Origin of the sequence: Bradyrhizobium nivariense, from assembly GCF_029846695.2 — a bacterium.
GTDB lineage: Bacteria > Pseudomonadota > Alphaproteobacteria > Rhizobiales > Xanthobacteraceae > Bradyrhizobium.
This window is the reverse complement of sequence record NZ_JARWCR020000075.1, coordinates 1-45,957: the sequence shown is the minus strand read 5'-3', so window position 1 is coordinate 45,957 and position 45,957 is coordinate 1. Positions and strand designations below refer to the sequence as shown.

Here is a 45,957-nt window from a genome sequence, read left to right as displayed (position 1 = left end):
ACAAAGCGGCTGCATCTTCGCCCACTGGGCGTCCGTCAAAACGAATCGCTGCATCCAAAACTCCTTTCGGAGCTTGAATCACGGACGTTCCAATCTGTGAATCCTGAATCTCAACAGACCCTAGGCCGCCAGCCCGCTCTCCACCGGCGCAAACTCCAGCCCGAGGCTTTCCGCCACCGCCTTGTTGGTGATGCGGCCGCGATGCACGTTCAGCCCATTGCGTAGGTGCGGATTTTCCAGCACAGCGGCAAAACCCTTGCTCGCAAGCGACAGGCCGAACGGCAGCGTCGCGTTGTTCAGCGCCTGGCTCGACGTCACCGGCACCGCGCCCGGCATGTTGGCGACGCAATAATGCACGACGCCGTCGACCTCGTAGGTCGGATCGGTGTGCGTGGTCGGATGCGAGGTCTCGAAGCAGCCGCCCTGGTCGATGGCGACGTCGACGAGTACCGCACCCGGCCGCATCGATTTCAGCATCGTACGCGTGACGAGCTTTGGCGCGCTTGCGCCGGGCACCAGCACCGCGCCGATCACGACGTCGGCAGCGAACACCTCCTCCTCGACCGCCTCGATGGTCGAAAAGCGGGTGCGCACCCGGCCGAGAAAGACATCATCCAGTTGGCGCAGACGAGGAATCGAGCGGTCGATCACCGTGACTTCGGCGCCGAGGCCAGCGGCCATGCGCGCGGCCTGCGTTCCCACCACGCCGCCGCCGAGCACGACGACCCGCGCCGGCTGCACGCCGGGAACACCGCCCAGCAGCAGCCCGCGGCCGCCGGCGGAGCGCTTGAGCGCGGCGCCGGCGGCCTCGATGGCGAGGCGGCCGGCGACTTCGCTCATCGGCGCAAGCAGGGGGAGGTGACCGGCCGCGTCGGTGACGGTTTCGTAGGCGATCGCAGTACAGCCGGAGGCGAGCAGACCCCTGGCCTGCTCGGGATCCGGCGCAAGATGGAGGTAGGTAAACAGGATCTGGCTTTCGCGAAGCTGGGCCCATTCGCTCTTCTGCGGCTCCTTGACCTTCACGATCATGTCGGACGTCGCGAAGATGTCGCGGGCACTCTCGGCAATGGTGGCCCCTGCCCGCCGGTACACTTCGTCGGACGCGCCGATACCGCCGCCCGCGCCGGTCTCGACCGTCACCTCGTGCCCGGCAGCGATATATTCGCGGACCGCGCCCGGGGTGAGCCCGACGCGATATTCCTGCACCTTGATCTCCTTGGGCACTCCGACGCGCATCCCGGGTCTCCTTTTGATTCACCTCGTGATCGTAGCGACGTGCCCGGTTTGGTTTCGTGCAAATATCCGCTAGCTTTGGCCTCCCCGCGCCGGTTTCCGGCGCGCAAACGCCCTTTCACGCTGGAAACGAAACCTTGGCCCTCGACCGAAAAGATCTCGCCATCCTCGCGGAACTCACGACCAATGCGCGGGCCAGCCACACCGAGCTCGCCAACAAGGTCGGGCTGTCAAGCACCGCGCTGGCACGGCGGCAGAAAGCGCTGGAGGATGACGGCTACATCCAGGCCTACCAGGCCGCGCTCGATCTGACGCAGTTCGGCCTCACCACCACGGTGCTGGTCCGCATCGCGCTGGAAAGCCAGAGCGACGAGGCGCTTAAGGCGTTCGAGGCGGAAGTGGTGAAATGCCCGTCCGTCGTGCGCTGCTTCCTGATGTCGGGGACCGACGACTACATCCTGATCGTACTGGCCCGCGACATCCAGGATTTCGAGCGCATCCATCGCACCGAACTATCGCGCCTGCCGCGCGTGGCGCGGGTGCAATCGAGCTTCGCGCTGCGCGACGTCGTCAACCGCGCGGTGCCGATTGTGGTGTTCGGCGAAGCGAAGCGCTGACCGCGGCCTCTCGGAAAGGCGAACTGCCGGCAAGGAACCAACCGGCCGGTGGTCCGTTGGGCGCTATTGGCCGGCGGAGGCGGCGTGGCCCCCCGCGTCAACGGGACTTCGACAGGGCTGACGTCCGGCACGGTCGCCGTCGCAGGGAGCAGGACATGGGCAATGTCGCGCATCAGATTCCCGAACGCATTCCGATCCATCTTGTCGTCAATGGCGTCAGTCACACGCTCGATCTCGTGCCCTGGACCACGTTGCTCGACGCCTTGCGGGATCATCTTGCGCTGAGCGGCACCAAGAAGGGGTGCGATCATGGTCAATGCGGCGCCTGCACGGTGCTGGTGGACGGCCGGCGCGTCAATTCCTGCCTTACGCTCGCCGTCATGAAGGACGGCGCGGAGATCACGACCGTCGAAGGTCTTGCCAAGGACGGCACGCTGCATCCCCTGCAACAGGCTTTCATCGACCGTGACGCCTTCCAATGCGGCTACTGCACGCCGGGACAGATATGTTCGGCGGCCGGACTGCTCGTCGAAGGCCGTGCCCGGGATGCCGACGAGATCCGGGAGCTGATGAGCGGAAACCTCTGCCGTTGCGGCGCCTATCCGAACATCGTCGCCGCCATCCAGCAGGCAATGGGCCAGCCATGAACAACTTCCAGTACGCCCGAGCCACGGACGTCGCCGATGCGATCCGCCTGCTCACCGCCGACCCCGGCGCGAAACTGATTGCCGGCGGCACCAATCTGATCGACCTGATGAAAGAGAATGTCGAGCGCCCCTCCCGGCTGATCGACATTTCCCGCCTGCCGCTCCGCAAGGTCGAGGAGACGGCCGACGGGTCCTTGCGCATCGGCGGCTTGGTGCCGAACGCGGATCTCGCCTACCATCCCCTGATCGAGCAGCGCTATCCCCTGCTCGCCAGCGCCATCCTGGCCGGCGCCTCGGCGCAACTGCGCAACATGGCGTCGGTCGGAGGCAATCTGATGCAGCGAACGCGCTGCGCCTATTTCTATGACACGGCCACGCCCTGCAACAAGCGAAATCCGGGCAGCGGCTGCTCGGCGATCGACGGCCTCAACCGCAACCATGCGATCCTGGGTACGAGCGCAGCCTGCATCGCGACCAACCCATCCGACATGAGCGTGGCGCTTGCCGCGCTCGAGGCGCTCGTGCACATCGCGGGTCCATCCGGCGAACGCACCATCGCGCTGATCGATTTCCATCGGCTCCCCGGCGACACGCCTCATGTCGATACCAATCTCGGTCCCAGCGAGATCATCACGGGGATTGAGCTGCCGCCGCGCGGCTTTGCTCAAAACTACAGCTATCTGAAGATTCGCGACCGGATGTCCTATGCTTTTGCTCTGGTCTCGGTTGCTGCCGCACTCGAATTGGAGGGCAACGCAATTAGCGGGGCACGCGTGGCGCTCGGCGGCGTGGCTCACAAGCCCTGGCGCAGCCTCGAAGCCGAAGCGGCGCTGCGCGGCCAGGCCGCGACGACCGATCATTTCTCGCGCGCCGCGGATCTCTTGCTCCAGGGAGCAACGACCCGCTCACATAACGGCTTCAAGGTCGAGCTCGCGCGCCGCGCCATCGTGCGGACGCTGACGCAGGCGGCGAATGCCACGCCGCAATCCCAGGCCCACAAGAAGATCGCGTGAGGGACCGATGAACGCCTATATCGGAACACCAACGTCGCGTGTCGACGGCCGGGCCAAGGTCACCGGGGCGGCCAAATACGCCGGCGAATTCCCGGCCGACGGGCTCCTCCATGGCTTTGTCGTCGAGGCCACCATTCCATGCGGGCGCATTGCCCGTCTCGACAGCAGTGCGGCGCTGCAGGTCAAGGGCGTGCTCGACGTGCTAACACATGCGAACCGTCCGCCGCTCGCCGACAAGGATGAGGCGTGGAAGGACGAGGTGGCGCCCGAGAAAGGCTCGCCTTTCCGTCCGCTTTATGATGACACGATCAAGTTCAACGGCCAGCCGATCGCGTTGGTCGTGGCGGAGGACTGGGAAACCGCGAAATTCGCGGCCACGCTCGTGCGGGTCGAGTATGAGCAGCGCGGCTTTGCGACCGACCTCGAAGGCGAGCGCAGCAAGGCCGCCGAAATGGACGAACCACACGAGCCGCGCGGAGACGCCGCAGCGGCTCTTGCCCGAGCCGATGTGCGCCACGAGGCGGACTACGTGATGGCGACCGAGCATCACAACCCGATGGAGCTCTATGCGACCACGGCGGTCTGGGAGAGCAATGGCAAGCTCACGATCTACGACAAGACCCAAGGCGTCCAGAACGTCCACAAATTTCTCTGCGGCGTGTTCGACAAGAAGCCGGATGACATTCGCGTGGTCTCGCCTTACGTCGGTGGCGCCTTCGGCTCCGGCTTGCGGCCGCAATACCAGGTCGTGCTGGCAACGCTTGGCGCGCTCGCGCTGAAGCGAAACGTTCGCGTCGTGCTGACGCGGCAGCAGATGTACGGGCTCGGCTACCGGCCGATGACCATCGAGCGCGTCGGGCTCGGCGCAAAATCCGACGGCACGCTCGACGCGATCACGCACGAGGCCATTGCCGTCACCTCGCGCTACGAGGATTTTGCACGCAACGATACCGGCTGGGCCGAACAGCTCTACAGCAGCCCGAACAGCCGCTTCTCTCACAAGCTGGTCCACCTCGACGTCTCCACCCCCTGCGACATGCGCGCACCGGGCGCCGCTTCCGGCGTTTGCGCGCTCGAATGCGCGATGGACGAGCTCGCCGTCGCGCTTAAGCTCGACCCGATCGAACTGCGGCTGAATTGCTACTCGGATCGCGATCAAAGCGAAAATCTGCCCTATACCAGCAAGCAGTTGCGCGAATGCTACGCGCGTGGCGCGGACGCCTTCGGCTGGAGCAGACGCAATCCTGTGCCGCGCTCAATGCGCGATGGCAAGGAGCTGGTCGGCTGGGGCATGGCAACGGGCGTGTGGGAAGCATTGCAGATGCCGGTCGCGGTGCGCATCGTGCTGACGTCGAATGGACATGCCGAGGTATCCTGCGCCGCCTCCGACATCGGCACCGGCACCTACACCATCGTGGCGCAAGTTGCGGCCGATGCGCTCGGTCTGCCGATCGAGAACATCAGCGTCCGGCTTGCCGATTCCACCCTGCCGCAGGCGCCGGTCGAAGGCGGCTCCTGGATGGCCGCCTCAAGCGCACATGCGGTGCTCGCAGCCGCTCAGGAGGTCCGCAAGGAACTGTTGCGCCTGGCCAAGAAAATGCGTGGCTCGCCACTCGGCGATGCCGAGGCGGCCGATACGGTCCTGATCGACGGCAGCATTGCCAGGAACAGTGACAACAGCCGCGCGGTCTCGATCGCCGACGCGATGCGCCATGGCAACGTCGAACGCATCGAGAAGGAAAAGCTCAACCAGTTCGGTGAGGACAAGAAGCACGCGCGCAATACCCATTCCGCGGTATTCGCCGAGGTGAAGGTGGACGAGCAGCTCGGCGTCGTCCGCGTGACCCGGGTGGTCAGTGCAATCGCGGCCGGGCGGATCCTGAACACCAAGACCGGCCGCAGCCAGATCATGGGCGGCGTGGTCTGGGGGATCGGGATGGCCCTGCACGAGGAGACGGTGATGGATCACCGCTTCGGCCGGATCATGAACGCGAACATCGCCGAGTACCACATTCCCGTGAATGCCGATGTTCACGACATCGACGTGATCTTCGTCGACGAGCCGGACGCGCACATCAACGCGCTCGGCGTCAAGGGACTCGGCGAGATCGGGATCGTCGGCGTCCCGGCGGCGATCGCAAACGCCGTCTATCACGCCACCGGCAAACGCATCCGCCGCTTCCCGATCACATTGGACAAGCTCCTGGACTGAGCCGCCGGTCATCCGACCCGGCCCGATCGGGATGGAGCCTCTGTCATCCAGCTGTCATCAAATGTGTCGAGACCTGTCGGTCTCGCACATTCGGGACAGACAATGGACTATTTCAAGCGCTTCAACTTCCTGTTCGCCGCACCTGTGTTCGACGCCGACGATCTCGAAGGCGTCCGCTTCAACCAGATCATCGAGGAGATCCAGCGCTCCGGCTTCGAGGTCGTTCGCGCCCGCAAGCTGGAGGACGCGGAGATGGCGGTGCAGACCGATGCCGCGATCGGCTGCATGGTGGTGGACTGGGGCAAGAAGGGCCTGGAGGGCAAGACCTCGGCGCTGATCAATTTGATGCGGCGGCGCGGCCTCGATTTCCCGATCATCCTCCTGATCCGGCGCAAGCGGTTCGAGGATCTGCCGGTCGAGGTGCTCGATTTCATCGACGGTTATGTCTTCCTGTCCGAGGAAACCCCGACCTTCATCGCCAAGAACCTGATCAGCCGGCTCAAGCAATATGCCGAGACGCTGAAGACGCCGTTCTTCGGCGCGCTGGTCGACTATGCCGAGGAGGGCAACCAGCTCTGGACCTGCCCGGGTCACAATGGCGGCGTGTTCTACAATCGCAGTCCGATCGGGCGGGTCTTCGTCGAACATCTCGGCGAGTCCGTGTTCCGCGACGACCTCGACAATTCCGTGCTCGACCTCGGCGACCTCCTCACCCATGAAGGACCGGCGCTGAAGGCACAGAAGGAAGCCGCGCAGATTTTTGGTGCGGAAAAGACCTATTTCGTGCTCAACGGCACCTCGACCTCGAACAAGGTCGCGCTCGGCGCCCTCGTCACCGACGGCGATCTCGTGCTGTTCGACCGCAACAACCACAAGGCCGCTCATCATGGCGCGCTGATGATCAATGGCGGTGTCCCGGTCTACGTGCCGACCATTCGCAATGCCTGGGGCCTGATCGGCCCGATGCGCTGGGACATGCTCGACGAGAAAATCTTGCGCGAGGCGATCCGCAATCATCCCCTGGTCGCGGACAAGGATGCCTGGCGCAAGGAGCGGCCGTTCCGCGTCGCCGTGGTCGAGCAGTGCACCTATGACGGCACCATCCACAGCGCCGAGATGATCTTGAAGCGCGTCGGCCATCTCTGCGAGTACATCCTGTTCGACGAGGCCTGGGCCGGCTTCATGAAGTTCCACCCGCTCTATGCCGGCCGCTTCGCCATGGGACTGGCGAACCTTCCCCCCGAGGCACCCGGCATCATCGCGACGCAGTCGACCCACAAGCAGCTCGCGAGCTTTTCGCAGGCCTCCCAAATCCACATCAAGGATCGTCACATCCGCGGCCAGAAGCGGCGCGTTGAGCACCGCCGCTTCAACGAAAGTTTCATGCAGCACGCCTCGACCTCGCCATTCTACCCGCTGTTCGCCTCGCTGGACGTCGGCGCGCAGATGATGAAGGGCCGCTCCGGCGAGGTGCTCTGGGACGACACGATCCGGCTCGGCATCGAGCTGCGCAAGAAGATCCGCGCGATGCGCCGGGAGTTCGAGGAGAAGGAGCAGAATCCGGACCGCCGCTGGTTCTTCGAACCCTTCGTCCCCGATCGCGTCGCCATTCCCGATGTCAGCCGCGCCGGCGCCGCGCACAACGTCGCCTGGGAAACGCTCTCCACCGACGAGCTCGCCACCAATCCCGCGCTGTGGCAGCTCTCCCCCGATAGCGCCTGGCATGGCTTCCCTGGCCTCAGCGAGGGCTTTGCCATGACCGATCCGAACAAGCTGACGCTGCTCACCCCCGGCTTCGATCGCACCACCGGCGCCTATGTCGAGCACGGCATCCCCGCGCCGGTCGTCGCGCAGTATCTGCGCGAGAACCGCATCGTCCCCGAGAAGAACGACCTCAACTCCCTGCTCTTCCTGCTCACCCCGGGCGTCGAGGCGAGCAAGGCCGGCACGCTGATCTCGGGTCTCGTCGCATTCAAGCGGCTGCACGACGACAATGCGCTGCTGGCCGACGTCATCCCGGAGTTCTACCAGCGGCGGCAGGCGCGCTATGCCAACGTGCGGCTGCGCGATCTCTGCGGCGAGATGCACCGCTTCTTTCGTGCCGCCGACGTCAGCGCACTCCAGGCCCGGCAGTTCATGCCCGAGCACATGCCCGACATCGCGATGTCGCCCCGCGATGCCGCGCGCTACCTGTTCCGCAACGATGTCGACTATCTGCCGATCGAGGCGATCACGGGCCGTATCGCCACCACGCCCTTCGTGGTCTATCCGCCCGGCATCGCCACCATCGTGCCCGGCGAGCGGCTGACGGAACGGGCCAAGCCAATGGTGGACTATCTCAAGATGTTCGAGACCTGCTTCAACACGTTCCCGGGCTTCGATGTGGAAATCCAGGGCGTCTACAAGGAGATCGATGCGCAGGGGCGCATCGGGCTCTATACCTACGTCGTTACCGAGTAGCTGCCGATGAACGAAACTGCGGTTGCGCGCCCGGATGACGAGCCGGTGCTGGTGCGCACCTCACGCGACAGCGACGTCGATGCGATGCTGGCGATTTACCGCCATCACGCCCGCAACGGCGTGCCGCGCGACGTCGAGGGAACCGGCGCGCCCGAGCCGGACGATCTGCGCGACCGGCGCAAGAACCTGAAGCAGACCCGCCTGCCGCATCAGGTTGCGACCTTTCGCGGTGAAGTCGTGGGCTATGCCTATGCGGTGCTGTTCCGCAAGCGTCCGGCCTATCGCTACACCGCCAAGCATTCGATCTACGTCCACCACGAGCATCTCGGCCGCGGTGTCGGACGGCTGCTGCTCCAGGAATTGATCGATGCTTGCGCCGCCGCCGGCTTCCGCCAGATGATCGGCTATATCGATGCCGACAATGCGCCCTCGCTGGCGCTGCACGAGAAGTTCGGCTTCGCGCGCGCCGGGCTGCTGTGTGGTGTCGCCTACCGCCACGGCCACTGGTCCGACACCGTCGTGGTGCAGCGGTCGCTCGGCGCCGGCGTCACCGCGCCACCGCCCGTCACGGCGCCCGGCCGCTAGACCTCACGACGGAAAGTCAGCCGGTCTGACCTGGATGCGGTCGGCATGCAGCGACCAGTGGTGCAACGCCTGGTCCTTGCAAAACCTCGCCTTCGCCCGCTCCCTGGCTTCGTCCTCGTCGGAGGCGTCGATTTCGAGCGAGCCCTGGCACACCTCGATCTGCCGGCCGTACTGGCCGAGCACGTCCTTCATGAACCTGACAACATAAGTTGACATGGGGACCTCCTGCCTGCCTCGGCGGCACTCTAATCCTATTTAGCCTGGATGCGGGAGGGGGATTTTGACGCGGATCAAAGCCGGCGACGGTTCCCGCCGCCGATCCAGGCGTCGGTTCGATCCGTCAACCACCCCGCCCTACCTGGAGCCTGCGGCAGGCGCGCGCGACACGAGCGCCCGCGCCGACATCAGCCATCACGTCGTGATGTCGAGTAGCAACTCTGTCGTTTCGGAATAGGCCTGAATGACCTTCGCATTGGCAATGAAGCTGTACTTCGCGGTCGCAAGCTGAACGAACTCATTGGCGAGATCGACATTTGGCGCGGCGACCAGGCCGTCCTGGTTTGCGAAGGGAGCGCTCGGGTCGGATTCTGCGGTATAGCTCGGCGAAACCGTCGACACGGTCGCGGCCGTACCGCCCGGCGTCGAGCCGCTCGATTGAGAGACCTGATCGACCCGCAACGGCACATAAGCCGCGGGAAACGTCGGACCAATGCTCGAACTGCCCGCACCGGCCGATGTGCCCGATCCGCCTGACGCAGGTAGCGGGCCGGTCGTGCGAACGTTGGCGATATTGCTCGCGGCCACGTTCACACGCAAACTCGCCGCGGAAAGTCCGGATGTCGCAATCGAAAATATGCTCATGAACCCTGATCTACAGGACAAGTCATACGTGTTCACTCACGCCATCAGTAAAATCCGCCGCATTCTGTTTTCATCCTCGTAACCAACGATCGGAGCACGATCAGACTTCGCGCGCCCCTATCCCGGCGTCACACCGAACGCCTGCTTGAAGCGCTCCGCATAGCGTGGCCAGACCTCGGGATTGATGATACGCGGCGGGCGCTTGCCGTCGAGCGTCGCCAGCACCTGCTCGGCGGCAATCCGGCCCATGTTCTGGCGCGCCTCGATCGTGACGCCTGCGGTATGCGGGCTCGCCAGCACGTTGTCGAGCTGGAGCAGCGGATGCTCCGGCGGCGGCGGCTCCTTGGACCAGACGTCGAGGCCGGCGCCCGCAATGCGCTTGTCGCGCAACGCCTGCAGCAGCGCGTCCTCGTCGTGAATGAAGCCCCGGGCCGTGGTGACGAAATAAGCATGCGGCTGCATCAGCGCGAACTCGCGCACGCTGATCATGTTGCGGCTGCCCTTGTTGAGCGGGCAGGAGATCGAGACGAAATCGGCGCGGCGCAGCAGCTCGTCGAGCTCGACCTTCTCTCCGCCCCGCTCGGCCATCACCTCGGCCGTGAGGTACGGATCATAGGCCAGCACCTTCATGCCGAGCAGGCCCTGGCACAGCGCGGCGATGCGGCGGCCGACATTGCCGAGGCCGATGATGCCGACCGTCTTGTGCTCGACCTCGTTGCCGACGAGATCGTTGCGGTTGACGTCGCGCTCGCGGCGCAGCCGGCGGTCCGACTGGATGATGCGCTTGGACAGCGTCAGCATCATCGCCAGCGCATGCTCGGCGACGGAATGGGCGTTGCCGCCGGACTGGTTGACGACCAGCACGCCCGCATCGGTGCACGCCTCGGCGTCGACGGGGTCGAAGCCTGCACCATTGCTCGAGACCAGCAGCAGGTTCGGCGTGCGCTTCAGGAAGGCGGCATCGACGTGGAAATGCGGCGCCAGCTCGTCTCGGGCGGCGCCGATCTGATAGACATGCGCCGCAGAGAGGATCGGAGCATAAAAATCTTCGGGACTCTCGTTTTCGATACGATCGAGCCGGACGTCAGGCCGCGCCTTCAGGATGTCGATGTAGATCGGATTGGCCAGGTAATTGGAGTAGAAGACACGCTTGCTGTTGACGGACATCAGGACCCTTCCGGCTCTCTCCAGGAGATCCGCAGGGCCAGCGCGGCGCGCGCTCCTTTCATGCGTTCCTCCGTTCTCTCGTTATTGCCGCTTATGACACGGCAGCACCGGCCGCGGCAGGCCGTCTGGCGCAGATCACGGTGCAGCCCGGACATGTTGACAATCCCGCCCGCCGCGTCAAGTTCGGCAGACCGCCGCGACGGCCAAGACGACGCCCAAGACAATGGCAAAGACCAAGAAGCATGCGCGGCTGAAGGGAGAACGCAATGGCGATTGCGGAGCAACATACCTCGTCCGAGGCGACGCAGACCTCCAGCGACAAGAGCTGGCACGGCATCGTCCTGCAAACCCTGAAACGGAACGAGATCAGCCTCGTCCCATACGTGCCCGACCGCGTGCTGACGCCGCTGATCAAGAACCTGCACGCCGATCCCTTCTTCACCACCTTTGCCACCGCCCGTGAGGAGGAGGCCGTCGGCATCGTCTCGGGCGCATGGATGGGCGGACGGCGGGCTGCGGTGCTGATGCAGACCTCCGGCTTTGCCACGCTTGCCAACGTGCTGGCCTCGCTCGCGGTGCCCTACCAGATCCCGCTGATCATGTTCGTGTCCGAGCGCGGCACGCTCGGCGAGTTCAACTACGGCCAGTCGCTGGTCTGCCGCACCATGCGGCCGGTGCTGGATTCGTTGGCGCTGGAGCATCACACCATCACCCGGCTCGACGAGCTCGAATTCATTGCCGACCGCTCGATCAAGCAGGCCGTCACGACGCAGGCGCCGGTGGCGCTGATCCTCAACCCGCTGCTCACGGGCGGCAAGGTTTTCGACAAGTGAGCCCGGCCATGAACACGCGCAACACCAAGGTCATGAACCGCCTCGACGTCACCTCGCGTCTGATCGCGAAACTCAAGCACGAGGAAGCCGTGATCGGCGGCATCGGCAATACCAATTTCGACCTCTGGGCCGCCGGCCACCGCCCGCAGAACTTTTACATGCTCGGCAGCATGGGGCTCGCCTTTCCGATCGCCCTGGGCGTGGCGCTGGCGCAACCGGACCGCCGCGTCTTTGCGCTCGAAGGCGACGGCTCGCTGTTGATGCAGCTCGGTGCGCTCTCGACGATTGCGGCGTTGAAGCCGAAGAACCTCAGCATGATCGTGATGGACAACGGCATCTACCAGATCACCGGTGCGCAGCCGACACCGGCCGCGAACGTGGCTGACATCGTCGCCATCGCCACCGGCTCGGGGCTTGCCAACAGCGCCTGGGCCGCGGACGAGGAGGATTTCGAGCGTCTGGTCGAGGAGGCCATGTCGGCCTCCGAGCCAAGCCTGATCGCCGTACGCATTGACGACAAGCCCGGAATCGGCGCCACCCGCCGCGATCCCGTGCAGATCCGGGAACGCTTCATGCACGGCCTTGGCGTGCGCGAGCCACTTTGACGTTTCGTCATTAACTACACGGCGATCTGATCCAGGTCCGGCAACAGGCTGGTGCAAATCCGTGCTAAGGCGCGCGAATGTCCATTTTGCTCCGCTCCCTTGCCTGGCTTCTCGCAGCCGTCGTGGCTTTCGCAACGCTCGGGCCGCCGGAACTGCGACCGCATTCCAGCCTCGGCCAAGACGGCGAGCATGCCCTTGCCTTTGTCCTGGTCGGACTGGCCTTCGGCCTCGCCTACCGGAATCGTCGCTGGACGGTCGCCGCCGTCGCGGTGGTCCTGATCGGCCTGCTCGAGCTGATGCAATTCTGGGCGCCGGGACGGCATCCACGGCTGGAGGATTTTTTGGTCGATGCCGGCACGGCCTGCATCGGCTTTGCGCTTGCCACCGTCACCGATTGGGTACTCAGGCACTTTCGGGCAAATTCGGCCCTGACAAACCAAGGCCCCGCGGAGTAACACTCCGCAGGGCCCAACTCTTCAAAGCCTGGCTCTGACCGATCAGTCGATGATCTTGACGACGCGGCGTGTGCGCGGCTCGACAATCACGCGGCGATCATTGACGACCGCATAGCGATACTCGCTGTAGTTCGGCACGGGCCGCAGCACCACGGTCGGCGGCAGTGGCTCGCCGACCACGACGCGCTCGTGGACCACAACGGAATCATCGCGCGGAATTCCGCCGAGCACCGCATTCGGAATTTCCAGACCAGCGCCGACCGCCGCACCGACGGTACCACCGACCATCGCGCCGACCGGGCCGCCGATGTCTCCGCCCGCACGTGCGCCGCTCCTGGCGCCTTCTTCGGTCGTCGACTGAGCAAAGGCTGCACTCGACGCCAGTAGCGACGCGGCAGCCAACGAAATCGCAAAACGGGTTTTCATGGCCAAATGTCTCCAGTGATTGTCATGCGCTCTCAACCCGCGGGAGCGGACCATTGTTCCGGTTCCCGCGTGACGAAAGACAGGCCAAATCCGGAGAGTGTTACTGCGTAACACTTACGCCGCGGCGATCTCGTGCCCTGCCATCAGTTCCAGGGCGCGCACCATCGCCGAGTGGTCCCAACCCTTGCCGCCATGCGCGGTGCAGGACGAGAACAATTGCTGCGCCACCGCCGTGCTCGGCAGCGACAGGCCGAGCGCGCGCGCGCCTTCGAGCGCGAGGTTGAGATCCTTCTGGTGCAGCTCGATGCGGAAGCCGGGATCGAAATTGCGCTTCACCATGCGCTCGCCATGCACTTCGAGGATCCGCGACGAGGCAAAGCCGCCCATCAGGGCTTGCCGCACCAGTGCCGGATCGGCGCCGGCTTTCGACGCGAACAGCAGCGCTTCGCTCACCGCCTCGATCGTCAACGCGACGATGATCTGGTTGGCGACCTTCGTCGTCTGGCCGTCGCCATTGGCGCCGACACGGGTGACGTTCTTGCCCATGCGGTCGAAGATCGGCTTCATGGTGTTGAACGCGCGCTCGGGCCCGCCGACCATGATGGTGAGGCTTGCCGCCCTGGCACCAACCTCTCCGCCCGAAACCGGTGCGTCGAGATAATCCGCGCCCAGTGCCTCGATCTTCTTTGCGAACTCCTTGGTCGCCAGCGGCGAGATCGAGCTCATGTCGACCACGATCTTGCCCTTGGAGATGCCGCCCGCGACGCCGTCCTTGCCGAACAGCACGGCCTCCACATGCGGCGTATCCGGCACCATGATGATGACCGCATCCGCCTCCTCTGCGACCTCCTTGCTTGACTTGCAGGCAACTCCGCCCGCCGCGATCAGCTCGGACGCGACCGGCGCGACGTCATGCAGGAGAACGCGATGGCCTGCGGCCAGAAGATGGCCGGCCATCGGCCGCCCCATGGTGCCAAGTCCGAGAAAGCCGATGTCGATCATGTCTCTTATTCCTCTAGATTTAGGCTAAGTCGATCCGCGGGCTCCGCTCACCTCTCCCGCTTGCGGGAGAGGTCGGCGCGCAGTGCCGGGTGAGGGTTATTTCCGCGTTGGGATTCCTTCCGCATATCTCAGCGTATCCCATCGTGGCGACACCCTCACCCCGACCCTCTCCCGCAAGGGGGAGAGGGAGCGCACCGCCACCTTGCCCACTAGGTCTCGAATGTCTGCGCGGCGTGCCAGGACAGGCCTTCCAGCGTCGTGGTGCGCGGCTTGTATTCACAGCCGATCCAGCCGCGATAGCCGATCGCGTCGAGGTGGCGGAACAGGAAGGGATAGTTGATCTCGCCGGTGCCCGGCTCGTGACGGCCGGGATTGTCGGCGAGCTGGATGTGGGCGATCTTGGGGAGGTATTCCTGCATGGTACGGGCGAGGTCGCCCTCCATGATCTGCATGTGGTAGATGTCGTACTGGACGAACAGATTGTTCGAGCGCACTTCGGAGATCAGCTGCACCGCCTGCTCGGTGCCGTTGAGAAAGAAGCCGGGGATGTCGAGCGTGTTGATCGGCTCGACCAGCAGCTTGATGTTCTCCCGCGCCAGCGTCGAGGCCGCAAAGCGCAAATTCCCGACCAGCGTCTCGTTGAGCTCGCGCGGATCGGCATCGACAGGCGCGATACCGACGAGGCAGTTGAGCTGCTCGCAATCGAGCGCCTTGGCATAGTCGATGGCGCGAAACACGCCGTCACGGAATTCGGCGACGCGATCCGGCAGGATCGCGATGCCGCGCTCGCCCGCCGCCCAGTTTCCGGCCGGCAGATTGTGCAGCACCTGCGTGAGCCCATGATCGTCGAGCTGCTCGCGCAGCAGCGCCTTGTCGAAATCGTAGGGAAAGAGATACTCGACCCCGGAAAATCCCGCCGCTTTGGCTGCGGCGAAGCGGTCCACGAACGGCATTTCGTTGAAGAGCATCGTGAGGTTGGCGGCGAATTTCGGCATGATTCTGTTCCCTATTCCGCCGGCTGCAGCACGCCGGGCCGCGCTGTCGCGACCTCGTCGAGCGGCAGATCCAGCACCTCCTCGAACTCGACGATGTTGTCGATTTCCGTGCCCATCGCGATGTTGGTGACGCGCTCGAGAATGAACTCGACCACCACCGGCACGCGATGCTTCGCCATCAGTTCACGCGCGGTGGCGAACGCAGCCTGCGAGTCCTTGGGGTCGGTGACGCGGATTGCCTTGCAGCCGAGGCCTTCGGCGACCGCAACATGGTCGACGCCGTAGCCGCCGAGCTCGGGCGCGTTGATGTTCTCGAAGGAGAGCTGGACGTGATAGTCCATGTCGAAGCCGCGCTGGGCCTGGCGGATCAGGCCGAGATAGGAATTGTTCACGACGACGTGGATGTAGGGCAGATTGAACTGCGCCCCGACCGCGAGCTCCTCGATCAGGAACTGGAAGTCATAGTCGCCCGACAGCGCGACGATATCGCGATCCGGGCACGCCGCGCGGACGCCGAGCGCCGCGGGCAGCGTCCAGCCGAGCGGGCCCGCCTGCCCGGCATTGATCCAGTTGCGCGGCTTGTAGACGCCCAAAAACTGCGCGCCGGCGATCTGCGACAGGCCAATCACGGTGACGTAAGTGGTGTCGCGGTCGAACGCCTTGTTCATTTCCTCGTAGACGCGCTGCGGCTTGATCGGAACGTTGTCGAAATGGCTCTTGCGCAACATCGTCCGCTTGCGATCGCGGCAGGCCGCGGGCCACGCCTGGCGCTCGCGCAACCTGCCTGACCGGCGCCACTCCCTGGCGACAGTGACGAACAGCTCCAGCGCGGCCTTCGCGTCCGAGACGATGCCGAGATCGGGATTGAACACGCGTCCAATCTGGGTCGGCTCGATGTCGACATGCACGAAGCTGCGGCCCTTGGTGTAGGTCTCGACCGAGCCGGTGTGGCGGTTGGCCCAGCGGTTGCCGATGCCGAGCACGAAATCGGATTCGAGCATCGTGGCATTGCCGTAGCGATGGCTGGTCTGAAGACCGACCATGCCGGCCATCAGCACGTGGTCGTCGGGGATGGCCCCCCACCCCATCAGCGTCGGCACGACCGGCACATTGGCGATCTCGGCAAACTCAACCAGAAGGTCGGATGCATCGGCGTTGATCACGCCGCCGCCCGCGACGATCAGCGGCCGCTCGGCCGCGTTGAGCATCTCCAGCGCCTTCTCGACCTGCTTGCGCGTCGCGGTGGGCTTGTAGACCGGCAGTGGCTCGTAGGTCTCGTCATCGAACTCGATTTCGGCGAGCTGCACGTCGAGCGGCATGTCGATCAGCACCGGCCCCGGCCGGCCGGAGCGCATGACGTGAAATGCCTGGCTGAATACGCGCGGCACCAGCGCAGGCTCGCGTACGGTCACAGCCCATTTGGTCACGGGCTTTGCGATCGACTCGATGTCGACGGCCTGGAAATCTTCCTTGTAGAGCCGCGCCCGCGGTGCTTGCCCGGTGATGCAGAGGATCGGGATGGAATCGGCGATCGCCGAATAGAGCCCGGTGATCATGTCAGTGCCCGCCGGCCCCGAGGTTCCGATGCAGACGCCGATATTGCCGGCCTTGGCCCGTGTGTAGCCCTCGGCCATGTGCGAGGCACCCTCGACATGCCGCGCCAGGATATGGCGGATCGAGCCGCGCTTCTTCAGTGCCGAGTAAAGCGGATTGATCGCCGCCCCGGGAACGCCGAAGGCAGTCGAGATGCCTTCCTTCTCCAGAATTCGCACGGCAGCATCGATGGCTCGCATCTTCGCCATATCGGACCTCGCTCAGTTGCATTGGCTCGAGCGAGATCATCGGGCGCGCGGGATACGATCTCAACGAGATCGATTTTATTTTCCACGCTGTGGAAGCAGTTGGAGAAAACTTCCAAAAATCAGAGGGTTGATGGGATCATTTCTTGAAAACCGGCGACCATCGAAAATACCGCTGCTTGGTTGGGAAAAGTAAGTTTGCGCTGCAAAGATACATGCTAGAGTTGCATCGCGTATGGGAAGGCAGGAATGTACTGGTTTGGAAGTGATTGGGCGGTCGGTTCAGCTGCGGACCAGGGGTGGCGCCAGCTTTGCCAGAAGGCAGCCCAGATCCGGCAAGCGGCCTTCATTCTATCCGCAAGTTTGATCATCCTCGGCTGGGCCGGTGATCCCACCTACGCACAGGATCAGCAGTCTCGTCAGATCGTATCGGCTTGTCGTAGCGATACGCCACCTCTCGCATCCGGCAAGATGCCGGAAGTGCCACCCAAGAGCAGAGAAGCGACGCTTCTTGTCAGGTCTTCAGCCTCTTTTCTATTTGCGGGAGCCTATGAGAAGGTCGTTGAGCGGCTGAACCAAGCTGCGGAACTCGATCCGGACAATGCTCGACTTTACACCTCAAGAGGGCTCGCTCGTCTGAGAAACCGACAGGTCGACAAGGCGCTGGATGACTACAACCACTCGATCTCCCTCGATCCCGGCTCCTCGCTCGCCTTCCTCGGCCGTGCTGAGGTCTATCTCAGGCTGCTCGACCATGACCGTGCGATCGAAGATCTAAACGAGGCCATCAAGCTATTCCCCGGAAACACGCGGGCCTACCTGTACCGTGCTGGAGTCTACGCGACCAAGCGTGAGTACGGCCGAGCCGTCGAAGATCTCGACCAGATCATCAAACTCGATCCGCTTTGCCCGATCGGGTACCACGCCAGGGGCCACATTTTCGAGCTCAAGGCAGATCGCAACCGTGCCAACGCTGACTACGATCGCGCGATTCAGCTCGATCCCAATCCGGGGAATGCGACTGCCCTTTTGCGCCGGGCTCGCTCATATGAAGCCAAGCGCGACCTCCCGCGTGCCATGAGCGACCTCGAACAGGCGCTGAAACTCGAGCCCCGCAATATCTTTGTCTTGAACAATCGCTGTTTCTTCAAGGCGGTTTCCGGCGACGCGGACGGCGCGATCGCTGATTGCAACGAAGCTTTAAAGCTACGGCCGGATGAAGCGAGCTTTTACGATTCGCGTGGCTTCGCCTATTTCAGGAAGGGCTCACTCGATAGTTCCATTGAGGATTACGACGCGGCGCTTCGCATCGATGACAAGAAGGCCATCTCGTTCTACAGCCGCGCGATGGTCAAGCGACAAAAGGGAGACATTGTTGGCAGTCAGGCCGACATCTCCGCCGCCCTGGCAATCCAGCCAAATATCGCCGACGAAGTCGCGCTCTTGATGAGGTGACGTTCCGGACCGGCGCCTCCTCACCGGATGCTACACACGCTCACTCAAACAGCGGCGCCAGCTGCATCTGCGGCACCAGCACGAGGCCCTTGTCGGTGATGCGAATTTCCGGAATGACCGATAGCGGAATCAAATTGAAGCCCATGTAGGGGATGGTGCAGCCGGCTTCCGCCCATTCCTTCTTCAAGACCTTGACCTCCTCGGCCACCTCCGTGACGCGCTTGTCCGAAAGCAGCCCTGCGATCGGCAGCGGCACCAGAGCCCTCACCTTGCCGTCGGCGACGACACAGACGGCGCCCTGGTGCTCCTCGATGGCCGAAATTGCCACCTGCATGTCGGCCTCGTTGGTTCCGGCAACGATGATATTGTGGCTGTCGTGCCCGACGCTGGAGGCCACCGCGCCGCGCTTCAGGCCAAAATCGTTCAGCAGCCCATAGGCGACGTTGCCGGCGGATTTACCATGGCGCTCGACCACCGTGACGAAGCACAGGCCATAGCGCGCAAACAGCGCTGGCCAGTCTTTTGCGGGCTCGATTGCGATCTTCTCGTGGATCAGCGTGATGCCCGGCAGCGCAGTCTTGATCGCGTTGACGGTGCAGGCCTTCGCCGGCAATTCCGGCGTCAGCCTGAGTTTCTTCGGCAGCTTCACGGTCGCATAGGCCGCCTTCGGGTATTGATAGCGCTGCGACAGCGCCTGATCGAGCTGCGGCGTGATCTTGCGGTTCTCGACCACGAGCTCGCCGCCATACCAGGTGCATTGCGGCTTCAGATTGTCGTCCATCAGCACCAGATCGGCGCGGCGCCCGCCGCCGAGCCCGCCGATATCGCCATCCATGCCGAAGCGCGTCGCGCCATGCAGCGAGCCCATCGACCAGGCCTGCTCGGGCGACATTCCCGCCTTTACCGCCTCCCGCACCACCCAGTCGAGGCCGAACAGCAGCAGATCATCGGCGTCGCGGTCATCGGTGCACACGGCCGTGCGCTTGTGCGAGGCGCCGAGCTCGGTGATGGTGCGGATCGCCTGCGGCAGCGAGTGCCATGGCGTGGTCGGCGGCCCGCCGCGCAGGAACACCCAGACGCCGGCATCGAGCAAATCGTCGGCGATGTCGCGGTCGATCGCCTCATGGGTGTCGGTGACGCCGGACGCCGCATAGGCTGCAACGAACTCGCGGCCGTAGACATGGCCGGACACCGGCCGCCCGCGCTTTAGGGCGGCGGCGAGGATGGCGTGGCTTCGCTCATCGCCCATGGCGACAGGCACAAAATCCATCTTCTCGCCGAGCGCGACAGCTTCCGGCCAACGGTCGAACAGGCCGGCAATCTTGTCCGGCGTGAGGTCGCCGCCCGCAGTCTCCAGTTCCGCCGAGGTCGCCGGCACCGTGCTTGGCACCGTCAGGAAAATCGAGAGCGGCGCGTCGCGCGCGTCCTCCAGCATGGCTTCGACGCCTGCGACGTCCATCACGTTGCCGATCTCGTGGCTGTCGCAGAAGATCGTGGTGGTGCCGTTGAGCAGTGCCGCCTCGGCATAGGCGCAGGCCGTCACCATCGAGGATTCAATGTGGATGTGCGGGTCGACCAGCCCCGGCGCGATGATGCCGCCGGCCGCGTCAAAAACCGCAACATCGCTCCACACCTTCTTGGCCGCACCGGCCGGCTTCACCGCAGCGATCCGCCCGCCAGTGATCCAGACTTCGCGGTTCGCGTGGATGCGCTCGGAATAGGTCGAGAGCACCCGCGCGCCGGTGACGACGAGATCGGGCGCGACACGCGCAGAGGCCACATCGGCGAGACGCCGGGTCATCGAATGCAGCGGTGCGACGGCGAAGCGGGTAAGTCTGGTCATCAGGACCCTCGCGTGGCGTTATGGCCCTGCGATGGTTACGCCCTGCGCCGGACCGGGCAAGCTCAAATATAACGGCACGCCCTGCTCACGCCTTAGGCGGCGAATTGCCTGCCGCCCCTGACCTTGCAGGTCTGCGCGAGTTCCGTCTTCTCGGGGCTGGTTCGGCGGCGGGCTTGACCCGAATCCGCATCGACCTCCCCTTCGACTCGTCGATCTCGAAGGAATTCGTCTTCCGCACGAGGTCACTCAGCTTGCGGAAGCCGAACGTCCTCGGATCGAAATCGGACGCCAGGTTGGCGAGCTGACGGCCGACTTCCCCGAGCGTCACCCAGCCGTCTTCGCTCTCCATCTGGGTGATCACCTTCTTGACGATGGGGGTCGCGGCATCGAGCGGCTGAAGCGACGTCGATCTCGAGGCGGCGTCCAGGGTGTTCGCCGGGGCGGCAAGCAGGTTCTCCGTGTAGACGAACCTTCGGCAGGCCTGCCGGAAGCTCTCCGGCGTCTTCTGCTCGCCGAAGCCAAAGACATCGATGCCCTGCTCCCGGATCCGGGCGGCGAGACGGGTAAAATCGCTGTCCGACGACACCAGGCAAAAGCCATCGAACCGGCCGCTGTGAAGCAGGTCCATCGCGTCGATGACCAGCGTGATGTCGGACGCATTCTTTCCGGTCGTATAGGCGAACTGCTGCTGCGGGATGATGGCATGTTTCGACAAAATGTCGGCCCAGCCCCTGGACCTGGCATTGGAGAAGTCGCCATAGATGCGCCGGACGCTGGCCTCCCCGATCTTGGCAATCTCCTCGAACAGTCCATCCGCGATCTTTGCCGAAGCATTGTCGGCATCGATCAGGACAGCGAGACGGGGCGAACGGAGCTCTGACGGCATGACTTTCCCCAAAAGGACGCGACAACGGTGGACGGATATACCGATGTCGGGGCTCTTGCCGCCAGAGCTGATTTCTTCCACCGGGTGGCGGTGGAGCGCCAACCTGGCTCAACCCGGCTTTGCCGCCGGCATCACGCCGCCAAGTGCTGCCGTCAGTTCCGCCGCGACGTCCCGCACGACGCCCCCGATCTCCGGCAGCCGCGCGTCGGTGACCCGGCTGGTCAAGCCGGACACCGAGATCGCGGCGAGCGGTTCGGCGAGCGCGTTGTAGACGACGGCGGCGACGCAGCGCAGTCCCATCTCCGCTTCTTCGTCGTCCACCGCAAAACCCTGCTTCCGGATCAAATTGAGCTCCCGGAACAGATCGCTCGCCCGCACAATGGACTTTTCCGTCAGCCGCGGCATGCCGTGATGGCGGATGATCGCGCCGACGTCCTCGTCCGAATAGGTCGCAAGCACCGCCTTGCCGACACCCGACGTCACCATGGGAACGCGGCCACCGACCTTGGTCAGCGAGCGCATGATCTCGCGGCTTTCCATGCGCGTGAGCACGATGATGAACTCGTCGTCGACGACGGCAAGGTTGGCGGTTTCGCGCGTGAGATCGCGGAGCTTGCGGAGATAGGGGATCGCCTGCGCGGTGAAGTTCCGCCGCCGTGCAAAGCTTGCGCCCACGGTAAAGCTGCGCACGCCGACATGCCATTTGGATTCGGCGCGGTCGAACTGCACGAAGCGCCGGCTTTCCAGCGTCGCCAGCAGCCGATGCACGGTGGAGGCGGACAGGCCGGTGCGGACGGCGAGGTCGCTGAGGCGATAGCCTTCGTCATCCTCGGCCAGTGTCTCGAGGATCGACAGCGCGCGGTCGACCGACTGCACGCCGCCGTCGCGGTCGGCCTCCACAGGCGACCGAGTTTCGAGCGATTTACGCCGGATCACGTTCTTGCTCATCGCGACCTGACTGTTCTCACCTCCCCCGCATCCGCCCCGCCAAGGCTTCCTTTGCCAAGGCTTCCTTTGCCAAGGCTTCCTTTGCCAAGGCTTCCTTTGCCAAAGGCTTCGGCGGACAAGCGCGGGAAGAGGTGAAGTAGCGGCTCAGAGCAGCCCTGCCCCGCGCGCCCATTTGTACTTGGCGCCCAACACCTCGACCGGCAGCTCGGTCGAATAGGCATAGGCCGGGATGCCGTTCTGGTAGAGATATTCGGCGGCCTCCTCGACCTCGACGTCGCCCGCGAGCGAGGCGACGATCGGCTTCACGAAGCCCTTGGCCTCCATCTCCTTCTTCACCTCGACCATGTTGCGGGCGAACACCATCGGCGGCGTGACGATGGTGTGCCAGTAGCCGAGGATCAGCGAATGGATGCGCTCGTCCGTCAGGCCGAGCTTCACCGTGTTAACGTAGGTGATCGGCGGCTCGCCACCGGTGATGTCCACGGGATTTCCGGCCGCGCCAAATGGCGGGATGAACTTGCGGAAGGCCGCATCCAGATCCGGCGGCATCGACATCAGCGACAGGCCGTTGTCGACGCAGGAGTCCGACAGCAGCACGCCCGAGCCGCCGGCACCGGTGATGATCAGCACATTCTCGCCCTTCGGCGTCGGCAGCACCGGCACGCCGCGCGCGAACTCGAGCAGCTGCCGCAAGCTGCGGGCGCGGATCACACCGGACTGCGCCAGGACATCCTCGTAGATCTTGTCGTTGCCGGCGAGCGCGCCGGTGTGCGACGAGGCCGCCTTCGCACCGGCCGAGGTGCGGCCGGCCTTGAGCACGATGACAGGCTTCTTCTTGGAGACGCGCTTTGCGGCTTCCGCAAAGGCGCGGCCGTCCTTGAGGTCTTCGCAGTGCTGCGCGATCAGGTTCGTGTTCGGATCCTGCTCGAAGAAGGCGAGCAGATCATCCTCGTCGATGTCGGACTTGTTGCCGAGGCCGACGATCGCGGAGACGCCCATCTTGGCAGAACGGGAGAAGCCGATGATCGCCATGCCGATGCCGCCCGACTGCGAGGACAGCGCCGCATGGCCCTTGACGTCATAGGCGGTGCAGAAGGTCGCGCAGAGATTGGCCGGCGTGTAGTAGAAGCCGTAGATGTTCGGCCCCATCAGGCGGATGTCGTACTTCTTGCCGACTTCGACGATCTCGGCCTGGAGCTCCGGCGCGCCGGCTTCCGCGAAGCCGGACGGGATCAGAACCGCGCCGGGAATTTTCTTCTCGCCGCATTCGGTGAGCGCCGCCGCCACGAACTTCGCGGGAATTGCGAACACCGCGGTGTCGATCACGCCGGGCACGTCCTTGACGCTCTTGTACGCCTTGTAGCCGAGGATCTCGGCGGCCTTGGGATGGATCGGATAGATGTCGCCCTTGTAGCCGCCGTTGATGAGGTTCTTCATCACGGAGTTTCCGATCTTGCCGTCTTCGGCCGAAGCGCCGACCACGGCAACCGCCTTCGGCTGCATGATGCGGCTCATGGCCGCGACGATCTCTTCGGTCGGGCGCGGTTTCGGCTTCGGCACGTAAGCGAAGTCGACGACGATGCGGACGTCGGCGGCGATCGCGTCCTTGGCCGTCGCGAACACCGGGTTGAGATCGAGCTCGACGATCTCGGGGAAATCGGTGACGAGCTGCGAGACCTTGACGATGACATCCGCAAGCGCCGTGCGGTTGACCGGCTCGCCGCCGCGAACGCCCTTCAAAATCTCATGCGCCTGGATGCCGTCCAGCATCGACAGCGCATCTTGCTTGGTCGCGGGCGCGAGGCGGAAGGTAATGTCCTTCAGGACTTCCACCAGCACGCCGCCGAGGCCGAAGGCAACCAGCTTGCCGAACGAGGCGTCGGTGATCGACCCGACGATCACTTCGGTGCCGCCGGCCAGCATCTGCTGGACCTGGACGCCCTCGATCTTGGCATCGGACTTGTACTTCCTGGCGTTGCCGAGAATGGTCTCGTAGGCCTTCTCGGCGTCTTCAGCCGTCTTGAGGCCGACGATGACGCCGCCGGCTTCGGTCTTGTGGAGAATGTCCGGCGAGACGATCTTCATCACCACCGGGAAGCCCATCGAGGAGGCCATCTTGCCAGCCTCGCCGGCCGACTTCGCCACACCCTCCTTCGGCACCGGAATGCCGTAGGCGTCGCAGACCAGCTTGCCTTCCGGCGCGGTCAGGCTGGTGCGGTTGTCCGCCTTGACCTGGTCAAGCACCTTGCGGACGGCATCTTTGGAATTGGACATGTGGCTTCTCCCTTGACCTTGGTTCTTGCGTTCTCAAAGCGCGCGCGTGTTGCGGCTGCCCGTGATGCTTGCCAATCGCCGCGCTCTGTTCCATGTCGCGGAACGGAGTGGCATAAGCCTGAAACTACTCCGCCGCTTTGGATCAAAAATGGCTGGCGATGGCATTTGGTATGCCAGAAGCCAACTTGTCAAGCTGCAGCGCAGCTCAGACCGCTGCAAAAAAATAGGCAGCTTGACATACTGGTATTTGGTATGCCAAAAACTTTCCGGTTAATATTCCTGTAAAAGACGACTCCCACTGGAGGAGAATCGTCGTGTCACTGCGGAAACCAACCAAGGCGTTGCCGAACATGGCCGAGGCAGATATCGCAATCGTTCGTATTGCCCCGGAGAGCAGCTTCAAGAACAAGGCGTATGACGCCTTGAAGGAAGCCATCCTCAAGATGGACATCTACTCGACGCCCGAGCCGGTGATGCTCGACGAGCGCGCGCTGTCCGAACGCCTGGGTGTGAGCCGCACGCCGATCCGCGAAGCCATCGCGATGCTCGAGCAGGACGGTTTCGTGAAGACGGTTCCGCGCCGCGGCATCATGGTGGTGCGAAGAACCAAGAGCGAGATCGTCGACATGATCCGCGCCTGGGCGGCGCTGGAAAGCATGGCGGCCCGCCTCATCACCACCACCGCGCGCAAGAAAGACATCACGGCGCTGCGCGACTATTTCAAGGAATTTGGCAAGGACCGCCTGCCCGAGGATCACGTCGAGGAATATTCGCGCGCCAACATCGCCTTCCATCAGGCGCTGATCTCGCTGTCGGAATCGCCGGTGCTGGTCGATCTCACCAACGACCTCCTGCTGCACGTGCGCGGCTACCGCCAGCTGACCATCGGACGCAAGGACCGCACCGCGACTTCGCTACCCGAGCATCTCGGCATGATTGAAGCACTGGAAGCGCGCGACACCGAACTCGCCGAGAAGCGCGCCCGCGACCACACTCTTGGCCTTGCCGCTTACGTCGAAGCGCATGGTCAGGAACTCTTCTAACCAGCAACGTTCACCAGAAGGGCGAACCATTCGCCCCAACGACCTTGAGATCAGGGAGATAAGGCCCATGCTGAATACCGCGACCAAGTCCGAAGCACCGGGCACCGAGCAGGAATTGACGGATGGTTTTCATCTCGTCATCGACGCGCTCAAGCTGAACGGCATCAACACCATCTATAATGTGCCGGGCATCCCGATCACGGATCTGGGCCGCATGGCGCAGGCGGCCGGTATTCGCATGATCTCGTTCCGCCACGAGCAGAACGCCGGTTATGCGGCAGGCATCGCCGGCTACCTCACCAAGAAGCCCGGCATCTGCCTCACCGTCTCCGCGCCCGGCTTCCTCAACGGTCTCACCGCGCTCGCGCACGCCACCACCAATTGCTACCCGATGATCCTGATCTCGGGCTCCTCCGAGCGCGAGATCGTCGACCTCCAGCAGGGCGACTATGAAGAGATGGACCAGCTCGCGATTGCCAAGCCGCTGTGCAAGGCGGCCTATCGCGTGCTGCACGCCCAGGACATCGGCATCGGTCTGGCCCGCGCCATCCGTGCCGCCGTCTCCGGCCGTCCCGGCGGCGTCTATCTCGACCTGCCGGCCAAGCTGTTCGGCCAGGTGATGAACGCCGATGCCGGCCAGAAGTCGCTGGTCAAGGTGATCGACGCGGCTCCCGCGCAGATCCCCTCGCCCGCTTCGATCAAGCGCGCGCTCGATGTTTTGAAGAACGCAAAACGTCCGCTCATCATCCTCGGCAAGGGCGCGGCCTACGCGCAGGCCGACGAGGAGATCAAAACCTTCGTCGAGAAGAGCGGCATCCCCTTCCTGCCGATGAGCATGGCCAAGGGCCTCCTCTCCGACACGCATCCGCAATGCGCAGGCGCTGCCCGCTCGACGGTGCTGAAAGAATCCGACGTCGTGCTGCTGATCGGCGCCCGGCTGAACTGGCTGCTCTCGCACGGCAAGGGCAAGAACTGGGGCGAAGCGCCCAAGAAGTTCATCCAGGTCGACATCGAGCCCAGGGAAATGGACTCCAACGTCGAGATCGTCGCGCCCGTCGTCGGCGACATCGGCTCGGTCGTCTCGGCCTTCAACCAGGCCATCGCTGCTGGCTGGACCGCCCCGCCGGCCGAATGGACCAAGGCCATCGCGTCCAAGCGCGACGAGAACGTCGCCAAGATGGCGCCGAAGCTCATGAACAACAAATCGCCGATGGACTATCACGGCGCGCTCGGCGTGCTGAAGAACGTCATCAAGGAATACCCCGAGGCGATTCTCGTCAACGAAGGCGCCAACACGCTCGACCTCGCCCGCGGCGTCATCGACATGTACAAGCCGCGCAAGCGTCTCGACGTCGGCACCTGGGGCGTGATGGGCATCGGCATGGGCCAGGCGATCGCGGCGGCGCTGGAGACCGGCCATCCGGTGCTCGCAGTGGAAGGCGACTCGGCCTTCGGCTTCTCCGGCATGGAGGTGGAGACCATCTGCCGCTACAATTTGCCGATCTGCGTCGTGATCTTCAACAATGACGGCATCTATCGCGGCACCGACGTCAACGGCGTCAACGCCGATCCGGCGACGACGGTGTTCGTCAAGGGCGCCCGCTACGACAAGATGATGGAGGCCTTCGGCGGCGTCGGCGTGAACGCGACCTCGCCTGACGAGCTCAAGCGCGCCGTCAACAAAGCCATGGCCTCGGGCAAGCCGACGCTCATCAACGCGGTGATCGATCCGGCCGCCGGTTCCGAGAGCGGCCGCATCGGCAACCTCAATCCGCAGAGCGTTCTGCAGAAGAAGAAGTAACCATCCGCCGGGTCATTCCCCGCGCAGGCGGGGAATCCAGTATTCGCCAAATCATCCATGAGGCGAGCACTGAGGCCCAACTGAACCTTCAGCGAATACTGGATGCCCGCCTTCGCGGGCATGACGGAACAGAAGAGTAACAGGAGCAACACGATGACCAAAGCGCTTGAGGGCGTTCGCATTCTCGACTTCACCCACGTCCAGTCCGGACCGACCTGCACGCAGCTGCTGGCCTGGTTCGGCGCCGACGTGATCAAGGTGGAACGTCCGGGTGTGGGCGACATCACCCGCGGCCAGCTGCAGGACATCCCGAACGTGGACAGCCTGTATTTCACCATGCTCAACCACAACAAGCGCTCGATCACGCTCGACACCAAGAATCCCAAGGGCAAGGAAGTCCTCACCGAGCTGATCAAGAAGTGCGACGTGCTGGTCGAGAACTTCGGTCCCGGCGTGCTCGACCGCATGGGCTTTCCCTGGGAGAAGATCCAGGCGATCAACCCGAAGATGATCGTCGCCTCGATCAAGGGCTTTGGTCCCGGACCGTACGAAGACTGCAAGGTCTATGAGAACGTCGCACAGTGCACCGGCGGCGCCGCCTCCACCACCGGCTTCCGCGACGGCCTGCCGCTGGTCACCGGCGCTCAGATCGGCGACAGCGGCACCGGTCTGCATCTGGCGCTCGGCATCGTCACCGCACTCTATCAGCGGACGCATTCGGGCAAGGGCCAGAAGGTGACGGCCGCGATGCAGGACGGCGTGCTCAACCTCGCGCGCGTCAAGCTGCGTGACCAGCAGCGCCTCGCCCATGGTCCCCTGAAGGAATACAGCCAGTTCGGCGAAGGCATTCCGTTCGGCGATGCCGTGCCGCGTGCCGGCAACGATTCCGGCGGCGGTCAGCCCGGCCGCATCCTGAAGTGCAAGGGCTGGGAGACCGATCCCAATGCCTACATCTACTTCATCACCCAGGCCCCGGTCTGGGAGAAGATCTGCGACGTGATCGGCGAGCCGACCTGGAAGACCGATCCGAACTATGCCAAGCCGGCCGTCCGCCTGCCGCGCCTGAACGAGATCTTCGGCCGCATCGAACAATGGACGATGACGAAGTCGAAATTCGAGGCGATGGAAATCCTCAACAAGGACGACATCCCCTGCGGCCCGATTCTGTCGATGAAGGAGATCGCCGAGGATCAATCGCTGCGCGCGACCGGCACCGTGGTCGAGGTCGACCACCCCACCCGCGGCAAGTACATCTCGGTCGGCAACCCGATCAAGCTGTCGGACTCCCCGAGCGACGTGGAGCGCTCCCCGCTGCTCGGCGAGCACACCGACGAGATCCTGCGCAGCGTGCTCGGCTTCAGCGACCACCAGGTCGCCGATATCCACAAGTCCGGCGCGCTCGACCCGCCGCAGAAGCAGGCCGCCGAGTAAACGGGTCTATCCAAAGACACGAAAGGCCGCCGGTTTCGGCGGCCTTTTTGTTGGTGCGGAAAGGGCCGCATCGCACGATCGGCACGCTTGCCGCGCCGCCAAGGCTGGAATAAACATTGGTCCGCGAGGAACAGATGCGGTGGCCGGCCGTTACTCTCTCGACCGGCGTGCTCCCGGAAATGCGAGCATGCCGTCTCCACAGCGAGTGCAGCGCGCCTCGCAAAGATCTGCCCCACGCTGAAGAATTGGCCGCCTTCGCTTCCGAGGGTGGCAAGTCGACCCTTTCAGCTTAGGCACGGGAGGCGTCGCGTCCGGCACTCGTCAGGACCACGCTCGTTGATCAAATTGAGGGCGAAAATGTTGAAAGATCAATCCTCTGATCGCGCCAAGCGTGAAGCCAACAAGGCGTTCAAGCCTGCGAAAACGCAGAAGCCGATGAATGACTATGCGAAGGACCAGAACTCCTTCAACGAGAATCGCGAGCGGCTGAAAGCGGAGCGATTGGCCCGGGAGGCGAAGCCGGGAAGCCGCTCCGAATAGGAGCGTCGGTACCACGCTCCGATCGCGGATTACGCTGAAGGCGCGACGCCGAAATCCGCGCCTGATCTACAGCATCGACAGCACGACGATCCCGTCCTCGACTGCCCCCGAAGCCAGCTGCGCCCGCGCCATGCGCTCGAATTCGGTCCGGTTCTTGTGGAGATAGCTGAACGCCTGCTTCTGCGTCAGAAATGTCGTCGCAAGACGGCACATCTGTCGGCCCGCGCCAAGCGCGAGAAAGAAGGTGATGGTGCCACCGCCGTCCGACTTAACTCTAGGCACGACCCGCACTCTTTGGCATATGACCGGCCCTCTCCAAGTTGTCGTCGGCGCTATGGAGGGCGACTATGGCGTCACCTTCTTCTTGCGCTTCGTCGGGGCGGGCGCCGGCAACGATGCTTGAAGGGTTGCGTCGGCCGCTTCCTTGGCTTTGCGCAGCTCTCGAAGCCGCGCCATGTTCTTGCGAACATCGACGGCTTGCTTTTCGGCATCCGCCATGGCTCGCACCCCTTCTTCAGCAGCCAAACGCTGACGATTGGAGCGCGCGATGGCTTCAGGTGACGGTTCGGCCGATTTCCTGACGCTCATTGTTCACCCTGTTCTGCAACGGACAAAACCCGCTCAATCCTGGGATCGAGCGGGTAGCATGGCCGTTTCAGTACATCCGTGAAACGGCACCAGGGCTTTAGGCGAGCGAGAGATTCTCTGCGCTGACCTTGCCCCGCATCTTGTCGGTCTTGAGCTCGAAGTTGACCTTTTGGCCCTCAGCGAGACCCGCAAGACCAGCCCGTTCGACCGCGCTGATGTGAACGAACACATCATTACCGCCGTCGTTCGGCTGAATGAATCCAAAGCCCTTCTGGCCGTTGAACCACTTTACAGTACCTGTCGTCATTTTCTTCTCCAAAGCGCATACGCGCGGGTTCCGCGTGATAGTCACGCAGAACAAAATTCTATTCGTCGATGTCTATGGAAAAGGAGCCCGCGGGCGCATTCAACAAGGCACAGCGGCTGAACGAACGGCTCTAACGTATACCTCATCTGCCTCATTTGCAAGGCTTGGCGGATTCCGGGGGGGCTTGGCCGGATTTCAAGGCTTGGCCGGCTTTAACGCCTCAGAGGCTCGGCGGTACGTTTTTCAGGCTGATTCAGGCCGCAAGGCGTCTGACGCAAGGTGAGTTGCGTGTCCGCAGCCGCGATTGATGCATAGCTGGTTCTGCTAATTTAGGCCCGAGAACGCCGACATGACGCCGCGCTATCGAGCGCTCATCGTTCGCCGCCAGCGAACTGCTCGCGGAAGAACTGCACCACCGCCGCGTTGAACTCGCGGTGAAAGGCCGCCCTGTCAAATCCCGCCGGGGTATCGGTGCAGATGCGCGGGACGGCCGCCGCCAGCTCGGCCGAGCAAGGCGCGAGGAACGCGAAGTGACCGGCCGGCACGACATGAATCTCCGGCTTGCCCGGTAGGCCTTCCGCGACGCGCGCCGTGCCCGAACCGTCACCGACACCAGGCCCGCCGAACTGCGACCGCCAGAATTGGAAAGGCACTTTGACGACGGCGAGATTCTCCCGCGTCAGGACGGCCGGCGCAGGATCGACGACCACGGCAGCGCGGATCCGTGCATCCTGCGCCGGGTCAGGCGGCGTCTCGCCATTGTGTAGTTGCGCGCAAGCTCCCGTGGTCTCCTTGCAAAGGCTCGCAACCCTGCCAAAATCCGGCTTGGCCCCCATCAACGCCAAGCCGGTAGAGCCGCCAATCGAGAACCCGAAGAAGCCGACTTTGGCGGGATCAATCACCGCGCGGTCTTTCCAGATGTCGAGCATGAAATCGAGCAGGCGCACCATGTCCGCCGGACGCGATCCCCAGACCGACAGGGTGTCGCGCCGGGAGGAGTCGCTATAGGTGTCGCCGGGATGATTGATGGCGGCAACGACGAAACCGGCGTCGGCCAGCACCTCCTCGGTGTCATGGTTGGCGCCGAACCAACCGCCCCGGCCGTGCGAGAAGATCACCAGCGGCAGCTTGGCGCCGGTGACGGGGCAATCCTTCACGCCCTTCAGATCGAAATCGGCACCGACCGAAAGACTGCCGAGCGCCACGTGTGTCGGCTCCGCCGCGCACGGATACCAGATCGCGCCTGACAGCGCCGGATCGGACTCGAGAAGCTGAATGCCCGCAGCCTCCGCGGGCGAACCGAGACAGCAGAGCGTCACGGCGAAAGCCCAAAGTATCCTGCGCAACAGAAGCCCCCTGATTTCGCGCAGGAGTTGAGCGAGGAACGATAGCGGAATTGTGGCTTCAACTCGCTGAGCGAGGACGTCGTGGCTGCCCCGCGGCTACCGTCGGAGAAGCTCTCATTAGCGGCTATGATATTCTCATCAGCGGCTATGATATTCTCATCGCGTACCTGCAACCCAACATGATCACAGTCGGCGATATCCCGAATTCCAAGATTTTCGGCGCGCTCGACAGCGTTCTCCGATTCAGAACGCATGTATCGCAATAATGCATTTTTACAAAACGAAGGGGTAACCTAGCTTGATCGATGCCAAGCCGTACGGCTGCGCAATGGAGCGCGACGACGGAGGGATCGACACCGACCGATGCGGCTATTTTTTAATCAGACGTCGCCATACGCCCGCAAGGTAAGGGTTGCCATTCACGAGCTCGGATTAAGCGACGCGATTCAGTTTGTCGAGGTCGACCCCTGGCTCGAGCCGCATGACTTCACCGACATCAACCCGCTCTCCAAGGTGCCGGCACTCGTTCTCGCCAACGGGACGCTTGTGACCGAGAGCGACACGATCGGACAGGCCCTGCACGGCCTGACCGTCGACTCGCAACTCATCCCGAACGAGGAGCCTGCGCGACACCTCTGCCTTGGACGCGCCGCTGTTTGTCAGGGGCTGAAAGACGCAACCTTCATCTGCGCAATCGAAGGGCGCAGGCCATTGGAGTTGCGCTGGGCGGATTGGGTTGCGCGTCAGGAGCGAGCGATTACGCGGACGCTGTCATCGATTGAAGCCCGCTTCGACCTCGATGACCGGCGCTTCGACCTCGGCGACATCGGGCTCGCCTGTGCACTTGACTATATCGATTTTCGCGCGGGGCATCTGTCATGGCGTTCCGAAAGACCAAGGCTTGCCGAAAGACCAAGGCTTGCCGAAAGACCAAGGCTTGCCGAAAGACCAAGGCTTGCCGACTGGTTTGAACGCGCGCGCGTTCGGTCATCCATGATCGCGACACGGCCATGCTGAGTTTCGAGCCCGGAACGGTCTTCAGCAGCCGTCACCTCGCCGATATTTTCAGCACCGCGCCGATGCGCGCTATTTTCGGTGAGCGCGCTTCACTGGAATCGATGCTCCTGGTCGAGGTCGCGCTGGCCAAGGTTCAAGGGCAGCTCGGTGTGATTCCTGCCGAGGCTGCTGCTGCGATCGCCTCCGCTGCACGTACTGAACTACTCGATCTTGACGAATTGGCCGCGGGCACTTTGCGCGCTGGTTTGCCGGTCGTGAATCTGGTCGAGCAGTTGATCCGACTCACCGGCAAACCCCATGGCGAATTCGTCCATTGGGGTGCCACGAGTCAGGACATCATGGACACCGCGCTCGTGATGCAGATACGCGACGCGCTCGAGCTCGTCCACCGCGATCTGGAGCGCCTGATATCGGCGATTGCGGATCTGGCGCGTACCCATCGCGATACGCCCATGGTCGGCAGGACCAAACTTCAACACGCGATCCCGATCACCTTCGGCTTCAAGGCTTCCGTCTGGTTGTCGGGCCTGCTGCGCCACAGGCAACGTCTCGCCGAACTCAAACCAAGGGTCCTGCAGGTTCAGTTCGGCGGTGCGGTCGGCACTTTCGCATCGCTCGGCGATGATGGCGACCTCGTCCGCGCTGCGCTGGCCCGCGAGCTCGGACTCGGCGAGCCGCTGGTGGCATGGCATGCCGCGCGCGACGGCTTGGCCGAGACGGTTTGCCTGCTCGGGCTGATCTCCGCGACCCTGAGCAAGATCGCAACCGATGTCGTGTTGATGGCGCAGACCGAGGTCGGCGAAGTGCTGGAGCCAGGCGGCCAGGGCCATGGCGCCTCCAGCACCATGCCGCACAAGCGAAACCCGATCATCTGCGAGCAGATTCTCAGCACCGGACCGTCACTGCGCCGGCTCGCAAGCGCCATGCTCGACGCTTCGGTCCACGACCATGAACGGGCGACGGGACCGTGGCAAGCCGAATGGTTGCTGCTGCCGGAAGCGTTCGCGCTGGTCTCCCGGGCCATGGATAACGCGGTTCGACTCTGCACCGGACTGGTCGTCAGACCCGATGCGATGCAGGCCAATCTCGGGCGGACACAGGGGCTCATCGCCGCCGAGGCCGTCATGATGGTGCTGGCTCCGCGCGTCGGGCGCCATCATGCGCACGAAATGGTGAGTGCGGCATGCACGCACGCCATCGCTTCGGGCCTGACATTAGCCCAGAGCCTTTCGCGCGATCCGGCCGTGACGGCCCACATCGCCCCGCATGAGATCGAGGCGGCCGCGGACCCGGCTCGATACATCGGCCTGTCCGGCCGTGAGGTCGATCGTGTCCTCGCGGCCTGTGCTGATCGACCAGCCAGCGCGGTGCGAGAGACGACACCATTGACACGGGGTGAGACCGCATGATTCTGAAATGCACGCGCACGGTCCTCGTCGCAGCTGCGGCGCTGACAATGTTGAATGCGGCACAGGCCGAGTCGCCGTTCCCGTCACGGCCGATCATGTTGATCGTCCCGTTCGCGGCTGGCGGCCCCAATGACGTGATGAGCCGGATCGTGTCCGAACACATGTCGCGAACACTCGGGCAGCCGATCATTGTCGAGAACGTCGCCGGGGCCGGCGGCACGACCGGCTCAACGCGCGTCGCGAAAAGCGCTCCCGACGGTTATACGCTGGTCAGCGGTCACGTCGGCACACATGCGGCATCGGTCGCGCTGTATCCGAATCTTCGTTACGATCCGCTGGTTGATTTCACGCCGATTGGCCTGGTCGCGGAAACGCCGATCCTCGTCGTCGCCCGCCGCGACCTCGCCGCAGACAGCATGGCGTCGTTCATCGCGATCGCCAAGGCGCGCGGCCCGGACCTCACCCTGGGCCATGCGGGTGTCGGTTCGATCAGCCACATCAGCTGTCTGCTGTTCACCAATTTGGTCGGGTTCAAGCCGGTTGAAGTGCCCTATCGCGGATCGGCGCTGGCGATGACCGACCTGATCGCAGGCCGCAGCGACTTCAGCTGTGGACTGTTGGGAGACGTTCTTCCCTTCCTGGGTGACAACAATTTGCGTTTTCTGACCGTTTCGGCCCCCGCACGCGTTCCGCAATTGCCGGACACACCGACGGCCAAGGAAGCAGGGCTTCCACAGTTTGTCGCATCGAGCTGGTTCGCGTTCTACTTGCCGAAAGGCGCGCCTGACGCCATTCGCGACCGGTTCTCCGATGCGCTTCGCGCGGCGCTCGACGACGACAGCGTGCGGAGACGGCTTGAACTGGTAGGCTTGATCCTGCCGCCGCCGGATCAGCGAGGCCCCGAACCACTCAAGCGGCGGATGGCCGATGAGATCGCGCGCTGGCAGGACATTGTCAAAACCGCGCAGATTCGACTCGATCAATAAACGCAACCGATCCTGGTGTTTGTCAGGTCGCCCGCTCTAGCGCCAATCATCCCTCAAAAAATTCGAGGCGCCCTGTCGGATCGGCAGTATCTCGGTCGTCCTCGGGACATGAATGGGCAGTAGACGCCAATGTCGAGCCCATCAATTCACAGGGATGACCACCATGCCCAGCACTGTCCGCCTGCACCGCGTTCTCTCGACCAGCCCGGAGAAAGTCTATCGCGCCTTCCTGGAGGCGGATGCGCTGGCGAAATGGCTTCCGCCGAACGGCTTCACCTGCACCGTCCATCATTTCGAGCCGAAGGTCGGGGGCACGTTCAAGATGTCGTTCCGTAACTTCACGACCGGCGACAGCCACGCCTTCGGCGGCGAATATCTCGAGCTCGTCCCCGGCGAACGTCTCCGCTACACCGACAGGTTCGACGATCCCAATCTGCCGGGCGAGATCCAGGTGACCGTGATCCTGAAGAAGGTCCTGGTCGGCACCGAGGTAGACATCACGCAGGCGGGCATCCCCGACGTCATCCCGCCGGAGGCCTGTTATCTCGGCTGGCAGGAATCGCTGCGGAATCTGGCACGTCTCGTCGAGCCCGAGATCAATCAATAGCGTCTGAAGCGGAGCGAGCGCCTCGTCCTTCGAGACGACCGCTCCGCGGTCTCCTCAGGATGAGGCTAGCGGCAACGGCGCTCGTCGAGACTGCGGCCACATACTCCGACCTCATCCTGAGGGCCCGCCAAAGGTGGGCGTCTCGAAGGATGGGCCGCCGAAACGGTCGCAAGTGCGATCGCCAGCTCACGAATGGGGCCAGCGATCGAGTGTCATCTCAGCGAGCCTACGCGCTCGCCCCCGACTCGAGCCCGCCGCTTGCGGTCCAGCGGTCCGGGTCGGGACTGTGCCCGATCAAAGCAAGGCCGTAGGCGATCGATTCGAACTGGTCGCCCGACATCAGACGTTCGTTGCCGAACCGCTCGGCGAACAGTTTTCGGACGGCGGGCACGAAGGACGTGCCGCCGGTCAAAAACACCTTCTCCACTTCGCGCGCGGTGATGCCGGCTTCGCCAAGCACCTTGTCGACGGTGGCCCCGAGCCTGGCGATATCGTCGGCAATCCAGGCTTCGAAATTCTTCCGCGTGATGGTCGAGCCAATGTCGACCCCGCCGCCCCTGAAGCGGAACTCGACCTGATCCTGCGCGGACAGCGCGACCTTGGCGTCGGACACCGCGCGGTACAGCGAAAAGCCGAGGTCGAGATCGACGATGGTGATGAAATCCTCGAGCAGAGCCGGCTTCAGCGCGGAGCGCGACAACTCCCGGAGCTCGCGCAGGTCGCCGTTGCTCTTCATCATCGCGAGCTGATGCCAGCGCGCGAGGTTGGTGTAGTGGCCGGTGGGGATCGGCAGCACCTTGTCGAACGAGCGGAAGCTGGAGCCTTTGCCCAGCCGCGGCGAGACGACGTGATCGACGATGCGGTAATCGAACGTGTCGCCCGCGATCCCGATGCCGGCATGACCGAGCGGCTCGGCGCGCAAGCTGCCGCCTTTGCGAGAGAAACGCATCACGGAGAAGTCGCTGGTGCCGCCACCAAAATCCGCAACCAGCACGGTGGCGTCGCGCTCCAGCCGGCGGGCGAAGGAGAACGCGGCTCCGACGGGCTCGTAGACATAGCGCGCGTGGCCGGCGCCAAGGCGCTCGAACGCGGCCCGGTAGCGCTGCATCGCCAGCGCCTCGTCGGGATTGCCGCCGGCGAAGCGCACCGGGCGGCCGACCGTGATGGTCGATGTCTCGAAGCCGAGTTTATCGCCGCCATGACGCGCCAGCGTCCGCAGGAACGCCGCCAAAATATCCTCGAACTTGTAGCGCTGCCGGAACACCTGGGTGGTGTTGAAGCTGCTGCTTGCGGCGAAGGTCTTGAACGACTGGAGGAAGCGGTAGACATGGCGTCCTTCGAGGAACTGCTCGATCGCCCACGGGCCGCCTTCGGCCTGGGCTCCGGCTCCCGGCCGGTCCTCCCAGAAGCACAGCGCCGACACGAAGACGCTGTGGCGCCGTCCGCCATGGTCGAACCGGATGGCCTCGACCCGGCGGTCGTCCGCCGCAAGGGCTACGACCGTGTTGCTGGTCCCAAAATCGATGCCGATCGAGACGGCGGGCGAGGCGCTCGACATGAACCACTCTGACAGATGATTGGAAGGGGGGCAGACCACTATCGGCTTTGCCTTGTCCTGCCAAGACCCCCGAGCCTTTGCTCGTTTCGGCAGCCCTGTCGGGACTTTACGCCCAAAATGGCCCCGTTAATCCCGTGTTATGCTGCAATGCGGGACAGCGCATGCTGCTATGCAATGGCATGCATAGACAGTGGCATCTGGTATACATAGATTGTCGAAATGAGACAGCGATACTGACCGTCTCAAGAAAGGAACTTCCGATGTCCAAGACCGCTGCCGTCGCTCTCGCCCCGTCTTCCTCGCTGTTCGCCCGCCTGATGGCCGCGATCGACCGCCTCCTGATGGCGAGCGCCGAGATCTCGAATCACAATGGCGACCTGCCGCGTTTCGGCCTGTAAGCCGGCGCGATCCCGCGCTGCCGCGCAGCGCGACGGTTTCAGGACCGGTTCGCATACTACTTTTGATGAATGGCCCCGCAGGACGGGGCCATTTCTACTTGTGCTGGCCCGAGTCACAGCCGCGGCCGGGCAAGTTGCTGCGGCATTTGCGCACGGTGACCGGACCAGCGCTTGATGCTTGGCATAATGCATACAAGAATGCCGTTCCAGCGCTCGCAGAAAAATGAGAGGCGCCACGGGAGGCTTTATGACGGACATGGTGCAAGCAACCGCCCCTACAGCTGCGCGCGTTAGCGACACGTATCGCTGGGCGCAATTGGCGGTCGGTGTAGCGGCGATGGTGATGATCGCCAACTATCAATACGGCTGGACGTTCTTCGTCCCCGACATCCAGAAGAAATTCGGCTGGGATCGTGCGTCGATCCAATGGGCCTTTACGCTGTTCGTGCTGTTCGAGACCTGGCTCGTGCCGATCGAAGGATGGTTCGTCGACAAATACGGTCCGCGCATCGTTGTGCTGATCGGCGGCGTGCTCTGCGCCGCCGGCTGGGCAATCAACGCGGAGGCCACAACGCTCAACGGCTACTATCTCGGCATGATCATCGCGGGCATCGGCGCCGGTGGCGTCTACGGCACCTGCGTCGGCAACGCGCTGAAATGGTTTCCGGACAAGCGCGGTCTTGCCGCGGGCATCACGGCCGCGGGCTTCGGTGCTGGCTCCGCGCTGACCGTCGCGCCGATCCAGGCCATGATCAAGGACAGTGGCTTCCAGACCACGTTCCTCTATTTCGGCCTGGGACAAGGCATCATCATCTGCATCCTCGCCTTCTTCCTGCTCGCGCCGAAAGCGGGCCAGGTGCCCGTCGTGGCGGCGAACGCCGCGCTGGTGCAGACCCGTCGTAACTACCAGCCAACCGAGGTGCTGCGTCAGCCGATCTTCTGGCTGATGTACTTCATGTTCGTGATCGTCGGCGCCGGCGGCTTGATGGTGACGGCGAACCTGAAGCCGATCGCGGTCGACTGGAAAGTCGACAGCGTTCCGGTCACGCTGATCGGCATGACCATGACGGCGGTGACGTTCGCAGCCACCATCGATCGCGTGCTCAACGGCCTGACCCGTCCGTTCTTCGGCTGGATCTCTGACATGATCGGCCGCGAGAACACGATGTTCATCGCCTTCGGCATGGAAGGCATCGGCATCTGGTTGCTCTATCTCTGGGGCCACGATCCGATCTGGTTCGTGCTGCTGTCGGGCTTCGTGTTCTTCGCCTGGGGCGAGATCTACTCGCTGTTCCCCTCGACCTGTACCGACACGTTCGGCGCCAAGTTCGCGACCACCAATGCGGGCCTGCTTTACACCGCAAAGGGCACCGCAGCGCTGCTGGTTCCGGTCGCAAACCTGATGCAGCAGGGCTCGGGTCATTGGGACAACGTGTTCATGATCGCGGCCGGCGCCAACATCCTGGCTTCGCTGCTGGCGATCGCGGTGCTCAAGCCCTGGCGCAAGGTCGTGGTCGCCCAATCGACCGTCTGACGCCCATCACCCGCGCGATCTTGCGCATGACGCCCGGCCTCACGGCCGGGCGTTTCGTTTTGTACGAAGCTTCCCAGATTCGCTTAAACCGAACGGAACCGGGCATTTTCTTGCGGCGCGGTCCGACATAGGGCTTGCATTCTGGAATATGGTATACCAAGGTGCCGGCCGCGCTTGCGACGATAAGCCACAATATTTGCGACATCAGGTCATCTTGCAGCCGGTGTCGACCAGACAAGCGCCTTGGGAGGTTGTTGATGATTTCCAGCACGGATGGCGCCGTGACCGCTGCGCCCCTTCGCACAGGTTTCCGTTGGCTCCAGCTCGTCATGGGCATCATCTGCATGGCGATGATCGCCAATCTGCAATATGGCTGGACGCTGTTCGTCGATCCGATCGATCACGCGCACCACTGGGGACGCGCCGCGATCCAGCTCGCTTTCACCATCTTCGTCGTCACCGAGACCTGGCTGGTGCCGATCGAGGCCTGGTTCGTCGACAAATACGGTCCGCGCATCGTCGTCATGTTCGGCGGCGTCATGATCGCGCTCTCGTGGATTCTCAACTCCTACGCCGATAGCCTCACCTTGCTCTACGCGGCCGCGATCATCGGCGGCATGGGCGCGGGCGCGGTGTACGGCACCTGCGTCGGCAACGCGCTGAAATGGTTTCCCGATCGCCGCGGCCTCGCCGCCGGTGCGACAGCCGCGGGCTTCGGCGCAGGCGCCGCGCTCACCATCGTGCCGATCGCGACCATGATCGCAACGAGCGGCTATCAGCACGCGTTCCTCACCTTCGGCATCGGCCAGGGCGTGATCGTGTTCGTGCTCGCCTTCTTCATCCAGCCGCCGCGGCTCTCGATCCCGCCGAAGAAGAAGCAGCTCAATTTGCCGCAGACCAAGATCGACTTCACCCCGCCGCAGGTGCTGCGCGCCCCTATTTTCTGGGTAATGTATCTCGTCTTCGTCATGGTCGCCTCCGGCGGCCTGATGACCGCAGCGCAGATCGCCCCGATCGCGCACGACTTCAAGATCGCCGACACGCCGGTGACGCTTGCCGGCTTCCAGATGGCGGCATTGACGTTCGCGATCTCGCTCGACCGCATCTTCGACGGTTTCGGACGTCCCTTCTTCGGCTTCGTCTCCGACACGATCGGCCGCGAGCACACCATGTTCATCGCCTTCGGCACCGCCGCGGTGATGCTGTTGACGCTGTCGGCCTATGGCCACGTGCCTGTCGTCTTCGTGCTCGCGACCGCGGTCTATTTCGGCGTGTTCGGCGAGATCTACTCGCTGTTCCCCGCCACCTGCGGCGACACCTTCGGCTCGAAGTTCGCAACCACCAACAACGGCATGCTCTACACGGCGAAGGGGACGGCGTCCCTGCTCGTTCCGCTCGCCAGCGTGATCTCGGCAACGTACGGCTGGAAGGCCGTGTTCGTCGTCGCGGTGGCGCTGAACGCGACGGCGGCGCTGATGGCGCTGTTCGTGATCAAGCCGATGCGCCGCTCCTTCATCCTCGGCAAGGAAGCCGAGAGCGCCAACACCGCGACGGCTAACGCCAAGACCGAGACGGCATAACGGCCACATACCTTGCACGGGCGAGACAGGGGCGCAGCGATGCGCCCCTTTCTTTTTGGCGCTTTTTGGCGAACGGCAAACGTCAATATTGCTGCCGCAAGATTTTTCGGATCAGCCAAATCGAGCGCTTGACGATTGGCATTATGTATACCAAACTTGGCCCGTCATTCACCGAGGGAGGTTGCAATGCTGGTCGGAGACATTCTGCGCAAGAAGACACCGCGCGTTGTCACGGTGCGAATGAACGAAACGGTGGGTATCGCCGCCAAGCTGATGCGCGCCAACAATATCAGCGCGCTGGTGGTCAAGGACGTGGTCCGCTCCGAGGGTAACACCGCGGTCGGCATGTTCACCGAACGCGACGTCGTGCGCGCAGTTGCCGAGCACGGCGCCAATGCCGTCAACGTCAAGGTCTCGCAGCTCGTCTCGGTGCAGCAGCTCGTGTCCTGCACGTCGAGCGACACGATCGAGCACATCCGCCATTTGATGAACCAGAATCACATCCGCCACCTGCCTGTGATCGACGATTACAGCCTCGTCTCGGTCGTCAGCATGCGCGACATCGCCGCTGCCATGGACGAAGCGATCAACGGCACACCGCGAGCAGCCTAGAGCCTGATCCGGAAAAGCGCGCAGCGGTTTTCCGAAAAGATCATGCTCAAACAATAAACTAACGCGTCACACGTCCCCTGCGACGACCGGCCCCGGCTCGGACCCTTCCGAGCCGGACCGGATCTTTCGTGCCGAAATCCGGCTTCTGCTGCTTCGCGAGGATTCCATGAAGATCTGCATCTACGGCGCCGGCGCAATCGGCGGATATCTCGGAGTTCAGCTCGCGCGCGCGGGCGCCGACGTCAGCCTGGTCGCACGCGGCGCCCACCTCGCCGCGATGCGCGAGCGCGGCCTGACGCTGCTCGCGGGCGAGGAGAAGCACACCGTGCATCCGCGCTGCACCGACGATCCCGCCGAGCTCGGCGTGCAGGACTACATCATCATCACGCTGAAGGCGCACTCGATCACCGGCGTGATCGAGAGGATGCAGCCGCTGCTCGGACCCCACACCCGCATCGTCACCGCCGTCAACGGCATTCCCTATTGGTACTTCTACAAGCACGGCGGCCAATACGAGAACGCGACGCTGGAGAGCATCGACCCCGGCGGACGGCAGTGGCGCGAAATCGGCGCCGAGCGCGCCATCGGCTGCATCGTCTATCCCGCCACCGAGATCGAGGCGCCCGGCGTGATCCGCCACGTCTACGGCAACAACTTTCCGCTCGGCGAGCCCTCCGGCGAAGTCACCTCGGACGTGCAGCGCCTCGCCGACCTCTTCGTCGCCGCCGGGCTGAAAGCGCCGGTGCTCGACCGCATCCGCGACGAGATCTGGCTCAAGCTGTGGGGCAATGTCTGCTTCAACCCGATCAGCGCGCTGACCCATGCAACCCTCGACGTGATCTGCACCGATCCGGCCACCCGCGCGTTGTCGCGCGCGATCATGATGGAGACGCAAGGCATCGCCGAGACGTTCGGCGTCAAATTCCGCGTCGACGTCGAGCGCCGCATCGAGGGCGCACGCAAGGTCGGGGCGCACAAGACCTCGATGCTCCAGGATCTCGAGCGCGGCCGCCCGATGGAGATCGACCCGCTCGTCACCGTCGTGCAGGAGATGGGTCGTCTCACCGGCGTTGCCACACCCGCGCTCGACTCCGTGCTGGCGATGGTGACCCAGCGCGCCCGCATCGCCGGTCTCTACGACGGCATCTCGACGCCATCCAATCCGCGCGCACTGGCGGTGGCATGATGGCTGGCGAGATCAAACAATGGCTCCGCTTCCGCAATAGCGGTGCGACCGGCTTCGGCACGCTGACGTCGTCGGGCATCAGCGTGCACGAGGGCGAGATGTTCGGCCGCCACGCAGCCACCGGCAAGACGCTGGCGCTGTCGGAGGTCGAGCTGCTCGCGCCCTGCGCGCCCAGCAAGATCGTCGCGCTCTGGAACAATTTTCACGCGCTCGCGGCCAAGCTGAACCAGCCCGAGCCGCCGGAGCCGCTCTATCTCCTGAAGGCCACCACCAGCATCACGACGCCAGGCGCCGTGATCCGCCCCCCCTCTTACTATGACGGCAAGACGACCTATGAGGGCGAGCTCGGCATCGTCATCGGCAGGACCTGCGCCCGGGTGTCGCCGGCGGAAGCAGACAGCTTCATCTTCGGCTACACCTGCGTCAATGACATCACCGCCAACGACATCCTGACCAGCGACCCGACCTTCCCGCAATGGGCCCGCGCCAAGGGCATCGACGATTACGGCCCGTTCGGCCCCATCATCGCGACCGGTCTCGATCCGGCGAAGCTGGTGGTCCGCACCACTCTCAACGGCGCGGAGCGGCAGAACTATCCGATATCGGACATGATCTTTACCGCGCAGGAGCTGGTCAGCAGGATCTCCCACGACATGACCCTGCTCCCCGGCGATCTCATCGCGGTCGGCACCTCCGTCGGCGTCGGCGTGATGAAAGATCCGGTGAACACGGTGACGGTCGCGATCGACGGCATCGGCGAGCTGACCAACGAGTTTCGGCTGTAGCGCGGGCCGGTTCGTCAGTTGCTGCCGCAAGCTGACGAACCCATTGCTAAGGTGCGATGAGATTGGGATGAAGCGTCATCGCGCCTCAGGTTATTGTTTGAGCATGATCTCTTCGGAAAACCGCTACGCACTTTTCCGGATCATGCTCCATTCCGGCAAAGTGCCTCAGGCTCCCGGCCGCTGTCCGAGCCAGCCGGGGCTCGGCTCGCCCTTCACTTCGCCGAAATAGAGGGCGAAGGTCTGGCGCCACCGTTCCACGAGGGCCCGATCTTCCATGAACCGCGGAAACTCGGCGAAATGGGAGTTGGCATAGTCCCAAACCGGCTTCAGGCCGCCCTGCGGCTGCACGTCAGTGCGAACGGACCAGCCGTTATGGGCTTTGCGCTGGTTCTCCTCCGAAATCTGCCAGTTCATGTACAGTTTGGCTGCCGCCTTGTGCGGCGCGTCCTTGAGGATCGCTGCACGCTGGCCCCACCCAAGGAACGGATGCCCGTCCGCAATGGCCCATCTCACCGGCGCGTTCGCCGGTGTTGTCAGCGATCCGGATCCGCCGACGCCAACGGCCTTCTGATGCTGCGAAATGGCGAGGCCCGGCGAATGCGTGCCGCGCGCAAATTGCAGGCCTTGATCCGCCAGCTTCTGGATCCAGTCCCAGCCATAGGTCTCCGCACAGAGCTTGTAGAGAAAGAGCACGGCGTCATCGTCACGACTGGGTCCTCCGCGATACCGATGGGAAGTCCCACCGGGTACCGATCAGAGGCACGTTGAGCTGCAACAACGGCGACGCGCTGGTCACGGCGGCAGTTGCCGGTACGGGTCTCGTACTTCAGCCCGGCTTCCTCGTGGCCGATGAGATCGCGGACGGACGACTTGTCCCGGTGCTCGCGTCCTACAAGACGAGGCAATTTTTCGTCCAGTCACTTACGATCCCGACAGCGTATCCCCGCAAGGACATTGCCAAGCTTTCGGAATTCCTGTTCGAGACGATGCGGCTCGTGAATTACTAGCACCACGATATGCCGAAGGGCAGTTCGACCCGGATGACACCGCGCTCTCTGGACTTGGAGCGCTTGGCCAACTCCCTGTCAGCCGCCCCCGCGCTCGAACGACCGCGATCGACGCGCCCCTTGATCTCGGTTCCGCTCTCCAATAGCAATCATGGCGAGATTGTGCCGGCGTGAGGAAGTCACGATGTGGCTGTTGTTGCTGTTTGCTTGGTTTGTTCTGCTCGCCGCCATCGCGCTCTTCGCCCAGCAGGCGCTCGGTTACGATGTCGGCCACCTGCCCGCTTGGTTCGGAGGCCTGCCTGTCCCGCAGCGTATCGCGACCGGCGCGATCCTGGCCCTGGCGCTGGCACTGATCGGCGCCTCCGCCTGGCGGCTGTCGCGCCAGGACCGGCGCCTCGACAGTTTGCGCGACCGCCTCAAGAAGACCCGCGAGGACGTCGTCGTCGCCCACGCCCTGCAAAACCACCTCGACGCCACCGTCCAGCACCTGATCGAGAGCGACCCCCGGGAGGCCGTCTCCGCCCTCCACGACAAGCTGGGCGAGACCGAGCAGCGCGCTCTGCTCCAGCGGGGCCGCAACGAATCCACCGACATGCACGACCAGCTCGCTGAAATTCGCCGCCGTCAGCAGGGGGTGCGCGATATGGTCGGCAAGGTCGCCGATCAGCGCCGCGCGGTCGAGCCCGTCTTCACCGAGATCCGCGACCGCCAGAACCAGCTCGAACGCTCGCTGCACGACCTCGAGACCGACGACCGCAAGAACAACCTCGCCGACCGGCTCAAGGACATCGCGCGCGACGTATCGGCGCTGCTGTCGCGGGTGGGCACGGTCCAGGACACCTTTGCGACCCTGAACCAGTACAAGGAAGATCTGGCGAAATCCCACGCCGAGCTGGTGCCGCTGCGATCAACGGACGCCGGCCTCAATGCCCTGATCGGCGAGCTGAGCCTCAGCCATGACCGCCTCGCCAAGAGCGTCGACGAGCTCGAAACCGGCGGCGAAGCGCCGCTCGGCACCCGCGTCGAGACGCTGTCGAAGAACAAGATCGAGATCGAGCAGCGCCTGGCCCGCGTCGACGACAGCTTCAACATCCTGAAAGGCATCCGGCTCGACTTCGAGGAGCTCGGCCAGCGCCAGGCCCAGCTCGAACGCTCGCTCGCCGGAGTCGAGACCGACCCCGACGGCAAAACACTTGCCGACCGCCAGAATGCGCTGAACGATTTTGTTCTCCAGTCGCGCCAGCGCCTCGGCGCGTTGCAGGAGACGCTTGCGACGCTGAACGCCTTCAAGGCGGAGCTGTCGAAGTCCCAGGCCGACCTCGTCCCGCTGAAGGCCCCGGTGTTCGGCATCGAGGCCCTGATCGCGGACGTCGGCACCACCCGCGACCTCCTCGCCAAGACCGTCGGCGAGATCGAGGCGAGCGGCGACGTCACCCTCGCCTCGCGCGTCGACGCACTGACCAAGAGCAAGCGCGAGGTCGAAGACCGCCTCGCCCGCATCTTCGACAATTTCAACGCGCTCGACGGCTTGCGAAAAGACATCGGCGGCATCTTCTCGACGATCCGGAACAGCCTGAACCGGATCGGGTGAAAGCCGGGCCGCCGGCTGGTTCGAACCGCGACTGACATCCGTACGACCAATCGCTATGCGCATTATCCTCGGCCTCCTCTCCGGCTTACTCGGCATGCTCGCCGGCTGGTCCGCGCTTGCCGCATTGGTGGTCATGCTGGCGGGGCCGGACCGCGATGGCGGCACCGCCATGGGGGCATTCTTCAACATCGGCCCGATCGGCGGCGTAGCCGGCCTGATCGCCGGCATCTGGCTATTCACGCGCGTCGGTCTCGTTCGAAACAGCGCGCCGCCTCGCGCAGCGGAATCGTATGAGGCAGCCCCTCACCCCAAGAC

At 63.8% G+C, this 45,957-nt stretch carries 44 protein-coding genes and 1 pseudogene; 27 read left to right on the top strand and 18 right to left on the bottom strand.

Annotated features, from left to right (window positions below):
- Positions 1–120 precede the first annotated feature (120 nt).
- Positions 121–1,236 (bottom strand): alanine dehydrogenase, encoded by a 1,116-nt coding sequence (gene ald / locus QCM77_RS38115; protein ID WP_280096308.1) that lies wholly within the window; start codon positions 1,234–1,236, stop codon positions 121–123.
- A gap of 134 nt (positions 1,237–1,370) precedes the next feature.
- Here ald and QCM77_RS38110 point away from each other — a divergent pair, with 134 nt between their 5' ends.
- From QCM77_RS38110 to QCM77_RS38085, 6 genes are all read left to right on the top strand, one after another.
- Positions 1,371–1,850 (top strand): Lrp/AsnC family transcriptional regulator, encoded by a 480-nt coding sequence (locus tag QCM77_RS38110; protein WP_280096307.1) that lies wholly within the window; start codon positions 1,371–1,373, stop codon positions 1,848–1,850.
- A 155-nt stretch (positions 1,851–2,005) separates the two neighbouring features.
- A complete protein-coding gene (locus QCM77_RS38105; RefSeq protein WP_279691831.1) occupies positions 2,006–2,497 on the top strand; it encodes a (2Fe-2S)-binding protein in 492 nt (163 codons plus the stop codon).
- The gene (locus tag QCM77_RS38100) at positions 2,494–3,510 is read left to right on the top strand and encodes an FAD binding domain-containing protein (protein ID WP_280096306.1); all 1,017 of its coding nucleotides are present in this window, start codon (positions 2,494–2,496) and stop codon (positions 3,508–3,510) included. Before QCM77_RS38105 ends, QCM77_RS38100 begins: the two co-directional genes overlap by 4 nt.
- A 7-nt stretch (positions 3,511–3,517) precedes the next feature.
- A complete protein-coding gene (locus QCM77_RS38095) occupies positions 3,518–5,722 on the top strand; it encodes a xanthine dehydrogenase family protein molybdopterin-binding subunit (RefSeq protein ID WP_279659936.1) in 2,205 nt (734 codons plus the stop codon).
- A 102-nt stretch (positions 5,723–5,824) separates the two neighbouring features.
- A complete protein-coding gene (locus QCM77_RS38090; protein ID WP_279659937.1) occupies positions 5,825–8,182 on the top strand; it encodes an Orn/Lys/Arg family decarboxylase in 2,358 nt (785 codons plus the stop codon).
- A 6-nt stretch (positions 8,183–8,188) separates the two neighbouring features.
- Positions 8,189–8,767 carry a GNAT family N-acetyltransferase gene (locus tag QCM77_RS38085; RefSeq protein WP_280096305.1) on the top strand — a complete coding sequence of 193 codons (579 nt, stop codon included), beginning with the start codon at positions 8,189–8,191 and terminating at the stop codon, positions 8,765–8,767.
- A 3-nt stretch (positions 8,768–8,770) separates the two neighbouring features.
- Here QCM77_RS38085 and QCM77_RS38080 read toward each other — a convergent pair whose 3' ends face one another.
- The 3 genes from QCM77_RS38080 to QCM77_RS38070 all read right to left on the bottom strand — a co-directional run bounded on the left by QCM77_RS38080 (position 8,771) and on the right by QCM77_RS38070 (position 10,795).
- Positions 8,771–8,983 (bottom strand): hypothetical protein, encoded by a 213-nt coding sequence (locus tag QCM77_RS38080; RefSeq protein WP_279659939.1) that lies wholly within the window; start codon positions 8,981–8,983, stop codon positions 8,771–8,773.
- A 195-nt stretch (positions 8,984–9,178) separates the two neighbouring features.
- A complete protein-coding gene (locus QCM77_RS38075; RefSeq protein WP_280096304.1) occupies positions 9,179–9,628 on the bottom strand; it encodes a flagellar basal body rod protein FlgC in 450 nt (149 codons plus the stop codon).
- 117 nt (positions 9,629–9,745) lie between these two features.
- Positions 9,746–10,795 carry a hydroxyacid dehydrogenase gene (locus QCM77_RS38070; protein WP_279659940.1) on the bottom strand — a complete coding sequence of 350 codons (1,050 nt, stop codon included), beginning with the start codon at positions 10,793–10,795 and terminating at the stop codon, positions 9,746–9,748.
- Positions 10,796–11,061: 266 nt separating this feature from the next.
- On the opposite strand from QCM77_RS38070, the gene QCM77_RS38065 reads away from it, so the two are divergent.
- From QCM77_RS38065 to QCM77_RS38055, 3 genes are all read left to right on the top strand, one after another.
- Positions 11,062–11,628 (top strand): thiamine pyrophosphate-binding protein, encoded by a 567-nt coding sequence (locus tag QCM77_RS38065; RefSeq protein ID WP_280096303.1) that lies wholly within the window; start codon positions 11,062–11,064, stop codon positions 11,626–11,628.
- 8 nt (positions 11,629–11,636) lie between these two features.
- Positions 11,637–12,233 (top strand): thiamine pyrophosphate-dependent enzyme, encoded by a 597-nt coding sequence (locus tag QCM77_RS38060; protein ID WP_279659942.1) that lies wholly within the window; start codon positions 11,637–11,639, stop codon positions 12,231–12,233.
- A 77-nt stretch (positions 12,234–12,310) separates the two neighbouring features.
- Complete coding sequence (locus QCM77_RS38055; RefSeq protein WP_279659943.1) at positions 12,311–12,688, top strand: VanZ family protein; 378 nt, start codon at positions 12,311–12,313, stop codon at positions 12,686–12,688.
- Positions 12,689–12,730: 42 nt separating this feature from the next.
- Here the strand turns inward: QCM77_RS38055 and QCM77_RS38050 are convergent, their stop codons facing one another.
- The 4 genes from QCM77_RS38050 to gcl form a co-directional block, all read right to left on the bottom strand.
- A complete protein-coding gene (locus QCM77_RS38050; protein ID WP_279659944.1) occupies positions 12,731–13,114 on the bottom strand; it encodes a DUF1236 domain-containing protein in 384 nt (127 codons plus the stop codon).
- Positions 13,115–13,228: 114 nt separating this feature from the next.
- Positions 13,229–14,116 (bottom strand): 2-hydroxy-3-oxopropionate reductase, encoded by an 888-nt coding sequence (locus tag QCM77_RS38045; protein ID WP_280096302.1) that lies wholly within the window; start codon positions 14,114–14,116, stop codon positions 13,229–13,231.
- 209 nt (positions 14,117–14,325) lie between these two features.
- Complete coding sequence (gene hyi / locus QCM77_RS38040; RefSeq protein ID WP_279691844.1) at positions 14,326–15,111, bottom strand: hydroxypyruvate isomerase; 786 nt, start codon at positions 15,109–15,111, stop codon at positions 14,326–14,328.
- A gap of 11 nt (positions 15,112–15,122) precedes the next feature.
- Complete coding sequence (gcl, locus tag QCM77_RS38035) at positions 15,123–16,913, bottom strand: glyoxylate carboligase (protein WP_280096301.1); 1,791 nt, start codon at positions 16,911–16,913, stop codon at positions 15,123–15,125.
- Between the two features lie 246 nt (positions 16,914–17,159).
- Between gcl and QCM77_RS38030 the strand changes: the two genes are divergently transcribed.
- Positions 17,160–18,365 (top strand): tetratricopeptide repeat protein, encoded by a 1,206-nt coding sequence (locus QCM77_RS38030; protein WP_280096300.1) that lies wholly within the window; start codon positions 17,160–17,162, stop codon positions 18,363–18,365.
- Positions 18,366–18,405: 40 nt separating this feature from the next.
- On the opposite strand, the gene QCM77_RS38025 is transcribed toward QCM77_RS38030, so the two are convergent.
- The 4 genes from QCM77_RS38025 to QCM77_RS38010 form a co-directional block, all read right to left on the bottom strand.
- Entirely contained in the window at positions 18,406–20,208 is a 1,803-nt protein-coding gene (locus QCM77_RS38025; protein ID WP_279659948.1) for an adenine deaminase C-terminal domain-containing protein, read from the bottom strand.
- Positions 20,209–20,293: 85 nt separating this feature from the next.
- The gene (locus tag QCM77_RS38020) at positions 20,294–21,094 is read right to left on the bottom strand and encodes an NYN domain-containing protein (protein WP_279659949.1); all 801 of its coding nucleotides are present in this window, start codon (positions 21,092–21,094) and stop codon (positions 20,294–20,296) included.
- Positions 21,095–21,202: 108 nt separating this feature from the next.
- Positions 21,203–22,042: an IclR family transcriptional regulator gene (locus tag QCM77_RS38015; protein WP_280096299.1), complete on the bottom strand. Its 840-nt coding sequence runs from the start codon at positions 22,040–22,042 to the stop codon at positions 21,203–21,205.
- Positions 22,043–22,186: 144 nt separating this feature from the next.
- Positions 22,187–24,316, bottom strand: a complete 2,130-nt coding sequence (locus tag QCM77_RS38010; RefSeq protein WP_279659951.1) for an acetate--CoA ligase family protein — start codon at positions 24,314–24,316, stop codon at positions 22,187–22,189.
- 350 nt (positions 24,317–24,666) lie between these two features.
- On the opposite strand from QCM77_RS38010, the gene QCM77_RS38005 reads away from it, so the two are divergent.
- From QCM77_RS38005 to QCM77_RS37990, 4 genes are all read left to right on the top strand, one after another.
- Complete coding sequence (locus QCM77_RS38005) at positions 24,667–25,359, top strand: GntR family transcriptional regulator (protein WP_247319368.1); 693 nt, start codon at positions 24,667–24,669, stop codon at positions 25,357–25,359.
- Positions 25,360–25,426: 67 nt separating this feature from the next.
- Positions 25,427–27,160, top strand: coding sequence for an oxalyl-CoA decarboxylase (gene oxc, locus QCM77_RS38000; protein ID WP_280096298.1), 1,734 nt, complete (start codon positions 25,427–25,429; stop codon positions 27,158–27,160).
- A gap of 153 nt (positions 27,161–27,313) precedes the next feature.
- Complete coding sequence (frc, locus tag QCM77_RS37995; protein ID WP_279659953.1) at positions 27,314–28,591, top strand: formyl-CoA transferase; 1,278 nt, start codon at positions 27,314–27,316, stop codon at positions 28,589–28,591.
- 357 nt (positions 28,592–28,948) lie between these two features.
- Positions 28,949–29,131, top strand: a complete 183-nt coding sequence (locus QCM77_RS37990) for a hypothetical protein (protein ID WP_279659954.1) — start codon at positions 28,949–28,951, stop codon at positions 29,129–29,131.
- Positions 29,132–29,197: 66 nt separating this feature from the next.
- Here QCM77_RS37990 and QCM77_RS37985 read toward each other — a convergent pair whose 3' ends face one another.
- From QCM77_RS37985 to QCM77_RS37970, 4 genes are all read right to left on the bottom strand, one after another.
- A complete protein-coding gene (locus QCM77_RS37985; RefSeq protein ID WP_279659955.1) occupies positions 29,198–29,422 on the bottom strand; it encodes a hypothetical protein in 225 nt (74 codons plus the stop codon).
- A 54-nt stretch (positions 29,423–29,476) separates the two neighbouring features.
- The gene (locus QCM77_RS37980) at positions 29,477–29,719 is read right to left on the bottom strand and encodes a transcriptional regulator (RefSeq protein WP_279659956.1); all 243 of its coding nucleotides are present in this window, start codon (positions 29,717–29,719) and stop codon (positions 29,477–29,479) included.
- 97 nt (positions 29,720–29,816) lie between these two features.
- Positions 29,817–30,026 (bottom strand): cold-shock protein, encoded by a 210-nt coding sequence (locus QCM77_RS37975; RefSeq protein ID WP_007593324.1) that lies wholly within the window; start codon positions 30,024–30,026, stop codon positions 29,817–29,819.
- Between the two features lie 371 nt (positions 30,027–30,397).
- The gene (locus QCM77_RS37970; protein WP_280096297.1) at positions 30,398–31,372 is read right to left on the bottom strand and encodes an alpha/beta hydrolase family protein; all 975 of its coding nucleotides are present in this window, start codon (positions 31,370–31,372) and stop codon (positions 30,398–30,400) included.
- Between the two features lie 363 nt (positions 31,373–31,735).
- On the opposite strand from QCM77_RS37970, the gene QCM77_RS37965 reads away from it, so the two are divergent.
- The 4 genes from QCM77_RS37965 (at position 31,736) to QCM77_RS37950 (ending at position 35,391) form a co-directional block, all read left to right on the top strand.
- Positions 31,736–32,389 (top strand): glutathione S-transferase family protein, encoded by a 654-nt coding sequence (locus QCM77_RS37965; RefSeq protein WP_280096296.1) that lies wholly within the window; start codon positions 31,736–31,738, stop codon positions 32,387–32,389.
- Positions 32,383–33,798: a 3-carboxy-cis,cis-muconate cycloisomerase gene (pcaB, locus tag QCM77_RS37960; protein WP_279659959.1), complete on the top strand. Its 1,416-nt coding sequence runs from the start codon at positions 32,383–32,385 to the stop codon at positions 33,796–33,798. The genes QCM77_RS37965 and pcaB overlap by 7 nt, the downstream gene beginning before the upstream one ends.
- Entirely contained in the window at positions 33,795–34,784 is a 990-nt protein-coding gene (locus QCM77_RS37955; RefSeq protein ID WP_280096295.1) for a Bug family tripartite tricarboxylate transporter substrate binding protein, read from the top strand. The genes pcaB and QCM77_RS37955 overlap by 4 nt, the downstream gene beginning before the upstream one ends.
- A gap of 163 nt (positions 34,785–34,947) precedes the next feature.
- Positions 34,948–35,391 carry an SRPBCC family protein gene (locus tag QCM77_RS37950; protein ID WP_280096294.1) on the top strand — a complete coding sequence of 148 codons (444 nt, stop codon included), beginning with the start codon at positions 34,948–34,950 and terminating at the stop codon, positions 35,389–35,391.
- Between the two features lie 226 nt (positions 35,392–35,617).
- Here the strand turns inward: QCM77_RS37950 and QCM77_RS37945 are convergent, their stop codons facing one another.
- Entirely contained in the window at positions 35,618–36,949 is a 1,332-nt protein-coding gene (locus QCM77_RS37945) for an Hsp70 family protein (RefSeq protein WP_280096293.1), read from the bottom strand.
- Positions 36,950–37,209: 260 nt separating this feature from the next.
- Here QCM77_RS37945 and QCM77_RS37940 point away from each other — a divergent pair, with 260 nt between their 5' ends.
- The 6 genes from QCM77_RS37940 (at position 37,210) to QCM77_RS37915 (ending at position 43,044) form a co-directional block, all read left to right on the top strand.
- Positions 37,210–37,347: a hypothetical protein gene (locus QCM77_RS37940; protein ID WP_211382977.1), complete on the top strand. Its 138-nt coding sequence runs from the start codon at positions 37,210–37,212 to the stop codon at positions 37,345–37,347.
- Positions 37,348–37,594: 247 nt separating this feature from the next.
- The gene (gene oxlT / locus QCM77_RS37935) at positions 37,595–38,881 is read left to right on the top strand and encodes an oxalate/formate MFS antiporter (protein WP_279659963.1); all 1,287 of its coding nucleotides are present in this window, start codon (positions 37,595–37,597) and stop codon (positions 38,879–38,881) included.
- Between the two features lie 257 nt (positions 38,882–39,138).
- Positions 39,139–40,461, top strand: coding sequence for an oxalate/formate MFS antiporter (gene oxlT / locus QCM77_RS37930; protein ID WP_279691865.1), 1,323 nt, complete (start codon positions 39,139–39,141; stop codon positions 40,459–40,461).
- Positions 40,462–40,647: 186 nt separating this feature from the next.
- Positions 40,648–41,073 carry a CBS domain-containing protein gene (locus QCM77_RS37925; RefSeq protein WP_279659965.1) on the top strand — a complete coding sequence of 142 codons (426 nt, stop codon included), beginning with the start codon at positions 40,648–40,650 and terminating at the stop codon, positions 41,071–41,073.
- Positions 41,074–41,239: 166 nt separating this feature from the next.
- Complete coding sequence (locus tag QCM77_RS37920; RefSeq protein ID WP_280096292.1) at positions 41,240–42,259, top strand: 2-dehydropantoate 2-reductase; 1,020 nt, start codon at positions 41,240–41,242, stop codon at positions 42,257–42,259.
- Positions 42,256–43,044 (top strand): fumarylacetoacetate hydrolase family protein, encoded by a 789-nt coding sequence (locus QCM77_RS37915; protein WP_280096291.1) that lies wholly within the window; start codon positions 42,256–42,258, stop codon positions 43,042–43,044. Before QCM77_RS37920 ends, QCM77_RS37915 begins: the two co-directional genes overlap by 4 nt.
- A 165-nt stretch (positions 43,045–43,209) precedes the next feature.
- On the opposite strand, the gene QCM77_RS37910 is transcribed toward QCM77_RS37915, so the two are convergent.
- Entirely contained in the window at positions 43,210–43,737 is a 528-nt protein-coding gene (locus QCM77_RS37910; protein WP_280096290.1) for an extracellular solute-binding protein, read from the bottom strand.
- Between QCM77_RS37910 and QCM77_RS37905 the strand changes: the two genes are divergently transcribed.
- From QCM77_RS37905 to QCM77_RS37895, 3 genes and pseudogenes are all read left to right on the top strand, one after another.
- Complete coding sequence (locus QCM77_RS37905) at positions 43,659–44,051, top strand: LysR substrate-binding domain-containing protein (protein ID WP_279691883.1); 393 nt, start codon at positions 43,659–43,661, stop codon at positions 44,049–44,051. The genes QCM77_RS37910 and QCM77_RS37905 overlap by 79 nt on opposite strands.
- A 184-nt stretch (positions 44,052–44,235) precedes the next feature.
- The gene (locus tag QCM77_RS37900) at positions 44,236–45,642 is read left to right on the top strand and encodes a coiled-coil domain-containing protein (protein WP_280096289.1); all 1,407 of its coding nucleotides are present in this window, start codon (positions 44,236–44,238) and stop codon (positions 45,640–45,642) included.
- A gap of 55 nt (positions 45,643–45,697) precedes the next feature.
- Positions 45,698–45,957, top strand: a pseudogene (locus QCM77_RS37895) (hypothetical protein); the annotation flags it as partial.

Excerpts from the sequence above, each read along its gene's own strand:
- ald (WP_280096308.1), bottom strand. The coding sequence starts at position 1,236 with ATGCGCGTCGGAGTGCCCAAGGAGATCAAGGTGCAGGAATATCGCGTC.
- QCM77_RS38105 (WP_279691831.1), top strand. The coding sequence starts at position 2,006 with ATGGGCAATGTCGCGCATCAGATTCCCGAACGCATTCCGATCCATCTT.
- QCM77_RS38100 (WP_280096306.1), top strand. The coding sequence starts at position 2,494 with ATGAACAACTTCCAGTACGCCCGAGCCACGGACGTCGCCGATGCGATC.
- QCM77_RS38095 (WP_279659936.1), top strand. The coding sequence starts at position 3,518 with ATGAACGCCTATATCGGAACACCAACGTCGCGTGTCGACGGCCGGGCC.
- QCM77_RS38090 (WP_279659937.1), top strand. The coding sequence starts at position 5,825 with ATGGACTATTTCAAGCGCTTCAACTTCCTGTTCGCCGCACCTGTGTTC.
- QCM77_RS38085 (WP_280096305.1), top strand. The coding sequence starts at position 8,189 with ATGAACGAAACTGCGGTTGCGCGCCCGGATGACGAGCCGGTGCTGGTG.
- QCM77_RS38080 (WP_279659939.1), bottom strand. The coding sequence starts at position 8,983 with ATGTCAACTTATGTTGTCAGGTTCATGAAGGACGTGCTCGGCCAGTAC.
- QCM77_RS38075 (WP_280096304.1), bottom strand. The coding sequence starts at position 9,628 with ATGAGCATATTTTCGATTGCGACATCCGGACTTTCCGCGGCGAGTTTG.
- QCM77_RS38070 (WP_279659940.1), bottom strand. The coding sequence starts at position 10,795 with ATGTCCGTCAACAGCAAGCGTGTCTTCTACTCCAATTACCTGGCCAAT.
- QCM77_RS38065 (WP_280096303.1), top strand. The coding sequence starts at position 11,062 with ATGGCGATTGCGGAGCAACATACCTCGTCCGAGGCGACGCAGACCTCC.
- QCM77_RS38060 (WP_279659942.1), top strand. The coding sequence starts at position 11,637 with ATGAACACGCGCAACACCAAGGTCATGAACCGCCTCGACGTCACCTCG.
- QCM77_RS38055 (WP_279659943.1), top strand. The coding sequence starts at position 12,311 with ATGTCCATTTTGCTCCGCTCCCTTGCCTGGCTTCTCGCAGCCGTCGTG.
- QCM77_RS38050 (WP_279659944.1), bottom strand. The coding sequence starts at position 13,114 with ATGAAAACCCGTTTTGCGATTTCGTTGGCTGCCGCGTCGCTACTGGCG.
- QCM77_RS38045 (WP_280096302.1), bottom strand. The coding sequence starts at position 14,116 with ATGATCGACATCGGCTTTCTCGGACTTGGCACCATGGGGCGGCCGATG.
- hyi (WP_279691844.1), bottom strand. The coding sequence starts at position 15,111 with ATGCCGAAATTCGCCGCCAACCTCACGATGCTCTTCAACGAAATGCCG.
- gcl (WP_280096301.1), bottom strand. The coding sequence starts at position 16,913 with ATGGCGAAGATGCGAGCCATCGATGCTGCCGTGCGAATTCTGGAGAAG.
- QCM77_RS38030 (WP_280096300.1), top strand. The coding sequence starts at position 17,160 with ATGTACTGGTTTGGAAGTGATTGGGCGGTCGGTTCAGCTGCGGACCAG.
- QCM77_RS38025 (WP_279659948.1), bottom strand. The coding sequence starts at position 20,208 with ATGACCAGACTTACCCGCTTCGCCGTCGCACCGCTGCATTCGATGACC.
- QCM77_RS38020 (WP_279659949.1), bottom strand. The coding sequence starts at position 21,094 with ATGCCGTCAGAGCTCCGTTCGCCCCGTCTCGCTGTCCTGATCGATGCC.
- QCM77_RS38015 (WP_280096299.1), bottom strand. The coding sequence starts at position 22,042 with ATGAGCAAGAACGTGATCCGGCGTAAATCGCTCGAAACTCGGTCGCCT.
- QCM77_RS38010 (WP_279659951.1), bottom strand. The coding sequence starts at position 24,316 with ATGTCCAATTCCAAAGATGCCGTCCGCAAGGTGCTTGACCAGGTCAAG.
- QCM77_RS38005 (WP_247319368.1), top strand. The coding sequence starts at position 24,667 with ATGGCCGAGGCAGATATCGCAATCGTTCGTATTGCCCCGGAGAGCAGC.
- oxc (WP_280096298.1), top strand. The coding sequence starts at position 25,427 with ATGCTGAATACCGCGACCAAGTCCGAAGCACCGGGCACCGAGCAGGAA.
- frc (WP_279659953.1), top strand. The coding sequence starts at position 27,314 with ATGACCAAAGCGCTTGAGGGCGTTCGCATTCTCGACTTCACCCACGTC.
- QCM77_RS37990 (WP_279659954.1), top strand. The coding sequence starts at position 28,949 with ATGTTGAAAGATCAATCCTCTGATCGCGCCAAGCGTGAAGCCAACAAG.
- QCM77_RS37980 (WP_279659956.1), bottom strand. The coding sequence starts at position 29,719 with ATGAGCGTCAGGAAATCGGCCGAACCGTCACCTGAAGCCATCGCGCGC.
- QCM77_RS37975 (WP_007593324.1), bottom strand. The coding sequence starts at position 30,026 with ATGACGACAGGTACTGTAAAGTGGTTCAACGGCCAGAAGGGCTTTGGA.
- QCM77_RS37965 (WP_280096296.1), top strand. The coding sequence starts at position 31,736 with ATGCGGCTATTTTTTAATCAGACGTCGCCATACGCCCGCAAGGTAAGG.
- pcaB (WP_279659959.1), top strand. The coding sequence starts at position 32,383 with ATGCTGAGTTTCGAGCCCGGAACGGTCTTCAGCAGCCGTCACCTCGCC.
- QCM77_RS37955 (WP_280096295.1), top strand. The coding sequence starts at position 33,795 with ATGATTCTGAAATGCACGCGCACGGTCCTCGTCGCAGCTGCGGCGCTG.
- QCM77_RS37950 (WP_280096294.1), top strand. The coding sequence starts at position 34,948 with ATGCCCAGCACTGTCCGCCTGCACCGCGTTCTCTCGACCAGCCCGGAG.
- QCM77_RS37945 (WP_280096293.1), bottom strand. The coding sequence starts at position 36,949 with ATGTCGAGCGCCTCGCCCGCCGTCTCGATCGGCATCGATTTTGGGACC.
- QCM77_RS37940 (WP_211382977.1), top strand. The coding sequence starts at position 37,210 with ATGTCCAAGACCGCTGCCGTCGCTCTCGCCCCGTCTTCCTCGCTGTTC.
- oxlT (WP_279659963.1), top strand. The coding sequence starts at position 37,595 with ATGACGGACATGGTGCAAGCAACCGCCCCTACAGCTGCGCGCGTTAGC.
- oxlT (WP_279691865.1), top strand. The coding sequence starts at position 39,139 with ATGATTTCCAGCACGGATGGCGCCGTGACCGCTGCGCCCCTTCGCACA.
- QCM77_RS37925 (WP_279659965.1), top strand. The coding sequence starts at position 40,648 with ATGCTGGTCGGAGACATTCTGCGCAAGAAGACACCGCGCGTTGTCACG.
- QCM77_RS37920 (WP_280096292.1), top strand. The coding sequence starts at position 41,240 with ATGAAGATCTGCATCTACGGCGCCGGCGCAATCGGCGGATATCTCGGA.
- QCM77_RS37915 (WP_280096291.1), top strand. The coding sequence starts at position 42,256 with ATGATGGCTGGCGAGATCAAACAATGGCTCCGCTTCCGCAATAGCGGT.
- QCM77_RS37900 (WP_280096289.1), top strand. The coding sequence starts at position 44,236 with ATGTGGCTGTTGTTGCTGTTTGCTTGGTTTGTTCTGCTCGCCGCCATC.